This window comes from Comamonas sp. AG1104 (assembly GCF_003350425.1).
Lineage (GTDB): Bacteria > Pseudomonadota > Gammaproteobacteria > Burkholderiales > Burkholderiaceae_C > Comamonas > Comamonas testosteroni.
The window spans coordinates 292,542-347,588 of record NZ_QQAS01000005.1; the positions used below are offsets into that span (position 1 = coordinate 292,542).

60 protein-coding genes and 1 tRNA gene (1 of these 61 cut by a window edge) are annotated in these 55,047 nt (G+C 60.7%); 36 read left to right on the forward strand and 25 right to left on the reverse strand.

The features are described from left to right. Positions 1 to 811 carry the 5' portion of an exodeoxyribonuclease VII large subunit gene (xseA, locus tag DFO48_RS15955; protein WP_114864053.1) on the reverse strand. Its footprint begins 536 nt before the window's first position, so 811 of the gene's 1,347 nt are visible here — the first part of the coding sequence; the start codon lies at positions 809 to 811; its stop codon lies off the left edge, out of view. A gap of 441 nt (positions 812 to 1,252) precedes the next feature. Between xseA and DFO48_RS15965 the strand changes: the two genes are divergently transcribed. Beyond that, on the forward strand, positions 1,253 to 1,888 hold the full coding sequence (locus tag DFO48_RS15965; RefSeq protein ID WP_114864055.1) for a MotA/TolQ/ExbB proton channel family protein: 636 nt from the start codon (positions 1,253 to 1,255) through the stop codon (positions 1,886 to 1,888). A gap of 16 nt (positions 1,889 to 1,904) precedes the next feature. Continuing rightward, positions 1,905 to 2,336 (forward strand): biopolymer transporter ExbD, encoded by a 432-nt coding sequence (locus DFO48_RS15970; protein ID WP_003054027.1) that lies wholly within the window; start codon positions 1,905 to 1,907, stop codon positions 2,334 to 2,336. A gap of 86 nt (positions 2,337 to 2,422) precedes the next feature. Here the strand turns inward: DFO48_RS15970 and DFO48_RS15975 are convergent, their stop codons facing one another. After that, positions 2,423 to 3,343, reverse strand: a complete 921-nt coding sequence (locus DFO48_RS15975; protein ID WP_114864056.1) for a Dyp-type peroxidase — start codon at positions 3,341 to 3,343, stop codon at positions 2,423 to 2,425. A gap of 176 nt (positions 3,344 to 3,519) precedes the next feature. Between DFO48_RS15975 and DFO48_RS15980 the strand changes: the two genes are divergently transcribed. Beyond that, positions 3,520 to 3,596: transfer RNA gene (locus DFO48_RS15980), tRNA-Val, on the forward strand. Positions 3,597 to 3,742: 146 nt separating this feature from the next. Here the strand turns inward: DFO48_RS15980 and DFO48_RS15985 are convergent. Then, positions 3,743 to 4,192 (reverse strand): SRPBCC family protein, encoded by a 450-nt coding sequence (locus tag DFO48_RS15985; RefSeq protein WP_003075762.1) that lies wholly within the window; start codon positions 4,190 to 4,192, stop codon positions 3,743 to 3,745. A 155-nt stretch (positions 4,193 to 4,347) separates the two neighbouring features. Between DFO48_RS15985 and DFO48_RS15990 the strand changes: the two genes are divergently transcribed. Both DFO48_RS15990 and DFO48_RS15995 read left to right on the forward strand, forming a co-directional pair. Beyond that, a complete protein-coding gene (locus tag DFO48_RS15990; RefSeq protein WP_233506418.1) occupies positions 4,348 to 4,803 on the forward strand; it encodes a hypothetical protein in 456 nt (151 codons plus the stop codon). Between the two features lie 201 nt (positions 4,804 to 5,004). Further along, positions 5,005 to 5,844 (forward strand): CHAD domain-containing protein, encoded by an 840-nt coding sequence (locus tag DFO48_RS15995; protein ID WP_114864058.1) that lies wholly within the window; start codon positions 5,005 to 5,007, stop codon positions 5,842 to 5,844. A gap of 21 nt (positions 5,845 to 5,865) precedes the next feature. Here the strand turns inward: DFO48_RS15995 and dkgB are convergent, their stop codons facing one another. Next, positions 5,866 to 6,672, reverse strand: coding sequence for a 2,5-didehydrogluconate reductase DkgB (gene dkgB, locus DFO48_RS16000; RefSeq protein ID WP_114864059.1), 807 nt, complete (start codon positions 6,670 to 6,672; stop codon positions 5,866 to 5,868). Positions 6,673 to 7,096: 424 nt separating this feature from the next. Here dkgB and DFO48_RS16005 point away from each other — a divergent pair, with 424 nt between their 5' ends. The 6 genes from DFO48_RS16005 (at position 7,097) to adk (ending at position 12,868) form a co-directional block, all read left to right on the forward strand. Further along, a complete protein-coding gene (locus DFO48_RS16005) occupies positions 7,097 to 7,999 on the forward strand; it encodes a LysR family transcriptional regulator (protein ID WP_003075754.1) in 903 nt (300 codons plus the stop codon). A gap of 205 nt (positions 8,000 to 8,204) precedes the next feature. Further along, the gene (locus DFO48_RS16010) at positions 8,205 to 9,614 is read left to right on the forward strand and encodes a GntP family permease (protein ID WP_114864256.1); all 1,410 of its coding nucleotides are present in this window, start codon (positions 8,205 to 8,207) and stop codon (positions 9,612 to 9,614) included. Between the two features lie 95 nt (positions 9,615 to 9,709). Next, complete coding sequence (gene lpxK, locus DFO48_RS16015) at positions 9,710 to 10,753, forward strand: tetraacyldisaccharide 4'-kinase (RefSeq protein ID WP_114864060.1); 1,044 nt, start codon at positions 9,710 to 9,712, stop codon at positions 10,751 to 10,753. A gap of 97 nt (positions 10,754 to 10,850) precedes the next feature. Then, entirely contained in the window at positions 10,851 to 11,042 is a 192-nt protein-coding gene (locus DFO48_RS16020; protein WP_003054006.1) for a Trm112 family protein, read from the forward strand. Between the two features lie 3 nt (positions 11,043 to 11,045). Continuing rightward, the gene (kdsB, locus tag DFO48_RS16025) at positions 11,046 to 11,822 is read left to right on the forward strand and encodes a 3-deoxy-manno-octulosonate cytidylyltransferase (protein ID WP_114864061.1); all 777 of its coding nucleotides are present in this window, start codon (positions 11,046 to 11,048) and stop codon (positions 11,820 to 11,822) included. A gap of 389 nt (positions 11,823 to 12,211) precedes the next feature. Then, positions 12,212 to 12,868: an adenylate kinase gene (gene adk / locus DFO48_RS16030; RefSeq protein ID WP_003062884.1), complete on the forward strand. Its 657-nt coding sequence runs from the start codon at positions 12,212 to 12,214 to the stop codon at positions 12,866 to 12,868. Between the two features lie 276 nt (positions 12,869 to 13,144). Here the strand turns inward: adk and DFO48_RS16035 are convergent, their stop codons facing one another. Next, entirely contained in the window at positions 13,145 to 14,128 is a 984-nt protein-coding gene (locus tag DFO48_RS16035) for an asparaginase (RefSeq protein ID WP_114864062.1), read from the reverse strand. Between the two features lie 82 nt (positions 14,129 to 14,210). Between DFO48_RS16035 and lexA the strand changes: the two genes are divergently transcribed. The 4 genes from lexA (at position 14,211) to DFO48_RS16055 (ending at position 16,746) form a co-directional block, all read left to right on the forward strand. After that, positions 14,211 to 14,882 carry a transcriptional repressor LexA gene (lexA, locus tag DFO48_RS16040; protein ID WP_003075740.1) on the forward strand — a complete coding sequence of 224 codons (672 nt, stop codon included), beginning with the start codon at positions 14,211 to 14,213 and terminating at the stop codon, positions 14,880 to 14,882. Positions 14,883 to 15,052: 170 nt separating this feature from the next. Next, the gene (locus tag DFO48_RS16045; RefSeq protein WP_114864063.1) at positions 15,053 to 15,475 is read left to right on the forward strand and encodes a hypothetical protein; all 423 of its coding nucleotides are present in this window, start codon (positions 15,053 to 15,055) and stop codon (positions 15,473 to 15,475) included. Between the two features lie 419 nt (positions 15,476 to 15,894). Beyond that, positions 15,895 to 16,140: a hypothetical protein gene (locus DFO48_RS16050; RefSeq protein WP_003075737.1), complete on the forward strand. Its 246-nt coding sequence runs from the start codon at positions 15,895 to 15,897 to the stop codon at positions 16,138 to 16,140. A 144-nt stretch (positions 16,141 to 16,284) separates the two neighbouring features. Further along, positions 16,285 to 16,746 carry a universal stress protein gene (locus DFO48_RS16055; RefSeq protein ID WP_003075736.1) on the forward strand — a complete coding sequence of 154 codons (462 nt, stop codon included), beginning with the start codon at positions 16,285 to 16,287 and terminating at the stop codon, positions 16,744 to 16,746. 306 nt (positions 16,747 to 17,052) lie between these two features. On the opposite strand, the gene DFO48_RS16060 is transcribed toward DFO48_RS16055, so the two are convergent. Then, positions 17,053 to 17,379, reverse strand: coding sequence for a hypothetical protein (locus tag DFO48_RS16060; protein WP_003075735.1), 327 nt, complete (start codon positions 17,377 to 17,379; stop codon positions 17,053 to 17,055). Positions 17,380 to 18,436: 1,057 nt separating this feature from the next. Here DFO48_RS16060 and DFO48_RS16065 point away from each other — a divergent pair. The 11 genes from DFO48_RS16065 (at position 18,437) to DFO48_RS16125 (ending at position 27,116) form a co-directional block, all read left to right on the forward strand. Continuing rightward, on the forward strand, positions 18,437 to 18,745 hold the full coding sequence (locus tag DFO48_RS16065) for a hypothetical protein (protein WP_003053988.1): 309 nt from the start codon (positions 18,437 to 18,439) through the stop codon (positions 18,743 to 18,745). 170 nt (positions 18,746 to 18,915) lie between these two features. Next, the gene (locus DFO48_RS16070) at positions 18,916 to 19,245 is read left to right on the forward strand and encodes a DNA breaking-rejoining protein (RefSeq protein ID WP_233506419.1); all 330 of its coding nucleotides are present in this window, start codon (positions 18,916 to 18,918) and stop codon (positions 19,243 to 19,245) included. Positions 19,246 to 19,329: 84 nt separating this feature from the next. Then, positions 19,330 to 19,971 (forward strand): FABP family protein, encoded by a 642-nt coding sequence (locus DFO48_RS16075; RefSeq protein ID WP_034377596.1) that lies wholly within the window; start codon positions 19,330 to 19,332, stop codon positions 19,969 to 19,971. Between the two features lie 164 nt (positions 19,972 to 20,135). Beyond that, entirely contained in the window at positions 20,136 to 20,417 is a 282-nt protein-coding gene (locus tag DFO48_RS16080; protein ID WP_114864064.1) for a hypothetical protein, read from the forward strand. A gap of 271 nt (positions 20,418 to 20,688) precedes the next feature. Beyond that, on the forward strand, positions 20,689 to 21,141 hold the full coding sequence (locus tag DFO48_RS16085) for a universal stress protein (RefSeq protein WP_114864065.1): 453 nt from the start codon (positions 20,689 to 20,691) through the stop codon (positions 21,139 to 21,141). A 190-nt stretch (positions 21,142 to 21,331) separates the two neighbouring features. Then, on the forward strand, positions 21,332 to 22,810 hold the full coding sequence (locus DFO48_RS16090) for an amidohydrolase family protein (protein ID WP_114864066.1): 1,479 nt from the start codon (positions 21,332 to 21,334) through the stop codon (positions 22,808 to 22,810). Between the two features lie 9 nt (positions 22,811 to 22,819). After that, entirely contained in the window at positions 22,820 to 23,581 is a 762-nt protein-coding gene (locus tag DFO48_RS16095; RefSeq protein ID WP_114864067.1) for a YfaZ family outer membrane protein, read from the forward strand. Between the two features lie 329 nt (positions 23,582 to 23,910). Then, complete coding sequence (locus tag DFO48_RS16100) at positions 23,911 to 24,771, forward strand: hypothetical protein (protein ID WP_003075729.1); 861 nt, start codon at positions 23,911 to 23,913, stop codon at positions 24,769 to 24,771. Between the two features lie 514 nt (positions 24,772 to 25,285). Beyond that, positions 25,286 to 25,480 (forward strand): hypothetical protein, encoded by a 195-nt coding sequence (locus DFO48_RS16105; protein ID WP_003075727.1) that lies wholly within the window; start codon positions 25,286 to 25,288, stop codon positions 25,478 to 25,480. Between the two features lie 68 nt (positions 25,481 to 25,548). After that, positions 25,549 to 25,896, forward strand: a complete 348-nt coding sequence (locus tag DFO48_RS16110) for a PRC-barrel domain-containing protein (protein WP_003075726.1) — start codon at positions 25,549 to 25,551, stop codon at positions 25,894 to 25,896. A gap of 1,025 nt (positions 25,897 to 26,921) precedes the next feature. Then, positions 26,922 to 27,116, forward strand: coding sequence for a hypothetical protein (locus DFO48_RS16125; protein ID WP_003053971.1), 195 nt, complete (start codon positions 26,922 to 26,924; stop codon positions 27,114 to 27,116). A 252-nt stretch (positions 27,117 to 27,368) separates the two neighbouring features. On the opposite strand, the gene DFO48_RS16130 is transcribed toward DFO48_RS16125, so the two are convergent. Further along, entirely contained in the window at positions 27,369 to 27,749 is a 381-nt protein-coding gene (locus DFO48_RS16130) for a cupin domain-containing protein (protein WP_114864257.1), read from the reverse strand. Between the two features lie 573 nt (positions 27,750 to 28,322). Beyond that, complete coding sequence (locus DFO48_RS16135) at positions 28,323 to 28,568, reverse strand: DUF333 domain-containing protein (protein ID WP_034348676.1); 246 nt, start codon at positions 28,566 to 28,568, stop codon at positions 28,323 to 28,325. A 321-nt stretch (positions 28,569 to 28,889) separates the two neighbouring features. Here DFO48_RS16135 and DFO48_RS16140 point away from each other — a divergent pair, with 321 nt between their 5' ends. Then, positions 28,890 to 30,107 (forward strand): diguanylate cyclase, encoded by a 1,218-nt coding sequence (locus tag DFO48_RS16140; RefSeq protein ID WP_003075723.1) that lies wholly within the window; start codon positions 28,890 to 28,892, stop codon positions 30,105 to 30,107. Between the two features lie 149 nt (positions 30,108 to 30,256). Then, on the forward strand, positions 30,257 to 31,036 hold the full coding sequence (locus tag DFO48_RS16145; RefSeq protein ID WP_003075722.1) for a YoaK family protein: 780 nt from the start codon (positions 30,257 to 30,259) through the stop codon (positions 31,034 to 31,036). Positions 31,037 to 31,050: 14 nt separating this feature from the next. Here the strand turns inward: DFO48_RS16145 and DFO48_RS16150 are convergent, their stop codons facing one another. Further along, positions 31,051 to 32,118 (reverse strand): GGDEF domain-containing protein, encoded by a 1,068-nt coding sequence (locus DFO48_RS16150; RefSeq protein WP_233506420.1) that lies wholly within the window; start codon positions 32,116 to 32,118, stop codon positions 31,051 to 31,053. A gap of 1,150 nt (positions 32,119 to 33,268) precedes the next feature. Here DFO48_RS16150 and DFO48_RS16160 point away from each other — a divergent pair. Then, positions 33,269 to 34,288 carry a D-2-hydroxyacid dehydrogenase family protein gene (locus DFO48_RS16160; protein ID WP_003075717.1) on the forward strand — a complete coding sequence of 340 codons (1,020 nt, stop codon included), beginning with the start codon at positions 33,269 to 33,271 and terminating at the stop codon, positions 34,286 to 34,288. Between the two features lie 17 nt (positions 34,289 to 34,305). On the opposite strand, the gene DFO48_RS16165 is transcribed toward DFO48_RS16160, so the two are convergent. The 3 genes from DFO48_RS16165 to DFO48_RS16175 are packed head-to-tail and all read right to left on the reverse strand — an operon-like array spanning position 34,306 to position 37,156. Continuing rightward, positions 34,306 to 35,112: a hypothetical protein gene (locus DFO48_RS16165; RefSeq protein ID WP_114864070.1), complete on the reverse strand. Its 807-nt coding sequence runs from the start codon at positions 35,110 to 35,112 to the stop codon at positions 34,306 to 34,308. Positions 35,113 to 35,115: 3 nt separating this feature from the next. After that, positions 35,116 to 35,547, reverse strand: a complete 432-nt coding sequence (locus DFO48_RS16170; RefSeq protein WP_003075714.1) for a DNA polymerase III subunit chi — start codon at positions 35,545 to 35,547, stop codon at positions 35,116 to 35,118. Positions 35,548 to 35,599: 52 nt separating this feature from the next. Further along, positions 35,600 to 37,156 carry a leucyl aminopeptidase gene (locus tag DFO48_RS16175; protein ID WP_114864071.1) on the reverse strand — a complete coding sequence of 519 codons (1,557 nt, stop codon included), beginning with the start codon at positions 37,154 to 37,156 and terminating at the stop codon, positions 35,600 to 35,602. Between the two features lie 23 nt (positions 37,157 to 37,179). Here DFO48_RS16175 and lptF point away from each other — a divergent pair, with 23 nt between their 5' ends. From lptF to DFO48_RS16200, 5 genes are read left to right on the forward strand one after another with little or no spacing between them, the layout of a single operon-like run. Further along, entirely contained in the window at positions 37,180 to 38,289 is a 1,110-nt protein-coding gene (lptF, locus tag DFO48_RS16180) for an LPS export ABC transporter permease LptF (RefSeq protein ID WP_114864072.1), read from the forward strand. Further along, the gene (gene lptG / locus DFO48_RS16185; RefSeq protein ID WP_003075709.1) at positions 38,286 to 39,389 is read left to right on the forward strand and encodes an LPS export ABC transporter permease LptG; all 1,104 of its coding nucleotides are present in this window, start codon (positions 38,286 to 38,288) and stop codon (positions 39,387 to 39,389) included. Before lptF ends, lptG begins: the two co-directional genes overlap by 4 nt. Positions 39,390 to 39,391: 2 nt before the next feature. Next, positions 39,392 to 39,820: a sirohydrochlorin chelatase gene (locus DFO48_RS16190; RefSeq protein WP_114864073.1), complete on the forward strand. Its 429-nt coding sequence runs from the start codon at positions 39,392 to 39,394 to the stop codon at positions 39,818 to 39,820. A 58-nt stretch (positions 39,821 to 39,878) separates the two neighbouring features. Then, positions 39,879 to 40,820 carry a CysB family HTH-type transcriptional regulator gene (locus tag DFO48_RS16195; RefSeq protein ID WP_003075706.1) on the forward strand — a complete coding sequence of 314 codons (942 nt, stop codon included), beginning with the start codon at positions 39,879 to 39,881 and terminating at the stop codon, positions 40,818 to 40,820. 40 nt (positions 40,821 to 40,860) lie between these two features. Next, a complete protein-coding gene (locus tag DFO48_RS16200; protein ID WP_114864074.1) occupies positions 40,861 to 42,027 on the forward strand; it encodes a pyridoxal phosphate-dependent aminotransferase in 1,167 nt (388 codons plus the stop codon). Between the two features lie 116 nt (positions 42,028 to 42,143). On the opposite strand, the gene DFO48_RS16205 is transcribed toward DFO48_RS16200, so the two are convergent. From DFO48_RS16205 to DFO48_RS16255, 11 genes are all read right to left on the reverse strand, one after another. Then, positions 42,144 to 43,253, reverse strand: coding sequence for a YeeE/YedE family protein (locus DFO48_RS16205; RefSeq protein ID WP_114864075.1), 1,110 nt, complete (start codon positions 43,251 to 43,253; stop codon positions 42,144 to 42,146). 108 nt (positions 43,254 to 43,361) lie between these two features. Then, entirely contained in the window at positions 43,362 to 45,095 is a 1,734-nt protein-coding gene (gene soxB, locus DFO48_RS16210) for a thiosulfohydrolase SoxB (RefSeq protein WP_114864076.1), read from the reverse strand. Between the two features lie 213 nt (positions 45,096 to 45,308). Continuing rightward, positions 45,309 to 45,962: a sulfur oxidation c-type cytochrome SoxX gene (gene soxX, locus DFO48_RS16215; protein ID WP_034368241.1), complete on the reverse strand. Its 654-nt coding sequence runs from the start codon at positions 45,960 to 45,962 to the stop codon at positions 45,309 to 45,311. A gap of 9 nt (positions 45,963 to 45,971) precedes the next feature. Continuing rightward, entirely contained in the window at positions 45,972 to 46,781 is an 810-nt protein-coding gene (soxA, locus tag DFO48_RS16220) for a sulfur oxidation c-type cytochrome SoxA (protein WP_114864077.1), read from the reverse strand. A gap of 78 nt (positions 46,782 to 46,859) precedes the next feature. Then, positions 46,860 to 47,171, reverse strand: coding sequence for a thiosulfate oxidation carrier complex protein SoxZ (gene soxZ, locus DFO48_RS16225; RefSeq protein WP_003053938.1), 312 nt, complete (start codon positions 47,169 to 47,171; stop codon positions 46,860 to 46,862). 32 nt (positions 47,172 to 47,203) lie between these two features. Continuing rightward, positions 47,204 to 47,659 carry a thiosulfate oxidation carrier protein SoxY gene (gene soxY / locus DFO48_RS16230; protein WP_034348784.1) on the reverse strand — a complete coding sequence of 152 codons (456 nt, stop codon included), beginning with the start codon at positions 47,657 to 47,659 and terminating at the stop codon, positions 47,204 to 47,206. Between the two features lie 47 nt (positions 47,660 to 47,706). Next, positions 47,707 to 48,777: a c-type cytochrome gene (locus DFO48_RS16235; protein WP_114864078.1), complete on the reverse strand. Its 1,071-nt coding sequence runs from the start codon at positions 48,775 to 48,777 to the stop codon at positions 47,707 to 47,709. Beyond that, positions 48,761 to 50,113: a sulfite dehydrogenase gene (gene soxC, locus DFO48_RS16240; RefSeq protein WP_114864079.1), complete on the reverse strand. Its 1,353-nt coding sequence runs from the start codon at positions 50,111 to 50,113 to the stop codon at positions 48,761 to 48,763. Before soxC ends, DFO48_RS16235 begins: the two co-directional genes overlap by 17 nt. Before the next feature lie 55 nt (positions 50,114 to 50,168). Next, positions 50,169 to 50,489, reverse strand: a complete 321-nt coding sequence (locus DFO48_RS16245) for a c-type cytochrome (RefSeq protein ID WP_114864080.1) — start codon at positions 50,487 to 50,489, stop codon at positions 50,169 to 50,171. 115 nt (positions 50,490 to 50,604) lie between these two features. Then, positions 50,605 to 51,090 (reverse strand): thioredoxin fold domain-containing protein, encoded by a 486-nt coding sequence (locus DFO48_RS16250; RefSeq protein WP_114864258.1) that lies wholly within the window; start codon positions 51,088 to 51,090, stop codon positions 50,605 to 50,607. 5 nt (positions 51,091 to 51,095) lie between these two features. Continuing rightward, entirely contained in the window at positions 51,096 to 52,115 is a 1,020-nt protein-coding gene (locus tag DFO48_RS16255; RefSeq protein ID WP_114864259.1) for an MBL fold metallo-hydrolase, read from the reverse strand. A 159-nt stretch (positions 52,116 to 52,274) separates the two neighbouring features. Here DFO48_RS16255 and DFO48_RS16260 point away from each other — a divergent pair, with 159 nt between their 5' ends. Continuing rightward, the gene (locus tag DFO48_RS16260; protein WP_114864081.1) at positions 52,275 to 52,688 is read left to right on the forward strand and encodes a DsrE family protein; all 414 of its coding nucleotides are present in this window, start codon (positions 52,275 to 52,277) and stop codon (positions 52,686 to 52,688) included. 62 nt (positions 52,689 to 52,750) lie between these two features. Here DFO48_RS16260 and DFO48_RS16265 read toward each other — a convergent pair whose 3' ends face one another. Together DFO48_RS16265 and DFO48_RS16270 are read right to left on the reverse strand one after the other, a co-directional pair. Then, positions 52,751 to 53,059 (reverse strand): metalloregulator ArsR/SmtB family transcription factor, encoded by a 309-nt coding sequence (locus DFO48_RS16265; RefSeq protein ID WP_003053925.1) that lies wholly within the window; start codon positions 53,057 to 53,059, stop codon positions 52,751 to 52,753. Between the two features lie 234 nt (positions 53,060 to 53,293). Continuing rightward, the gene (locus tag DFO48_RS16270) at positions 53,294 to 53,887 is read right to left on the reverse strand and encodes an NUDIX domain-containing protein (protein ID WP_199407011.1); all 594 of its coding nucleotides are present in this window, start codon (positions 53,885 to 53,887) and stop codon (positions 53,294 to 53,296) included. A gap of 96 nt (positions 53,888 to 53,983) precedes the next feature. On the opposite strand from DFO48_RS16270, the gene DFO48_RS16275 reads away from it, so the two are divergent. Then, positions 53,984 to 54,922: an MBL fold metallo-hydrolase gene (locus DFO48_RS16275; protein ID WP_114864083.1), complete on the forward strand. Its 939-nt coding sequence runs from the start codon at positions 53,984 to 53,986 to the stop codon at positions 54,920 to 54,922. Positions 54,923 to 55,047: the final 125 nt, after the last annotated feature.

A 55,047-nucleotide genomic window follows, 5' to 3' on the forward strand; every position in this document is an offset into this window, starting at 1 on the left:
CGGCAATGGTGAAGTCGGTTTCGTGACCCACGCCGCTGATCAGCGGCACCGGGCTTTGCACAATGGTGCGCGCCAGCTGTTCGTCGTTGAAGGCCCATAGGTCTTCCAGCGAGCCGCCACCGCGCACCAGCAAGATGGTGTCTATCACCGGCTGCCGTGCAGATTCAACACGCAAGTTGCCGCTTGCCTCTTTTCCCTCTTGCGCCAGGCAATACAGTTTTGATAGCGCCTGCACAAGCGACTGCGGCGCCTGGGGCCCCTGTACCAAGGCCGGAACAATTACCACCGGGATATGCGGCACGCGGCGACGCAGCGCCGTCACCACATCGTGCAAGGCGGCCGCTCCCAGGGAAGTGACCAGGCCAATGCCGCGCGGCAAGGGCGGCATTGGCCTCTTTCGCGCAGGGTCGAACAGCCCCTCGGACTCCAGCTGGGCCTTGAGGCGCAGAAACTGCTCGAACAGGGCTCCCTGCCCTGCTCGCTGCATGCTCTCCACCACCAGTTGCAGATCGCCACGCTGCTCGTAGACGCCTAGACGCCCCCTGACTTCGACCAGTTCGCCATCACGCGGCGAGAAACCGACCTGCTCGGCCGAACGACGGAACATGGCACAGCGAATCTGCCCGCTCGCGTCCTTGAGGTTGAAATAGCAATGCCCGCTGGCAGCGCGCGAAAAGCCGCTGAGCTCTCCGCGCACCGCCACCGGATTGAAGCGCGCCTGCAAGGCATCGCCAATGGCGTGGCATAGCGCGCCAACTTCCCACACATGCGGCGTCGCTGCTGGGTTTGGACGTTCAAACAGTGAATTCATGCGGTGTCAGCGAGGTCTTACGCGAGCCGGATTCTCCACAGATGTCGGCATCCAGCCCTGTTGGCGACAAAGCCAGAAAAATCCTAAGCAGCACATGAAGAACATCATCCATCTTATTGATTTAAAACAATTTATAAGGCTTCACACAGGTGTCAAACTCGTAACAAGCCTTTAGAGCGAAGCAAATAATTGCCGGGCATAGCAACTAGATCACAAAGTTATCCACAGATTTCTGTGCTATATGCGAAAGCATTCGCAAAGAATCGCAAGCTCTTGGTGCCAGCTCTGCCTGTCCAAGCTCCGTGCAGTTCAAGAGCTGCCTCACGATCTTGCTGCGCTGGCTCAAGCCGGCTGCATGAGGCCTGTAAAAACGGGTCGCAGCGGCACGGCAGTGGGTCATAATCGTCGGCTGCAATTTCTGAACGACGAGGGAGAGCAACGTTGCTGTCGATCATACAAGCCGCAGGATGGCCTATCTGGCCTTTGATTGCCTGCTCGATTTTGGCCCTGGCCCTGATTTTTGAGCGCCTTGCCTCGCTGAAAGCCAGCAAGGTCGCGCCGACCAATTTGCTCAATGAAGCGATTTCGGTCTCCACCAAGCACCTGCCCAGCGCTGAAACCACCCAGCAACTGGCCCAAAGCTCGGTATTGGGTGAGGTTCTGGCCACCGGTCTTCGCACCCGCCAGGCACATCCCGAAAGCAGCGAGGAAGAGCTGCGATCGGCCATGGAAGGCGCGGGCCGCGCTGCCGCCCACAAGCTGGAAAAGTATTTGAGCGCCCTGGCCACCATTGCCTCGGCCGCGCCTCTGCTGGGCCTGTTGGGCACGGTGATCGGCATGATCGAGATCTTCGGCTCCCAGCCCGGAGCCAGCTCCGGCGCCGGCAACCCCGCCCAGCTCGCCCACGGCATATCGATTGCGCTCTACAACACGGCATTCGGCCTGATGGTGGCCATTCCTTCGCTGATCTTCTGGCGCTATTTCCGCGCCCGTGTAGACGGCTATCTGCTGGGCATGGAACTGGCGTCCGAGCAGTTCGTGCGCCATCTGGGTCGCCTCAAGCCTGCCAAGCAATAAGCGGAACGCATCCACCATGAACTTCCGTCCTCGTCACCGCGATGAGCCCGAGATCAATCTGATCGCCTTCATCGACGTGTTGCTGGTGGTGCTGATCTTTTTGATGCTCTCCACCACCTACAGCAAGTTCACCGAGCTGCAGCTGACCTTGCCCGTGGCCGACACCGAGCAGCAACGCGATCGCCCCAAGGAAATCATCGTCGGCGTATCCGCCGACGGCCGCTACTCCGTCAACAAGCAAGGCGTGGATGACCGCAGTGTCTCCTCCGTCGCTGCCGCCCTGTCCGGTGCAGCAACAGCGGGCAATGACAGCGTGGTCATCATCAGCGCCGATGCCAACTCCCCGCACCAGTCGGTGGTGACCGTCATGGAAGCGGCCCGCCACGCAGGACTGTCGCAAATCACGTTTGCCACCCAGACCTCGGCCAGCGCAGGCAAGGCCAACTAAGAGGCCATCGCCATTCCCTTTTGGTGATGACGTCACATGAAAAAACGGGCCAGATGGCCCGTTTTTCTTTGCCCTCAGGCCATTTCTCAGGCCTGGAGACCCAGCACCGTCAGATCCAGCTTGCCGCCGCAAACCGGCGGGCACCAGAAATAGCAGCCTGTCAACGGCTTGGAAAAGCGGAACAGTCCATCACTGATGCCGTCATCCATGCCCAGCATGCGGCGCATTTGAGCCTCGAAAGCGTCAAAGCTGCAGCCAAAGGCAGAGAACATCAAGCCGCTGCGATCACTGCCCTGCGGGCTGACACTCCACCAGGGCATGGAGCGTCGCACAACAAAGGCTTCCGGCTCAAAGCTCTCCTGCGCGGTGCGCTTGACATGGGCCGACTCAGGGGCATCGTCCAGCTCCTCGTTGTCGCTGCGACGGCGACCCACGGCATGGTCCTGCTCCGTGGTGCTCATGCCGTCAAAGGCCGAGTAGTCATGTTCCCACTGCTGCAAAGCCCAGTAGCTGCAGCCGTCCAGACCTGTCCCCAGTTCTGCCGCAATGCCGGCTGCCACGGCCTCATCGTCCTCGGGGTTCTCGGTGCCGTCTTCATAGCCGGTCAGGTCGCGGCCATGGCCGTTGTCCGAGCGCTGGTGCACAAAGGTATCCACGATGTGATCGAGCTTGAAGACCGGCGCCAGCAAATTTGTCAGCTTGGCCGTCAGGGCGATCAGCTCACCGCGTTGATCGCCGCGCAGCCACAGGCACAGCGCATAAGGTGTGCTGGGTGCTTCGAACTGCGGGCCCTTGAAGTGCGGGAACTCGTGCATCAGCGGCAGTTTCTTGTCCAGTTGCTGCAGCAGCTGCAGGCCCAGACCCGCCACTACCTGCTGACCGTCAACACTGGTCTGCAATTTCTTCAGACTGTTCTGCAAATCTGCACCTGCACCGGCCAGAGTGAAGAAAACATAGCGCCCCTGTTCAGGAAGAGACGCCAGAATGCCTGCTTGTGCTTTTGTCATGGGGTTGCCGATTCAATGGATGAAAAACACATCAAAGTTTAGTAGCGAATCAGCAGCGCCCCGCCAAGCCTTGAGCCGCTTGGCGGATTTGAAAAAATTTAGCCTCAGGCGCAAAAAAGTCGCGACTTTGCCCAAACCACCATTTTTCCGCTGCTAGAATTCATCCCATCGACGACAGGCGCGTAGCTCAGCTGGTTAGAGCACCACCTTGACATGGTGGGGGTCGTTGGTTCGAGTCCAATCGCGCCTACCAAACATCGCAAGCAAAACCAGAGCTTGCAAACAAGACAGCCCGCTGCAAAGCGGGCTTTTTTGTTTCTGCTCCTCTGTTGGACCGCCGGCACATGGATCACGCCATGCATTGACCTCAGCCCGTCAATGTCGCGCTCTGCGTCGTTTTCACGCTCCGTCAGGAATGGTCGGCTCCACCAAAAGAGTCAGCAGTTGCAGCGATTCCTGCCAACCCAGATAGCAGGCCTGCTCGGGAATCATGTCAGGAACGCCTTCTTGCACCACATGCAACTCGGTGCCGCAAAAGACCTCCTTCAGATCGACGGTGGTGATCATTTCGCCGGGCAGATTGGCGTCCTCGAATCGATCGGTATGGCGTATGCGCCGGCCCGGCACCAACTCCAGAAACTCACCGCCAAAGCTGTTTTTGCTGTTGGCGGAAAAATTGATGAAGCTCATGCGGTATCGACCTCCCACACGTGCGTCAAATTCATGCACCTGCGCCGCGAAACCGTGAGGAGGCAGCCACTTGACCATGGCCTCAGGGGTCGTGAAGGCCCTATAGACGCGTTCGGGCGGAGCTTTGATGACACGGTGCAGTCGAATGGTCTGTGGCATAAGAGACTCCTGAGATAGAGGCAGCAAGCTTAGTCCTCGTCACCGCGGCTGGCTACCAGGCTTTCTTGGATACATTCATCAGTCGCCTCTTCGGCACAACGCCATCACACATATCCCACGGACAAGCCTCTACGGCTCCGCACCCCACAAACCCCATGAAAGATTCGCCGACATTAAGCAGATGGCTGTCCATGGCGCGCAATGACGAGATCGTCGTCGATGCCATCGACATCAACCACGAAGCATCGTCCAATCTATGGTGCTTTTCTCCGGACGATGAGGAGTCCCTGGGCATCACCGCAGAAGCCCTTGCCGATTTCATCGGGCAGGTCTTGGTAGCCAGACAAAAGCAATTGAGTGGAAATGTACCCATGCTTTTCTATTGCTGGCATGAGGCACAGACCAGGCAGCTACGCTTCAGTCTTGTATCCGCCGCGCATGGCCGGCTGCCTTTCGGCTGCGCCATCGAGCCCGGGGCGGAGCTTGCATCCATTGCCGCAGATATTGTCAACAAGGACTGGCTCAATGCCGAGTGGGGTCAGGCCGGGCCGGATGACATCTGTGAGGAGCCGGCTTTGAGCTTGGCCGTGTTCGTCGCCCATCTGCCATAGCCTGATCTTCAGGCGCATGTTCAGGCCCTTCGCAATCCGAGCCGCCACCGATCTGGACGCGCAACTGCCGCAATTCAGGAACGAGCCCCATACAGCCTGAGACACGGAACATGGCACACTGTGGCGAACACTTGCGTGTGCCGCACCGCATCGTGTGTCACTGCCTGTCGCAGCCTCATGACAACGGCCCCGGGAGTTCATATGGGCAAAGGCAAACCAGACGCCGCAGAGGCGTTTTCAGCTATCGCATCCCCGCTTGTCGACTCTGCAGTCGAACAGGCCTGGGACATTGCCAGAGCACCTGCCGTCGAGGGAATTCATCAGTTGCGCGTCACATTGCGCACCCTGCTGACGCTGTGGTGGCTTTACCGACCTCTGATGGAGGCAAGAAAGTATGCACTGCAGCGCAGCAGCCTGAAATCGATAGCCTGCGCAGCAGGCATGGTCCGCGATTACGACATCCTGATCGAGCTGCTGAGGCGTAACGACAAATGCAGCGCAGCCGGCATTGCTGCCATATCGGCCGCCCGCGAATCCGCTATGCAGGCTGGCCGGGAAATACTTTCCCCCCCTCACATACAGGCTCGCTTGCAGGAAGCTCTGGCGCAAGCTTCGGCAAGCTTGGGCCCTGGGTCCGGCCAGCCGCGGCAGCGATCTCATGCAAAAGTCAGGGTTGCACAATCAGCAAGACAGCTGCGTCGACGCATCAAGCGGGCGATCACCGCCGGCAAGCCAGACCTTGAAGCCTTTCACGATGTCCGAAAAGCCGGCAAGAGAACACGTTATCTGCTGGAGCTGTTGGAGCCCCTGCTGCCCGCAGACCATCGCCGCCTGCTCAAGCGGCTCCAGAAAATCCAGCAGCCGCTTGGCGAATTGAATGACTTTGCTGTCAGCGAAAGCCTGGTCAGGCAGAACCCGCGCCTCATCCCTTCTCCGGATCAGGCGAAAGAAATAAGACGCTGGCTCAGAAAAAAACGCAAGCACCGCCTGAGCGCCCTCTCCTGCTTGCTGCGCAAGGATCGCACACTCAAGCAGGCTTGAGCGCTCATGACGGCGCCGTTGTCAGTCCCAGACAGGAGCCAGTCCCTCAGGGCTGACTTCGCGCCCGTTGCGCTCCAGCGCCGCGATCAGCGCCATGTCCTCGGCATCCAGCTTCAGATCGCGCGCGAGCAGGTTGCTGGCCAGGTTCTCGCGCTTGGTGGACGACGGAATCACCGCATAACCCAGCTGCAGCGCCCAGGCCAGCGCCACCTGCGCCACCGTGGCCTGATGCTTGGCCGCTATCTGCGCCAGCACCGGGTCCTTGAGCACCTTGCCGTAGGCCAGGGTCATGTAGGAAGTGACCTGAATGCCCTGCTCCTTGAGGAAGGCCGTCAGCTTGCGGCCTTGCAGATAGGGGCTCAGCTCGATCTGGTTGGTGGCAATCTCGCCCTGGCCCACAGCGACGATGGCCTGGCGGGTCAGCTCGACATTGAAGTTGGAGATACCGATCTGGCGGGTCAGGCCCCGGGCCTTGGCTTCGGCCAGGGCTTCCATGTACTCCGCCAGTTCCACGCCGTTGCCGGGTGCAGGCCAGTGGATCAGGGTCAGGTCCACATAGTCGGTGCGCAGCTTTTTCAGGCTGTCCTGCAGGCTGGGGATCAGCTTGGCTCGGCTGTAGTTGTCGGTCCAGATCTTGGTGGTCACAAACAGATCGCTGCGGGCCACACCGCTGTCGACTATGGCCTGGCCGACTTCGGCTTCGTTGCCATAGATCTGCGCTGTGTCGACCGCGCGGTAGCCCACATCGAGTGCATTGCGCACCGAATCGATAACGGTCTGACCGGAGAGGCGGAAGGTACCGACGCCGAAGGAAGGAATATGACTCATGAAATAGCTCCTGAATGAGACTGAAGACGACAGCCAGTCCTGAGTTTGCATGTCTGCCATCAGGCCCGGCTTTTTCCGATGCCTGAAGTTTGCCCAACCCATATTTGTAGATTAAGCCCTGTATCCCATAAATTCTTTTGAAATAAAATCAAATATAAAAACTAGAATATTGCGCCAACTGTGACCAATCTTCATCATCTTTGATAGCAACACCTCGCACCAGACATGACTGCCATGCCCGCCGCGGGAATGCTGGCTTGCACGCCATCGGCAATCACCAACTGCCGCTCCATAGAGGTGAATTCGGTAATGCGCCGGTGACCAGGGCGAACACAGCCACAGACGAGTCCCCGGGGCAGAGCATTCGGTTGACATTTGCAGATCAAGCTTGGCACCCCTCAATTTTCTTGAACCAGATTCAACAATGAAGACCACGCTCGACGAACTTCAGGCTTTTGTGGCCGTCGTGGACACGGGGTCCATCACGGCCGCTTCGGAGCTGCTGGGCCTGACGATTTCGGCCACCAGCCGCACGCTGGGGCGCCTGGAAGAAAAGCTGCAGACCACGCTGCTGCGCCGCACCACCAGACGCCTGGAGCTGACCGAGGAAGGCGCCACCTTCTTGCAGCATGCCCGGGCCATACTGGCATCGGTGGACGAAGCGGAGGAGTTGATGGCGGCTCGGCGCATGCATCCTGCGGGGAGGTTGCGTATCGATGCCGCCACCCCCTTCATGCTGCATGTGCTGGTGCCGCTGATTGCTGGATTTCGTGCACGCTACCCCGAGGTGGAGCTGGAGCTGAACTCCAACGAAGGCATCATCGACCTGCTCGAAAGACGCACCGACGTGGCATTTCGCATCGGCGCGCTCAAGGACTCCACCCTGCATGCCCGCCCTGTAGGCATCAGCCGCATACGCGTGCTGGCCAGCCCAGCCTATCTCAAGCGTCACGGCATGCCCACCAGTCCGGAGCAGCTCAAGCAGCACAGCCTGCTGGGCTTTACCCAGCCCGAATCGCTCAACGACTGGCCGCTGCGCGACGCCGACAGCAACGCCGTGCGGATTCGTCCGGACATTGCCTCCTCCAGCGGCGAGACATTGCGGCAAATGGCGCTGGCCGGCCTGGGCATCGTCTGCCTGTCGGACTTCATGACCCGCACTGACCGCGAGCAAGGAAATCTGGTGCAGCTGTTCAGCAAGCACACACTGGACATCTGTCAGCCCATCAATGCGGTCTACTATCGAAACACCGCACTGGCGGCGCGCATCACCTGCTTTGTGGACCATGTGGTGGAAACGCTGGGCAGTCGACCCTTCGGGACCTGAGCGGCGCGAGCCGGCCCGGCGCTGTCATAACTGTGTCGCGATGAGGCTGCGCGATGGGCCTGCAGCGCAGCACTTGTGGGGTGAAGCTGAGCCGCAGCAGCAGAGCAGAATCGAGCTTCTGCGGCAGGCGGCTGCTGGCGCGGCACAGACTGCGCTGCTTTTGACTTGAACGCCGTGACTGAACGGTTTGCTTAGGGAGGTGCATGTGATCAGCATTTTGGGCATCGTTCTTTCACTCGGTCTACTCATCACTTTGGCCTATCGCGGCGTCAGCGTGCTGCTGCTGGCGCCACTGACAGCCTTGCTGGCCGTAGCCTTCGGTGCACCGTGGCTGATGCTGGCCAGCTACACCCAGATCTTCATGGTCAGCCTTGGCGGCTTTGTCATCGCCTACTTTCCGCTGTTCTTGCTGGGCGCGGTCTTCGGCAAGCTCATGGAAGCCTCGGGGGCGGCTCACATCATTGCCCAGGGCATTGCGGCAGCACTGGGCGAGCGGCGCGCCATACTCGCCGTGGTGCTGGCCTGTGCCGTTCTCACCTACGGCGGCGTTTCCTTGTTTGTCGTGGCCTTTGCGGTATATCCCATCGCCCAGGCACTTTTTAGGCGTGCCAACATCCCGCGCCGCCTCATGCCGGCCACGATTGCGCTGGGAGCCTTTACCTTCACAATGACGGCGCTGCCCGGCACGCCGGCCATCCAGAACGCGATACCCATGCCCTATTTCGGCACCACGCCATTTGCCGCACCGGGACTGGGCCTGATCGCCGCAGCCGTGATGCTGATGCTCGGCCTGTGGTGGCTGCACTGGCGCAGCGCGCAGGCGCGCTCCAGAGGCGAAGGCTTTACCGCCGAGGATGAAGCCCAGCAGCCAGCAGACGAACTTGCTCCAGCGGCAGAGGCCGCCCCCAGCCACCTGGAGCTGGCCAAGGCCTTGCTGCCTGTTGCCGTGGTGATCGCTCTGAACTACCTTTTATCGGTGCATGTGCTTGCAGGTCTGGACACGCGCTATCTGGCCGAAGCCCGTTTCGGCGCCACCAGCATCGAGGCGCTGCGCGGCATCTGGGCCGTGATTGCGGCCCTGACCGCGGCAATCTGCCTGCTGGTCGCCCTGTGGTGGAGCCGCCTGCCACAGCTCAAGCAACTGCTCGACGAAGGCGCCAGCGCCTCGGCCCTGCCGCTGCTGAACACTGCCTCCCAGGTCGGTTACGGTGCGGTCATCGCCTCGCTGGCAGGCTTCACGCTGATACGCGATGCGGTGCTCAACATCTACCCGGACAACCCACTGATCTCAATGTCGATCGCCATCAACATTCTGGCCGGCATTACCGGCTCGGCCTCGGGCGGCATGAGCATTGCTCTGCAGACCCTGGGCAGCACCTGGCTGCAGATGGGCGAGGCTGCAGGCCTGTCGCCCCAGCTGCTGCACCGCGTCACGGCCGTCGCCACGGGCGGACTGGACACCTTGCCGCACAACGGCGCCGTCATCACTCTGCTGGGCATCTGCAGGCTCACGCATCGCCAGTCCTATCTGGACATTGCCATGGTGGCCATAGTCCCTGCCGTCGCTGCCCTTGCCGTCATCGTGGCGCTGGGCAGCCTGTTTGGCAGCTTTTGATCCCAAGCTCCCGGGGTCAGGGCCCAGGTATTTGCGCTTCACGCAGGCCCGTTGGCTGCAGGAACTCCGGCCGCGCCCGTATGATCCGAACCCCTATGCCTCAAAACACCGTCCAAGCATCCTCCTCGCAACATGGCTTGCGCGCACTCTGGCGCCGGCGTGGAGCGGGTGCCTGGCTGCTGTGGCCGCTATCGCTACTCTATGGAGTGCTGCAGGCCTGGAACGCCAGGCGCATGCGCAGCCGCCAGCAAAGCACGGGTCTGCCAGTCATCGTCGTCGGCAACGTGATTGCAGGCGGCGCAGGCAAGACCCCCGTGACTCAGGCCGTGGTGGCCCACCTCAAGGCCAGGGGCTGGCAGCCGGCCATCATCTCGCGTGGTTATGGCCGCAGGATCGAGAACGGGCAGGATTGCCGCGAGGCCCTGCCGGACAGCCCCGCCAGCGAAGTCGGCGACGAGCCAGCCCTGCTGGCCCGCAGCACCGGCGTACCGGTCTTTGTCGCCTCCAGGCGTCTGGAGGCGGCGCAAGCGCTTCGCCAGCGCTACCCGCAGGTCGATGTGATCGTGAGCGACGACGGCCTGCAACATCTGGCCCTGGCACGCGATGTGGAGTTGTGCGTCTTCAATGATGAAGGGGTCGGAAACGGTTTTCTGCTGCCCGCAGGCCCGTTGCGCGAGCCCTGGCCCCGTCCGGTGACGGCCACACTGCATGCCGGCCAGCCGCCCAGGCCGCTGGGCACTTCCCCCGCATTCGCGCTGCAGCGCAGCCTGGCCGACACTGCCTGCAACGGCCATGGCCAGAGCATCCCGCTGCACAGCCTGGCCGCTCGGAGCCCGGAGGCTGTGGCCGCCGTGGCACGCCCCGAGTCCTTTTTTGCCATGCTGGCCGCCCAGGGAATCACTCCGGCAGCGACCCAGGCCTTGCCCGATCACTATGATTTCGAGAGCTTCTCGCGCAAGCTGGGAAACGACAAGCCCTTGATTTGCACCGAAAAAGACGCCGTCAAGCTCTGGCGCAGGCATCCCGAAGCCTGGGCCGTGCCCCTTAAGCTGCAGCTGCCGCAGGCCTTCTGGGAACTGCTGGATGCGCAGCTGGCCAAGGCCAACGCCAATATTCGCCGCGATGGCAAGCCAGCCTGACTATCATTGAGCCTATGGATCGGCCTCGGCTGATCACCCCTTTTTTGCAGCGCCAGCCCCCTGCTGGCACCCTCATCCCGTTTTGCAGGAATATCCCATGGACGCCAAACTTCTCGAACTGCTGGTCTGCCCCGTCACCAAGGGCCCGCTGCGCTTTGACCGCGAGCATCAGGAGCTGATCAGCCACAGCGCGCGTCTGGCCTACCCCGTGCGCGACGGCATCCCGGTGCTGCTGGAAAACGAAGCCCGCACACTGTCCGACGACGAGCTGGAAGAAGAAAAGCAATAAGTCATGAGCTATACGGTACTGATCCCGGCCCGTCTGTCCTCGACCCGTCTGCCCGGCAAGCCGCTGGCCGATATTGCCGGCTTGCCGATGGTGGTGCGCGTGGCCCAGCGCGCGGCTGTGGCCGGCGCAGCCCGCTGCGTGGTGGCGGCCGACGACGAGAGCATTGTGGCGGCCTGCGCAGAGCATGGCGTCCAGGCCATTCTGACGCGCAAGGATCATCCAAGCGGCAGCGACCGTCTGGCCGAAGCCTGTGCGCAACTGGGCCTGTCTGGCGACGAGGTGGTCGTCAATGTGCAAGGCGACGAGCCGCTGATCGACCCCAAGCTCATCGAAGCCGTAGCACAACTGCTGCTGGCCCGCCCCGAAGCCAGCATGGGCACGGCGGCTCATCCTATCGACAGCCTGACGGACTACCGCAACCCGAATGTGGTGAAGGTGGTCTGTGACGCCAAGGGTCTGGCCAGCTATTTCAGCCGCGCGCCCATCCCTTTCTCGCGCGACCACGGCGATGAAGCCTGGTGGCAGACGGCGGCCCCCAAGGCCGGTCACACAGGTTTCACACCGCTGCGCCATATTGGCATCTATAGCTACAAGGCCGGTTTTCTGCGCGAGTTCCCACAACTGGCACCCGCGCCGACCGAAGCCATGGAGCAGCTGGAGCAGTTGCGCGCCCTCTGGCACGGCCACCGCATTGCCGTGCATATCACGCCCGATGCACCGGGTGCCGGCGTCGACACGCCCGAAGACCTTGAGCGCGTGCGCGCTGTTTTTGCTGTTTGAGAAAAAGACCTGCGCACCTTGGCGACACCGGTGCGCAGGCCATCTTCTTCCAGGGATGCTCCCGCATCAAGCCAGCAGCAGCCCCGCCGGCCAGAGCAGCCCAAAGGGCCCTGGGCCAGTCCAGGAAAGCGCTGATCGCTATACTTTCCGCATAGTCAAAATAGCATATGTAACGGTTTCGGCACTTGGATTACAACTACAGCAATCGCGTTTGCAGCGGATCCATGCCTTCAATTGGCCGCACTTGTGACAGCCTTGACTGAATTGTGTAAGCCTGTGTTGGTCTTGTGCGTGCTATCCTTGCCCGCGAAAAAATACGGCCCGGGGACTACGGACGACCACCCGTCTGCCTGGGCCAGCAAGAATTTCTACTCTCCTCAAGGATTTCCATGAAACTGATTTTGTTGGGTGCACCCGGCGCCGGCAAAGGCACTCAGGCGGCCTTCATTTGCCAAAAGTACGGTATCCCTCAAATCTCCACGGGCGACATGCTGCGCGCCGCCGTCAAGGCTGGCACCCCTCTGGGTCTGCAAGCCAAGGCCGTGATGGACGCCGGCCAACTGGTCAGCGACGATCTGATCATCAACCTGGTCAAGGAACGCATTGCTCAGCCCGACTGTGCCAAGGGTTTCCTGTTTGACGGCTTCCCCCGCACCATCCCCCAGGCCGACGCCATGAAGGCCGCCGGCGTGAAACTGGACTATGTGCTGGAAATCGACGTGCCCTTCGACGCCATCATCGAACGCATGAGCGGCCGCCGCAGCCACCCCGCCTCTGGCCGCACCTACCACGTCAAGTTCAACCCTCCCAAGGTGGAAGGCAAGGACGACGTGACCGGTGAAGACCTGGTGCAGCGCGAAGACGACAAGGAAGAAACCGTCAAGAAGCGCCTAGACGTCTACAGCAGCCAGACACGTCCTCTGGTGGACTACTACAGCAACTGGGCCAAGGCCGATGCAGCAGCGGCCCCCAAGTACCGCGCCATCAGCGGCACAGGTAGCGTTGAAGAAATCACCGAACGCGCTCTGGCCGCTCTGGCTTCCTGATCGCCCTGATCACTCGCTCATGGAGCCTTGCCGACTTTTCGCGGCCAGGCATCTCTGGGCAAAAAAGGCCGGTGTCCTCACCGGCCTTTTTTGTTCTTGAAGCTCGTGCTCCCGCCCTTCCGGCCGACATCAGTCCGGTGCGAAAAAGCTGTACCGAGGATGGCGTTGGAGCCATCAATATTCATAGCTGCCTGCGCCTACACTCATTGGATTTCAAACCAAAACAGCATAGATACTCTGTATCAATAAAGGCCAGAAGCTCTCATAATAAGAGCATCAACCCAATGCGCGAGGCCAGCCCATCAGCTCCAGCATCAGGCTGATTCGGGCCTTGGCCGCCGGCAGGCTGCTCACACGGCCATCCAGCGCTCCCTCGGCCTGCACCACCTGTCCCTCCTCGCACCGGGTCGTGATGCGCAAAGCCATGCCCTGCGCCTGCGCCCAGTCCAGGGCTGGCCCCAATGCCTGATGGACCGTCCCATTGCCCGTGCCCACCACCACCACGGCACGCACGCCTGCCGCATGCCAGGCCTGCATCACCGCCAGCGCCACTGCACTGTTGCAGCCCGCATGACTGTGCAGCAGCTCCACCTGGGGCCATTGACCTGCGGGCGGTAAAGCGATCGCAGGCGAGCCAGCCGCAGCAGCCCCAGGCAGTCCGCCCGTAGCCCAGCGCAGCAGCCCCTCTTCCACCCAGCCCTGCGGACCGGCGCCGCTGCCATCGAAGGCATCCACACGGTAGGGATGCACCTTGCGCACCTGGCGTGCGCTGAACACCCGGCCCGCCACCACGGCAAGCACACCGCGACCAGCAGCCTGCGTATCGGCCGCACAGGCCACGGCATCGCGCAGATTGCCCGGACCGTCGGCCGAGATGGCTGTGGCCGGGCGCATGGCACATGTCAGCACCACGGGCTTTGCCGGGCGCAGAACGCATTGCAGGAACCAGGCGGTTTCCTCCAGGGTGTCGGTGCCGTGGGTGATGACAATGCCGCTCACATCATCTCGCGCGAGCAGCTCGGCACAGCGCAGCGCCAGTGCATGCCAGGTCGCGTGATCCATATCCTTGCTGTCCAGCTGCGCCAGCTGCTCCGCCTGCAGTGACGCAGCAGCAACGCGCTCCAGGTCCGGCACGGCCTGCAACAGCTGAGCCACGCCCAGTTGGGCCGCACGATAGCCCACGCTGGCGCCAGCCTGCTCGGCGACACCTGCAATCGTGCCGCCCGTGCCCAGGATGACGATATTTTTGTCACGTTCCACTTGCAGTCCTCTTCAAACTGATTAAAAATACAGGTACTGGATGAACACACAGTATTCATCATCGATCGATCAAGGAATGCCCATGGACCACCCCAAGCTCACTCCCCGCCAGCAGCAGATTCTGGACCTCATCCAGTCCACCATCGCTCGCACGGGTGCGCCCCCTACCCGGGCCGAGATTGCCAGTACCTTTGGCTTCAAGTCGGCCAACGCTGCAGAAGAGCATTTGCAGGCACTGGCCCGCAAGGGCGTCATAGACCTGGTCAGCGGCACATCGCGCGGCATTCGCCTGCGCGCCGATACCGTGCGCAACATCAATGCGGCACGCGGCGCCAGCTTTGCGCTGCCGCTGACGGCCCTGGCACCGCTGGTGCTTCCTCTGGTTGGCCGCGTCGCTGCCGGCTCGCCTATTCTGGCCCAGGAACATATCGATCAAAGCTATTCGGTCGAGCCCAGCCTGTTTGCCGCCAAGCCCGACTACCTGCTCAAAGTGCGTGGCATGTCCATGCGTGATGCGGGCATCATGGACGGCGACCTGCTGGCGGTACAGGCTACGCATGAAGCGCGCAACGGCCAGATTGTGGTGGCCCGCCTCGGTGATGACGTTACCGTCAAGCGCTTCAAGCGCACTCCTCAGGGTATCGAGCTGCTGCCCGAGAACCCCGACTACAAGATCATTCACGTCGATCCTGAAGAACCATTCGCCATCGAAGGCCTGGCTGTAGGCCTTATCCGCAACAGCATGTTCATGTAACGGGCAGACGACCCCTCCTCCGTCTATGCAGCGGAGGCACCGAGCCTCTTCCCCTCTCAAGCCCAGGTGGTAGGCGCGAAGCCGTTGAGCCTCGCCCTGGGCGGAGCTTTGCCGAAAGAATGCAATCCTGCCCTTATCCATGCCGCAAGGTCATCAAAAGGAGTTGCCAAATGGGATTCGCCACATCACTGCAGGCTTTGACACGCCTGACCCTGAAAAGCCTGCCTGCCACGCTGTCGCTCAACCCGAACTTCAGCTCCGATGACGCAAGCGAAACCGCTGCAGAGCACGTGTCCTTCACTACCAATCGTCCAAAGGCGAAGCAGATCGGCGTCCCTGTCATCCGCGCCAACCGCAGCCGCAGTCGTCTGGGCAGCAAAACGCTTCCCCCTCAGGTCTTTGCAGCGACCCCAGAGCTGCACTCGCCAATAGCCGACCAGTCGATGCAAGCGGCCTCTCCACGGCTTCTCAAAATCGTGCAGCGAGAACCGAGCAAGCAGCCCGAATGCCTGCTGATCTGCGGACGCATGGCCGATGTCTGCGCCGCGCTGGAGCGTATGGCACTCCATGAGCAAACAGCCCCGCAAGTCTGAAAGCACAGTGAGGTTTGACTGCCTGCATTGATGCGGCCCCGAGCCCGACCCGCGCTAGGCCCGCAGGCGATGCAACAAAGCTACCATATGCATCCGACAGCAAGCCATCTCAACGCTCTTGATCCATCGGCTGGCAGATATGGCGCCAGACAACTCTACCCACAGTGCATAGGCGAAAAACTCGATATCGTCAGTGCGGGCCCTCTGTATTTGCGCCGAACGATCTGGATCGCCATGTAAATTTTTTGCCGATGCTCTGCCTGGGCCTGTCAGCCGGAACGCATTTCGCACAAGCCTCGCAGTCTGCAGAACTCCTTGTCAGGCGCGAATATCCGTCAGAACGGATACCCGGATCAGGGTATTGCGGCACCTCTTCGACAGTGGAAACATTCATATACACATGTCAACGAGGGCGTCCTATGAGTGCCTACCGCAAGCTCTTGCAGCACATACAGGCCAAAGACGCCAATGGAGATCTGCGCCTGATTCTGGTCTATCAGAGTTTTGATGAGATCGACATGCCGCATGGAGTCTCCATACGTCCATCTTCCATTTACTTTGAAACTGCCGATCACCAGGAGGTCAACTGGCTCAATCCACAGCAGTTCGAGATAGAGGCCACTGGCGAAATCCTCAATCGCGTTCCCTCTTCGCCCGAGGAATGAGACAACTCGACGCGACCGACCCTCGTTACAGAGTCTTACCTCCTATCTACAACTGTGCCGCATTCAAAAACTAGGCATTGCGCGGCTCGAAATATTGGAATAAATTGATTCTCAGGCACATCTTCCGGCATCAGGAGGCTGAACATGTTCAAGCACCTGCTCATTCCCACCGATGGCACCAAACTGTCAGAGGCTGCCGTGCGTGCTGGCGTTCTGCTTGCGCGTGAGCAAGGCGCCAAGGTGACCGGCCTTTATGTCATGCCCGACTACCGCGCCATCATCTACGGCGCAGACGCACTGTTGACTTACAACAGCGCAGAGTTCGAGCGAAGTGCCAACAGCGATGCAGATGCGGCTTTGCAGTTCGTTGACCAGATTGCCAGACCTGAAGGCGTACCCTGCAACTTTGTGCGGGTCACCCACGCCTCTGTTTACCAAGCCATTGTTAAGCAGGCGCAGGAATTGCAATGCGACCTGATTTGCATGGCTTCACACGGTCGCAAAGGTATCGGCGGAATTTTGCTGGGCAGCGAAACCCAGCGCGTCCTGACCCACAGCCATGTCCCGGTGCTGGTACACCGGCCCGCTTCCACCGGCAAACATTAAGGAGCCAGAAATATCGAATAGCAGTCCTGCATGTCGCACGCTTGCCTCGATACAAGATGGGCTCAAGCGACTTGCAAGTCATGGCTGCAATATGCAGGCCAGCCAATCAGGAGTTGCTGGCCGCACCCGATGGGGCAACCTGTCAACCGTTCAAACGCGTCAGCAACAGTGCAAGAGCGATAAACGGCGATTGAGACCAAAGTAGCGCCTCAGCCAACTATTCAAATGCATTGACTGTGTGAGCTGCAGAACCGGATCGAGAGGACCCCGAAACTTGCCCGCCTTGCGCGGGCATTTTTTTGGCTGCTAAGCACATCGCTCCGATACTTCTCCCAATCGCTCACGATGCCCAGGCAAGGTGAACAGAATCTGGAGATTCTGCGAGTCCATTTGCTGCACGACGATGGAGCCGTCTTCGTGCAGATAGATCCGCACAGTGTGTGCATCATCCAGATCCCAGTGTGCAACGCTCGTATTCACCCCCCGCCAGCCATGCTCCTCGCACAGCCGACGCCGGCGCAAGGCCTTCAAAAATTCCTGCGAAGCACCAAGCTCTGCATTCGTTTGCACCCAGCTGTCGATCACCAGCTCATAAGCCATCTGCTGCGTATGACAAGGCTTGGCCAGCTTCATATGCCTGATCCAGGCATCTAGACGGGAGGCAAAAGTGTATTGCAGGTGGTGGGACATGGGCTTTTTTAATTCAGTAGGGCTCCGGGCTAGATCGCCACTTGCACATCAAAATCAGAATTTTCCTACGCCCAATTTACCGAAAAGTGCAGCAGAAACAAAATCTACATCACCAATAGGTTCAGGGTTTAACACTGCTTGATGACTGGCCTGAGAGACACTGGCAGAGCGAGACTGGCCAGAGCCAGGATGAACCCTGAGCCTGCAAGGTGGCATATCTCAAGGATTTGATAAGCTGGCTTTTGGACGCTTGCCAGCTGCTCAGCCACCACACCTTCCGGTGATCTCGGCGAAACAGTACCCATCAAAAAAGTATTTGGCTATATGCAGATGCTCTTTGTGCGTACTTTGCAGGCCAACCTGGTGCCATTCAGGGCGGTTCCATCGACCACGCAGACTCCTGCGCCCTGCGCCTTTGGTTGCCCTGGCCTCACAGATTGAGGGGCTGGGCAGGCCGGCGCATGGCGCATGATTGAGCTCCCCCCATGTGGCCCAGATCAACCTGCATGAGACTCGAAAGCAGCAGTACGAAAACAGCGCTGCCAGCAAGAGCACTCCCCACTCTGCGAAGTATCCCGGGAGCACCTACCGATGACTTGCTTGTTGGAATTCCGGCAAGCTATTCAGCCATCCTTTCAACGACCCAAGCCTCGAACATCGTGATCCTGAAACTCAATGTACCCCTCTAAAGATTGCCTTCATCAGGCAACTTCTACGCTCAAACCCACGCCCGCTCAGGATAGATTTCATTAAAAAAATCTATCTTTTCACTCAGTTACTTAGCACGGCCACTTCATCAAGAAAAGATGACAGCGGCACCGGCAAAGCACCTCCTCAGCGCTTCAAAGAAGCTCACACATCAGATCTGGTCTATCCATTAGCGCGATCTGTAAGTGCCTACATACTTCCTTACATCCGCTTGATACAACATCAGTCAAATGCAATGAAATGTCAGCTCGCAGGTCCTGCGGCAAGTCGTTGAGCAACAGGGAGTGTCGTCATGAGAAAAGTTAATCCTGCCGCCAAAAACGCGAACCGCGCTTTTGTCCGTCTGCACACGTATGTGACCAAGCAATTCGACTGGGATCTCTTCACCAAGGACTACCGGGTAGTCCTGCACACAGACGAGGACGGAGGCGTCACGCTCTACATCGTCAAGGTCTTCGACAAGGATGGACAGCCTGCCGCACTAGGACCAAAGATCCCTAACCAGATTACGTTCTCTTACCGTCAGGCTCCCATCATGTCGGTATGGACAGAGTTCTTTAACGACGGCAAATTCAGTTGGCGCAATGTCTCCTGCCGCTAGGGTGCGGCGGCGGGGGATGGTGGCTTGGCTGTCGGCATAGACACCCGCCGCTGCGCCAGGAGCGCCATCCTGTCCAACACATTCAGGAGAGTTGCATGACCCGCTTCCAACCGATGCTTGCAACTGCTGCCCTGCTCAGTCTAATGACGCTACATCTCAGCAGCAGCTCCATGGCACAGGCCGCCTTTACAACCCCGGGCGGCTACACCAACTCCTACAGCGGCCAGATCACGGGCAACGGTATCGTGCAATACGGGCTCGAAACGCGGCCCTTCCAGCGCATGACCGTCACGCTCAACACCAACAACCCGTCCAGCCAGATGAACGTCTTCAAGGACGGCTCTGCCCAGCCTCTATGCCAAGGCTCGGCCAACAACAACATCTGCACCTTCCGCATCGAGCGTGGTGCCAGCTATCGCGTGCTGATCTTCCTCACGCGTGAAGCCGCCCAGCGCGGCGAAAGTGCACGCTTTACGCTCACCACCGAAGAAAGCACCTGACAGCTTGACTGCCATCAAGAACCCCTCAGTCCATGGCTTGTAAACTGGCTTCAACAGATTCAAAGTGAAAGCCCGTTACACGATATGGAAAACTTTCCCAAAGACATCTACACCGAGCCCACGCCGGATGTGAATACTCTGGCCAACCTCGGCCCCCTGACCGGCATGGCCGGCATCTGGACCGGCAAGCGCGGCCTGGATATCAATCCCAAGGCTGACGGGCCTGAAAAGCAGGCCTTTATCGAGCACATGGAATGCCAGCCCATCGACGCGCAAACCAACGGGCCACAGCTCTTCTACGGCCTGCGTTACCACACACGCATCGTCAAGCCTGACGATGTGGAAACCTTTCACGACCAGGTCGGTTACTGGCTGTGGGAGCCTGCCACCGGCAACATCATCCAGACCCTGACCATCCCGCGCGGACAGACCGCCATGGCCACAGGCAAGACCACGGCCGACGCCACCAGCTTCACTCTCAGGGCAGAGCGCGGCTCCACCGTCAACGGCATCTCCAGCAACCCATTTCTGGAACACGCCTTCAGAACCGACGCCTATACCATCACCGTCACCAAGCACTCGGACGGCACTTGGTCGTACGAGCAGGAAACCACATTGACCATCCCTGGTCAGAGCGAGCCTTTTGCCCACACCGACCGCAACACCTTGCACAAGATTGGCGAGCCCACTCCCAACCCCACGGCAAGGGCCGCAGTTGAAATCTGATTGGCGCCATCAAAGGACTCCACGCCCCGGCCGAATTCACTGGTTCCACAGGGCGCACACTCCCCGATTACTGCATCGTCCGTAATGGCCTTACGCATGCTGGCCATGGACCTTGCGGGAAAGAAGGCGCTTGCCTTCAAACTGGCCTGTATGAATGCATTTCAATGCATGAAGGCCATTCCCAGCAGGCTGCCGACACTCAGCGCATGGCGCAGGCCTTCAATCTGGTCGCGAAGGCTGCTGTCTGGGCGCACCGCAGTGCGTTCACGACCTTTGATACAGAGCGATGCCGACCAATGAGCGCACAGCAGCCACCTGCCGAAACTGAATTACGCCGCCCTCCTACCAATGCACAGCCGATTGCGACGGACCTGATGCCGGCCTCCTTCGACAACCTGCTGTGGCGCATTGCCGACGTTGGAATCATCGGCGCGGCCGATGCCTGACTGGCCAAGCTGGCAGCAGCCAGCGTCCAACGCCTGACTCAACGCGCCCAGCGCCGCGAATAGTCTGCTTTTGATAACCTCTAACGCTTTATGGATAAGGGCTTGAGGCAGCTTTTACCTGCACCTTCATGGATTTGATTTCCATCAAGAAACCGTCTGAATACTCATTTCAAGGTGTTGCATTAGCAGCCCTGGAGTGTGAGTATGAGTTTGCTGATAGGTCGAATTGATTTGGCAACAAGACGCGCACCAATGCGCAAGGAGGCTGGATATGTTCAAGCACATTTTGATTCCTACGGACGGCTCGAAACTCTCTGAGGCCGCGCTGCGCGCAGGCATACAGCTGGCGAAGGAACAAGGCGCACAGGTGACGGCGCTGTATGTGATGCCGGATTACGCAGCCATGATTTACGGAGCAGAGGCGCTGATCGCCTACAACTCCGCCGAGTTCGACAAGAGCGCCCAGAAGGAAGCAGATCAGGTATTGCACGCTGCCCTGGAAATTGCCAAGACCGAGGGCGTGGCCTGCCAGACGGTGCGGGTAACGAATATCTCCATCAATCAGGCCATCATCAAGCAGGCGCAGGAGGGTAACTGCGACCTGATCTGCATGGCATCACACGGCCGCAAGGGCATTGCCGGCATTTTGCTGGGCAGCGAGACCCAGCGCGTACTGGTCAACAGCAGCATTCCGGTTCTGGTGCACCGCCCGGTTCAAGCCTGATCGGCTGCAGCGCAGTCACGACCCGGCCGCTCTCATCATGCAAGCAACGCCCCATCGCCCTCGTGCGGTGGGGCGCTTTTTCATGGTCCGATCGTCGTGTAGCATCGGTGCATCAAATTGTGAATCTTCGGTTCCATTTGTCACGCCTGCCGCGGCGTCTTTGTTCATTCAGCACAAGGGGAGAGAGCAGATGAGTAACGCAATCGCTACTGACGGCGACCTGGCCTGGAAGACCGGCCCGATTCGCCCCAGAGCCTGCACCTGCGACAGCGTGGTGTGCCAATTGCTGCATGAGCGGGTAATGACCGATATGTCGCGCCGCATGTTTGTGGGCGGAGTGGCCGCTATGATGGCGCCGTTCGTGGGCCTGCATGCGGCCGAGCCCGGTGCCGGCGGCATGCCCAAGCAGGCCGACCGCCCCGTGTTGCTGACCAATCTGCGCCTGTTTGACGGCACGGGCAAGTCCGTGCGCCAGGGCGTGCAGGTGCTGATCCAGGGCAAGGTGATTGCTGCCCTGCCCTCTGCCGGCGAGAAGGTGGAAGGCGCCCAGGTGATCGATTGCCAGGGAAAGCTGGTGATGCCGGGCATGATCGATACGCACTGGCACACCATGCTGGCGGCCGTGCCGCAGATGACGGCCATGACGGCAGATCTGGGCTATCTCTACATCTCCGCCGCGCAAGAGGCGCAGCGCACGCTGATGCGCGGCTTCACCTCGGTACGCGATGCGGGCGGGCCGGCCTTTGCGCTCAAGCGCGCGATCGACGAGGGCATGGTGCCGGGCCCGCGCATCTACCCCAGCGGGGCGATGATTTCTCAGACTTCGGGCCATGGCGACTTCCGCCTGCGCAGCGATATCCCGCGTGCGGCGAACGAGTCGCTGAGCATGGTGGAGCAAGTCGGCGTGGCCATGATTGCGGATGGCGAGACCGAGGTGCTGCGCCGCGTGCGAGAGCAGTTGATGCTGGGTGCCTCGCAGATCAAGATGCTGGCTGGCGGCGGCGTGGCATCGATGTACGACCCGCTGGACAGCACCCAGTTCACCGAGAAGGAGCTGCGTGCTGGCGTGGAAGCCGCCGCAGACTGGAACACCTATGTGATGTCGCATGTTTACACGCCCAAAGGCATCAAGCGGGCCATCAAAGCAGGCGTGAAGAGCATCGAACACGGCCAGTTGGCCGACGAGGAAAGCGTGCGCATGATGCGCGACGAAGGCGTGTGGTGGAGCCTGCAGCCGTTTCTACAGGACGAGGACGCCAACCCTTATACGGATGCAGTGCGCCGCGAGAGCCAGTCGCGCGTGGCCCAGGGCACGGTGCGCGCCTATGAGATGGCGCAGAAGTACGGCATCAAGACGGGCTGGGGCACGGACATTCTGTTCAGCCCCAAGGGCACTGTCACACAGGGCAAGCAACTAGCCAAGCTGACGCGCTTTTATGACCCCATGACGCTGCTGAAGCAGGCCACGGGCACCAACGGCGAACTGCTGGCCCTGTCGGGCGAGCGCAACCCCTATCCCCAACCGCTGGGCCGCATCGCCGCTGGCGCATTTGCCGATCTTCTGGTGGCCGATGGCGACCCGACGGTGAATCTGGACTTTCTGAGCAACCCGGAACAGAACCTGCGCCTGATCATGAAGGACGGCAAGGTGTACAAGAACACGCTGTAAGGCAGACAAATGATCCAGCATATCAACACCACTGCGGGCATGGCAGCGGCGGCGCTGGCCGTGGGCCTGCTGGCAGGCACGCCTGCATGGGCGCAGGACAACGCGGCGGCCGATGCATGGCGCTATCAGCTCACACCCTATGTATGGATGACGGGACTGGACGGCAGCGTCCGCCCGTTCAGGGGAGCGCCCACCGTGACCGTGAACAAGTCGTTCTCGGACATTCTGGAGAATCTGGACGCTGCAGCCTTTGTGAATGGCACGGCGCGCAAGGGCAGCTATGTGCTGCAGGGCGACTTCAGCTACGCTGCCACATCGGACCAGGCCGCCCTGCCCCTGGGCCTGAGTGCCAAGGCCAAGATTCGTCAGACCTCACTGACTATGACGGGCGGGCACAACTGGATGCTGAGCCCTCAATCGAGCTTCGACCTGATGGCCGGCCTGCGCCTGTGGCAGATCAAGGCCGAAGTGAATGTGCCAGGGGTGGGTTCGGCGCAATCCAACACCTCGTTCGTCGACCCGGTGGTCGCCGCACGCTGGCGCTACGACATTGCGCCGCGCTGGTCCAGCTTGCTGTATGCCGATATGGGCGGGCTGGATGTGGGCTCGAAGTTCACCTGGCAGGTTCATGCCTCGGTGAACTACCAGGTCAAGGAAAACATTTTTGTGTCCGTAGGCTACCGCCACCTGAGCGTGGACTACCGTGACAATGGCAAGCGACTGGACTTCAGCCAGAGCGGCCCGATCGTCGGAGCGACGCTCAGGTTCTGATCACCACCAGCGGATAGACAATACCCGGCCCGGCAGACCAGCGGTCTGCAATGCCACATACAGCAATCACTGCGGGCGAACCGCGCTGCGTCAGGCCTCAGTAGCGCTGGATTAACTGGTGTGCGATCTCACTTAGTTTCAGCGCATGGAGTCTCCTCAACCGCATGAGGAGTCTGAGCCTGAAAAAGTGCTCGCAACACCACCACAGCGTAAACCTGGGGCGTGCGCACTCATTGCTGCAGTCCGCCTTTAGCCGCCCGCGCCGGGCGACAATGTCAAAGCCGCACCAACTGAGCAAAACAAGAAATCCGACAGGCCACGAGGCATCAATGAATCGCACCGAATTTCTGCAACAGCCCGAAGTCATAGGCTTTACCGACTGGCTTGCAGCCACACTCCCCCAGCGACAAGTTCAGTTGAACATTCGCTCTTCCAGCTACGTACCCAAGGGCTTGACAGCCACTACCCGTTTTGCCGATCTGGTACCTCGCCACTACCGCTGGCGAGCGACTGGCCTCGCAACGGGCGACTGGGCCGAGTCGTGCATCAAGACAAGCGCTCTTTCTGCCAAGCTGCGCGCTGCCGTACAGGCCAACGATGCGACAGCCACCCTGGCCGCCTGTAGCGATGTGCTGGACTGGGGCGGCGAGCGCAACCCCAAGGAAGGCGCGCGGCCCTTTCTTGTGGGCCTTGGCACTAACATCAGCCACTACATTGCCCGGACCCATCAGGAAATGGCGCTTGGCTCGGCCAGCCTGCGCACCGGCTTTCCGACAGTGCAGCTCATGAACTCCATGCTCACCAAGGTGCACGCCTTTTATTCAGCCGAAGGCTTGCCCATCTATGACTCGCGGGTCAGCGCCGCAGCGGCTGCACTGGTGGAGTTCTGGCGCCGCAGTAGCGGCACGCGCCCCCTGCCCGATACGCTGAGTTTCCCGTTGGCCGGCGGCAGCCAGAAGCCCCAGCACAAACTGGCTTGCCTCTTTGACCAGCCACCGTCGCCGGGCACCCTGCTCTACACCAGCCAAAGCACGCCCCAGCGTTGGGCTGGCGCCAAGGTACGGCTGGCCTGGGTAATGGCCGAAACCCTGCGCAAGACCCCCAGCCTGTTTTCAGGCCAGCCTGATCGCATGCGCGCCATGGAAGCTTCACTCTTCATGGTGGGCTACGACCTGAACTGCCTGGCCTGAACAGAAAAAACCCCTGCCAACCAGCTGCTGCTGGGGATTTTCTCCGCACCCAGGAATCTGGGGCAAATAGGCCTCCAGCCCTTATCAACCAAACGCCGGAAGCTATCAAAACAGCTAGCTCTGGGAAAAGCCAATGTGCCTGTCGAATGCGGACAAGGGCAAAGCGGCAAGGCTGGCTGGAATCACGGCAGCGCCCTCCACCAAAGCATAAGGCCAGCCGGTGGACCCGATCTAGGGTACTGCGGTTGGAACGACTCGCATCAGGGCGGCAGAAACCGCAACCCTGAATGGGCCCGGAACCCACCATACCCTGCAGCGTGTCCTGATGAATACTGTGAGGAATATCGAGAGTTCCGCCTCAAACGTAAACCAAATGCTACGTAATGGCGGCTCACTCACAGTTTTCAGGCTTGCGCCCCGTTCTCCTACAGAAGGGTTTTCCATGGCTCGGCGACCATGCACCCACAGCAAGCCAACCCGGTTTGCTGATCACCAACCTGAAGGAGTGAAGGAAATGACGCAACAAGCGAACCAGCAGCACAGCCCCAGCCAACAGGACAAGCAGCAACAACAGCAAAACCCTGGGCAACGCCAACCAGGTCAGAGTACCAGCCAGCCCGGCCAGCAGCAGCAGCAAACCCCAGGACAGCAGAAGACCCCTGCTCAGCAACAGCAGCCCGGGCAGCAGCACAAACCGCCCCAGCAGTGAAAGTGAGCGCCTCAGCGCTGGCCCAGCTTGCCAGCGTTGTTCTGTACCACGCAAAGAAAGGAGCAGGAATGCAGTTAGCCTCACCTGTCATCTCATCCGATCGTGTCAACGGCACCAACGTCTACAACCCCAACGGCGACAAGCTGGGAGCTATCGACTCACTGATGATCGACAAGCTCACTGGCAAGATTCGATATGCAGTGATGCAGTTTGGCGGTTTCCTGGGCATCGGCTCAGATCTCTACCCACTGCCGTGGGATAGCCTCAAATACGAACCCAGCCAAGGCGGGTACGTGGTTTCCGTCACCAAGGAACGGCTTGAAAACGCCCCTCACTACAAGGGAGGCACCTTGCCCGAATACACCGACGACTACGGCCGCCGTGTCTATGACCACTACGGTGTGCCCTTTGTCTAGCCCTGGCACGCAGCCACACATGCGCTAGTGCCCAAACTCAAGAAGAACCGCAGGCCGGTCAGCGCCGGCGGCCAACCAATTGGAGTTCAGCCCACCTCGCGGTCGGCTTTTTTTTGCGCGGAGATTTTCAAATGTAGCCTCCCGGCCCCGCGGGCCTTAAGCGCGACCTCTCCCCGCAGGGTCAAGCGGGGCCATCTGGTGTGATTGTTCCAGGTACAAGGTATTGCTCAAGATCGAGGCCTGAAATACGCTTTGCCGATGCCGTGCGTAGTGCACCAGCTGTGAGCTGCGGTCTGAGTGGTCACACCAGATGGTGACGTTACCCATCGCTTTCTGCCGAGCCTGAGGTTCTCTATCCTCCCTCCGCTTCCCCAGGCACGCCGCAAGGCATCGGCCTTTACGCATAAGCCCACCCGCCAACGCCGGTGGGCTTTTTCTTTGCAGGCAGACACTCGGTGCGGCCACGCAACACTGGGGTCAACGTCTGTTGACGCGCTGTACAGGGCAAAATTAAACTACTGTACAAATGAACAGCACTGATTAAAATAACAGTAAAATTCAAAGCAACAGTTTGCTGCACCAGAGCGCGAAGCGCATTCACTTCATACCTTCGTTGGTTTCGCCCGCTCGCAAGAGCGCTGGCCTTTTTTTATTCGCCCCCGCCCATTCAGCGGACCTGCCTCTCGCCAAAAGGAGATTCCATGCTGTACAGCACCGTTCCTCAACCCGTTGATGAAGACCTCGTGCAGCGCCTGCGCGAGAAGGGGGGCTTGTGAAATGGCCACACATCCCCACCGCCCTGCTCGCGCTGCTCCTCGCAGCCCTGCTCTTGATAGCCCCAGCCTTGGAACAAGGCTACTGACCGCCGCGCAATGGAGCCTCGCGCTCCTGGGGATCTTTTGCCTCATCGGCGTGGCCGTCGTCATTGCCACCACCCCGCAAGCCTGGCCGCTGTGAACGGTCAACCTCATCGATTTTGATAGCTACAGGCGTTTTCCTGACAAGCGCCAGACCGGAGAAATATCATGGAAAAGATCATCGAATCCCTGATCCTCGTCGCCGCCATCTTCATGGGCGTACTGTGGCTTGCCACCCCCAACGCCCAGGCGGACGAACCCACCACCCTCACCAAATCCGTGCGCGACGAATTCGCATGCCCGGGCATGCACGCCGAATGGCTGGACGCTCACACCGTCCAGTGCCTGCGCGAAAAGCCCTGATCTGCCGCCAAGCCCTGCAGCCCGCAAGATAGCTAGTTCAATCTAGACGATGCCATCAGTAGCAGAGCACTTTCAAATGCAGATAGGGCAAGTGCAACGGGATCACCAATTCAGAAGCCCGGAAGCGCCCTCCAAGCATACAAAGCCCGCAAGGCTCCAAACCTGGCAGGCTTTTTGTTTGCCAAGTGGTCGGCATGTACCACCGCCACATCAATCTGTTATGTCGCAAGCCCGCAAGCACTTGCGCGAGCATTATTCGGAAGGTTTTGCGTAGACGTCTGCGCTTAGTACCTCAAGACCGACGAAGGGTTCATTCCCTTCAACCCAGGCGTCATGACCGGGTGGGATGGCGTAGGACTCCCCTGCGCTGAGCATTTTCTGAGAGCCGTCCTGCATTTGAACGGTGAGCTTTCCCGAGACGACATGCCCCACATGCGAGAGTTGGCAGTATTCGGTCTTCACCACGGGCTTGATGCATTCGGACCAGCGCCATCCGGGCTCAAAGTTGAACCGCCCAATCGTGTAGCCCTGAAGCTTTACGAGCTCCACGCGAGTTTTGCTAGGTGTACGAAGTTCATCGGGCTCGCTGTGCGACCTGACTTCTAGCTTCTCAACGCTGACTGGAGTGGCCATGACTTTCTCCTTCATAAGAGCTGCACCTCGAGCCCCCAAGGAATTCTTCAGGTATAGCTGGTGAGCCGAAGGACAGATGAAAAAACTTATCACTATGTCATTCGCATGGCATTGCCAGGAGCGCTTATCAGTTACCAATTGCTGCATGCGGCACGGCACCTCCTGCGCCGCCCAATCCACGGCTGACAGCAAAAAGCATGCTTCGACATACAGGGGGCCAACGCTACCCATCCAAAGCGCCACAAGTTCGCACAGATTTTTCAGATTTGCATACAGCTAGCAGATCGAATGCAGCTGCACCAAGAAGGGCATGACCTCTTTGCGCAGACCCAGGACGGCGCGGTGCCGACTGTTTTGAGCACAGCCAATGCCTTACCCATTGGTAAAGCCGGCTGAACTGTCCAGGTCCCGCCCACCCAGCCTGCGCCGTGTGAGTTTGTTTGCCTTCCATTCACGCAGACACGATGGGACATGCCGCTCCCTTGGCCTCAGCGAGGTAGGTGCCCGCGTCATCCACTGCGCACCAGGCGCCCACTAGCACTTGAGCCCGCTGATGTGAAGACTACGGCGCGGTTACTTTGCAGGGTGGTCGCGGCGGAACAGCTCCCACTCGTCGATTTCCGTGCCATTGGGCAGCACGCAGATGCCGCGCTCTCCGGCTGTGGTCTTCTCGATGCGGGTCTTGCCGCCCAGCTTGGCGCAGTACACCGATGCGGGGTTGGCCATACCGATCACAGGCGCAGCGGGCTGAGGCTGGGCGCAACCGCTGATGGCAAGTGCAGAAAGTACTGCGCTGGTAGTTCCAAGTGCTTTTTTCATGGACTCAATGTAGCAAATGCCGCCTTTTTCAATTGAGCCGCCAAAAATCCTGATACGCATCAATCCCTCGTTTCCTTCATCCATATGGGCTAAGGGTTGGCACCGACGATGTTGGCAGCACTCTGTCAGCCAATGTCACTTTTAGTTATTTCACCTCCAAAAAAGGAAAAGTGAACTGTCAGAAATCGCAAGAAGTTGTTAATTTCTGATCCGGAAGATGAGCGGCTGACACATTAATGGCCGCCTTGGCATTTAGATTTGACTAGAGATATGGCCAGTCTGGCCTATCTGTTGGTGATCACTAGCAGAAGGGCTGTGTGTATGCATACGAGCAACGACCACATCTTTGTGTTGATGCCATCTCTGTCCCTGCTCTTCTTGGCCGGCCTGCTGGGAGTGTGCTGGGCGACCCAGCCCAAGCAACGCTTTTTGCTCTGGCTGTGCGCCGCTTTCCTGCTAACGGCAATGTCCATCAGCATTCGCAGCGTGCTGAAGTTTGAAGTCCTCAATCACTATGTGGTTCTCGTCAACGCACTGTTTCTGGCGGGAGCTTGGTGTTTTTCCAAGAGCTTTTCAGAGCGTCGGCGTGTACCCACATATCCGCTTGCAGCCCTTGTCTTGTGTGCCGCAACGCTGGCCTCGCTCTACTACTTCGCCAACGTGGCACAGAACCAGGCGGGTCGACTGCACACATTCGGCATAGGCGTAGCACTGATACTCCTGCTGCCAGTGCCAGCAGTTCTCAAACGAGGTCTCACCAACGATTGGCTGGATAGGACTTTGCTGTGGTCCTATCTGTCTTATGCAGTCTTTACCATGCTGCGCCCGACGCTGGTCGCGGCTTTCGCACATAACGGTCTCGGCGATGCCATGGATGCCAACTCTACCTATTGGCTGACAACGCTGATGAGTATTTTGCTTTTTGCCTTGCTCTTCACGGTTTTAGTCTGTGCAGTCACCATCAGGGACACAGTCCGTCAACTGCGCACTGAACGCGACCTGGATGCTTTGACCCAGATACTGAATCGCCGCGCATTCAGGGAAGCCGCACAGCATCGCCTGAGCGACCAGCGCCTGTATCCCATGGCGCTTCTGGCCAGCGACATTGATCACTTCAAACGCATCAACGACAACTGGGGGCATGACAAAGGTGACCAAGTTTTGCAGCTTGTCGCCAGAGCGATGCAGCACAATGTGCGCAGCAATGATCTGGTTGCACGCTTCGGCGGTGAAGAGTTCATGGTTCTGCTGACCAAGATCGATTTGCAAGGTGCCGAGCAAGTCGCCAAGCGCATTGGCCTGGAGTTGAGAAATGACCAGGAAGTATTGCCGAACGGGCCAGCCCTGACACTGAGCTTTGGCATCACTTCAATCAGCAATGCTGACCAGCTTGAAGGTGCACTGAGGCAAGCCGACCAGTTGCTGTACAGCGCCAAGAATGCCGGCCGAGACCGCATTCATGTGGAAGGCCGCACTTACCCAGACATCAGCTTTGAACACACCATACCGACAGACCACCCCATGGCCTTGCTGATGTAAGCCGGCGAACTCGCAAGCCATTGCCATCACGCACCAGGCAGCTCACGTATCCAAGTTGGCCCACAATGATTCCTGCATGGTCGCTGGCAAACCAATTTGTCAGCATTGATGCACCCCGTCATGGGTGCACTTTTGTCAGTGGAACCTTGATGCGCAGACTTCGCCATCTCACCAACCGGCATCGCACGCCGTCCACCAATATCGCCCTGGGTCTGCTGCTGGCCTTTAACGCGGGCGCAGTCAACGCTGGCGGCTTTCTTGTGCTGCGGATGTATACCTCGCACATGACGGGTTTCGCCTCACAGCTGGCTGACGGCCTGGTGCTTGAGAACGCCAAGCTGCTGCTGAATGCGCTTGGTGCCATCATCGCCTTTACAACTGGCGCGGCCGTCTGTGCGTTGCTGGTGAATTGGGGACGCAAACGCCACCTGTACAGCGTCTATGCCCTGCCGCTGATGCTGGAGGCCGTCATGCTGATTGCCTTCGGCCTGATGGGCACAGTCACCTTGACCTGGAACACTCCCTTCGCAGTGCCGCTGACCGTTCTGCTGCTGTCCTTCATGATGGGTTTGCAAAATGCCGTGGGTTCCAAGACGTCCGGCGGCAGCACTCGCACCACACACATGACCGGCAATTTCACGGATCTGGGAATGGAACTGGGCAAGATGTTTTTCTGGAAGCGCCACGCCAACGCCGGCCTGCAACTGTCGCCCCTGGTTCGGCATGACTGGCGCCGCATGAAGGTGTCCGCCGGGCTGATCTTGATGTTTGTGCTGGGCGGCATTACCGGTGCACTGGGCTTCAAGCATATCGGCTTCATCTGCGTGGTTCCGCTGGCCGCTCTTTTGCTTGTACTGTCCGTGCCGCCATTCATGCGCGACGCAGCGCAGTCCGCCGAGAGGCCGTCACTCTTCAGCAAGAAGAACTGAGTGGAGCCGGCACATCACGCCACTGCCGCAACGTCCCCTGGTCCATGCACGACGACCTGATCGCGCCCGAGTTCCTTGGCCTTGTAGAGTTGCTGGTCAGCCCGCATTACGGCTTCGCGCAGATCACTGCCGAATGTGTTGACCACGATACCCATGCTCAAGGTCACACGCTGGCCATCGGGCAACGGCGCAATGATCTCAACCGCTCCTGCACGAATACGCTGCGCCACACACTGTGCAGTCTCAATGTCTGCATGGGTCAACAGCAGCACAAATTCTTCGCCTCCAAAGCGAGCCACCAGGTCGGAACCACGGACACTTGCCTGTATGACTTCCGCGACAGCCTTGAGTACTCCGTCGCCATACTCGTGCCCCCAGCTGTCGTTGACCCGCTTGAAGTGGTCCAGATCCGCCACCACGATGGAAATCGGCTGTGCTTTTCGATCCCGGGCCAGCGGGTCTGCAAACTCCCAGAAGCCGCGACGATTCAACACGCCAGTCAGCATGTCGTGATTGCGCTCGTCTCTGAGAGTGGCCATTGCATCCCTCATTGAAACGATGAGCATGAGGCCCGAGAACACCAGGCTGAACAATAGCGAGCCCAGCATGGTGACCAACCAGTAAATGGAGCTGAGCATGTCCTGGAGCTCGGTGAATCCCAGAAACAGCACCATGATGGGCCTGAGCACTGTATAGATCGCAAAGGCCCCATATGACCGGTAAAGCAGCTTCTCCAGCCCGTCACGTCTGACTTTTTTTAGAGCAATGGCAGGAAACGGTATGAAGTGAATGATGCCAAGCCCTGTGTTCAGCCAGAGCACTCGCGCAGCAATGTTGTCCTGCACGATGCTGTACTCGTAAAGAGCAGCAACCACGATGATCGATACCAGGGCCGAGATCTTGGGATATGAGGAGACGGAAAACTTTTGAGCGACGCCCCAGGTGCAGAGCCAGGCACCAAGCAGATAGATGGGCCCGGTGTAGACAGCCCACCGAACCAGTTGTCCGTGAGGTGTCAGGCATTGCCAACCCAAGGCAAGCCCCGTGAGTGTCAACCCACAAGCCGTCGAGAGCAGAAACACTGAGCGGCGCTGTGCAAGCCAGCAAAAAGCCATGAGTGCGCCCAGTGCCGCTATGCATACCGGCGCGACCAACAAGTACAGCTGCAAATTGCTAGGCATGAATTGGCGGATCAGAAAAGCTCATTCACGCGGCAACGCAATTGTGGTGACCCATGTTCTGAGACTCAGAAGGTGGAGTCCATTTGCTAAGTGGACTGATAAACGCCCGAATGTTAGCAATTGTGCCGAGAACCCTGCAAATCTCCTCCGAAACACATTGGTTTCCTTGGATCGTCACAAGTCCGTCCAGAAGCAGCAACTCGCGGCCACCCGCACCCGCAGCACTCGCCCCCGGTCTCGTCTTTGAGCGGGATTTTTTTATGACTGAATCAAAGAGGCACCTCTGAGGCAATCGCTCCCAAAATCATCGTCAAAGAAGTCGCTGCTCAACTGACGGGCCTGTTCCGAAAGGTCCTTGAGCGCCTTGCGAGGCAAGACGACCTGCCTCAGCCTCGGCAAATCAGCGCGGAACGCTGACTGGTTAGCGATCTTGACGACCGGGCGAGCAAGCCCTCGTTGTCTCGACTGCAGCCGCCGGAGCACACCGGCGCCAAAAAAGCCTCTCCGCACTCACAGCATCTGCTTGAACAACGGCCTCGAGCCGTAGTGCCGTACGGCTACAACCATTGCTTCTTCTCGGCGTCGTATTTGTGGCAGTTACAGATGCCATCCGCACCGGGAATCACGTCACCTGGAACAGCTTCCCTCACTTCCTTTGGAGGGGTTTGGATACATCAGTGAAACAGGTATCGGCCAAGTCCCGAACTTGATCTGCCGCTTACGCCCGTCTACCGGGGACTTACACCTATAGACACAACTTTTAGCTGACGCAACAGCCTTCAGTCGCAACCCAGGACAGCCATGGATCACAATGGCATTCCCATCGGACAGAGCTTTTGCGGCATGGACATCAAGATACATGCAAATTCCTTGGGCCAGCGCAGCTTTCAAAACCTGCGCCAAACCTACGCTAAGCTCTGGAGTGTGTAGGGTGTGCGTAGGGAATCTGGTGGCGTCGATTTGGCGTAAGTTTTCACAGAAGCAATCCTAAGCCTTTGATCGCATTGAATTTCATTCAATAAACTCAGCCACTTATTTAAGGATTCCAGTGGTGAACATCGTTATCCTGGACGATTATCAAGACGCGGTTCGCAAGCTCGATTGCGCCAAGCTGCTCGATGCCTTCAACGCAAAGGTCTATACCAACACCATCAAGGGCGTGGGTCAGCTCTCGGTTCGACTGCGCGACGCGGATGTCATCGTCCTGATTCGCGAGCGCACCCAGATCTCGCGCCAGCTGCTCGATAAACTGCCCCGGCTCAAGCTGATTGCCCAAACGGGCAAGGCTGGCGCCCATATCGATGTGCAGGCCTGCACCGAACGTGGTGTGGCGGTTGCAGAAGGCGTGGGCTCTCCCATTGCTCCGGCGGAGCTGACCTGGTCGCTGATCATGTCGGCCATGCGCCGTCTGCCGCAGTACATCTCCAATCTCAAGCATGGTGCATGGCAGCAGTCCGGACTCAAGGCTGCCTCCATGCCGCCCAACTTCGGACTGGGCAGCGTGCTGCGCGGACGCATGCTTGGCATCTGGGGCTACGGCCGCATCGGGCAACTGGTGGCCGGCTATGGCAAGGCCTTTGGAATGCAGATCTGTGTCTGGGGCAGCGAAGCCTCGCGTCGCAAGGCCGAGGCCGATGGATATCTGAGTGCCCCGTCCAAAGAAGCTTTTTTTGAACAATGCGATGTGCTGTCGCTGCATCTGCGTCTGAACGACGCGACGCGGGGCATCGTGACGGCACAGGAGCTGGCACGCATGAAACCGACAGCCTTGTTCGTCAACACCTCGCGCGCCGAACTGGTGGAGCCCGAAGCCTTGCTATGTGCCTTGAACCGCGGCCGCCCGGGACTGGCCGCGATCGATGTATTCGAGAGCGAGCCGATCTTGCAAGGCCATGCCCTGCTCAGGCTGGAGAACTGCATCTGCACACCCCATATCGGCTACGTGGAGCAGGACAGCTATGAGCTGTATTTCCGTGCGGCGTTCGAGAACGTGGTGAACTTTGCCAACGGCCAGCCCAGCAATATTCTGAATCCTGAAGTTTTCAGCGGCCCACTGCGCTTGAACCGCTAACCGCCAGCGCTCGGCGACTACTGCCGGGTCTGCTGCGCAAGCTCCGCCTCCACAGCCTCAAAGACCGACTGACGCACCACGGTCTCCACTTCTTCACGCAGGCGAAGCACCATGGATCGGGTCTGTACTTCCACAACCTGAGCTATTGCTTCCTTGAGCTTGTGCTCCAGCACAAGGTCCACCCGCTGCATCAGCCGGTGGACCAGATACTCTTCGGTCACCACGGCACCGTGTGCATCCAGCGCCTGCTGCAGGCCCGCTGCCTCCAAGACCGGTTCGGGTTCAACGGCCTGCACCACATCCTGTGCCTGGACGAGCGGCTCCGCGGCTTCCTCATGGAAGGGCTCAGGCCCGGGCTGAAGCTCTTCATCCTGGGCTTGGCCAGCGTCCGTAATGGATGGCTGCTCCGCCTGGTCTGCCAGCGGCAATGCCTCCACGAGTTCGGCAGTTACCGACTCAGGCTCAGGCTCCACCTGCCCGGCCGCTATTGCTTCCACCACCTCCCCAGCCATGCTTTGCGCAAATGACTGCTGCGGCGGCAAGGATTCCGGCAAGGGGGGCAGCTGATGTGGAATACCTGCAGGCCTGCCGCGGCCGTAGAGACCGTCCGCCAGCCATGAGGTATGAAACGACGGCCGCGCCAGAGGTACGACGCAGTCTCCCAGCGTTCGCGGACCTGGCACCTGTTGCACAGCTGCCTGAGACTGCTCCGGCTGCGCCGACTGAGCGTTGTCTGCAGCGTCTTCGGGCGCGGAAGCTTCGGGCTGAACCACCTCGGTCAGGGTGGGGACGAATCGTGGCGGAACTTTGGATGAGGAGTTCATGACCTAGCCCTTGAGATTCAGATCGTGCCGGACAATGGAAAAACCACGCGCAGCATAGTCGCGCCAGCGGACACGCGCATCCTGGCGATCCATCTCATCGCCGGAAGACACGATTTCCACCACGCGCGCGAAGCGCTCAAACCCCGACGGCACCTGCGGCGTGAGGTTGACCAGCACATCGTAATGAGGCAAGTCCTGCAGGTGTTCGGTCAGGATGACGGGAGAAGCAGCAAGCATCTGCGCACCATCCGACTCGCAAGCATGCGCAAGAAAATCCGTGGCCGAGACGCTCCACAAACGGGGCGAAAGCCGGCTCAGCGCAGCTCCATCACCCAGAACCACGATGCGCGCACCATGACGCAGAGCCTTGCGTGCGAATCGGCACACATAGCCCAGCTTGTCTGGCGCATTGAAATGAAAGGCAATTTCTGTCACAACTCTTGGCGGCAGAGACGGTCTGAAACCAGGCCGCCCCTGCCGACTTTTCTTAAGCCGAAGCCTTGGCAGTCACACGCGTGCGGCGCGAGGCCGCAGGCTTGGCAGCGCTCTTGCGCGACGCCGAGGTCTTGGCCGTTGCGGGCGCAGCGGCTGCCTTGCCTTGCTGGCCCAGCAGATATTGCACCAGCAGACCCACGGGGCGACCGGTGGCGCCCTTGGCAGCACCGCTCTTCCAGGCAGTACCGGCGATATCCAGATGCGCCCAGGGAATATCGCCCACAAATTTCTGCAGGAACTTGGCGGCCGTCACAGCGCCCGCAGCGCGCCCTGCCACATTGCCCATGTCCGCAAAATTGCTCTTGAGCCCATCGGCGTACTCCTCATCCAAAGGCATGCGCCAGCAAGGATCGAGCGCCGCGTCGCCCGCAGTCTGCAAGGCCGCTGCCAGCTCGTCGCTGGTCGAGAACAGGCCGCTACGCAAGCCGCCCAAGGCGATCACGCAAGCACCGGTCAGCGTGGCCATATCGACCAGCGCAGAGGGCTTGAAGCGCGCTGCGTAATGCAGCACGTCGCACAGCACCAGACGGCCTTCGGCGTCGGTGTTGAGGATCTCGATGGTCTGGCCGCTCATGCTGGTCACCACATCGCCAGGCTTGATGGCTGCGCCGTCGGGCATGTTCTCGCAGGCGGGGATCAGGCCCACGACGTTGATGGCGGGCTGCAGCCTGGCCAGTGCCTGGAACACGCCCAGCACGCTGGCAGCGCCGCCCATGTCGAACTTCATCTCGTCCATCTCGGCCGCAGGCTTGAGCGAGATGCCGCCGGTGTCAAAAGTAATGCCCTTGCCCACCAGCACGATGGGGGCCACGCTCTTGGCCGCACCGTTGTAGTGCAATTCAATGAAGCGCAGGGGCTCGCGCGAGCCCTGTGCCACTGCCATGAAGGCGCCCATGCCCAGCTTGGCCACTTCGGCGGGGCCGTGGATCTTGCAGCTCATGCGTGCAGCCTTGGCAATGCTCTTGGCCGCATTGGCCAGCAAGGTGGGCGTTGCATGGTTGGCCGGGCGGTTGGCCCATTCGCGGGCCGTGTTCACGCCTTCCTGCTGCGCCACGGCAGTATTGAAAGCAGCGGTAACCGCAGCCGTCTTGGACGATACGCCCAGCACGAGCTTGGTCAGCGCAATGGGCTTGGCCTGGGATTTGGTGTGGGTATAGAGGTAGGTCGCATCGGCCACTGCCTGCACGGCGGCCGCTACAGCCTGGGCATCGGCATCAAAGGCAAAGCTCACAACGGCCTTGGCAATGCCGTCGGTCTTGAGCACCGCGCCACAGCCGGCCAGCGCATTGCGCACATCCCTGGCCGAGCCGGCCCCAGTGCCCAGCAGCACCACACGGCGTGCGGCAATGGCGGGCACTTGGTACAAAGGCAATTGCTTGCCGCAAGTCAGGGCAAAATCCCCCTGTTTCACCGCGTGAGCCACCATGGCTCCGATGGCGTCGCTGCCGAATGTGCCCGATGCTGCCTGCTCGGACACCAGCACCAGCAACAGATCACATTTTTCACGCGCTGCGGCGGCAGCGGTCAGAGCCTTCAGTTCAAAGTTCATAATCGGTGTTTTCCTTTTAGCCAATGTTATTCGATTCATCCATACGCAAAGAGCTGGCCCGCAGCTTTGGCGCGACGGCCGTGGTTCTGATCACTGTGGTGATGACCATGATGCTGATCCGCACCCTGGGTCAGGCTTACAAGGGCAGTGTCAGCCCTTCCGACGTGATGCTGGTCATGGGTTTCACCGTGCTCGGACAACTCCCCACCATTTTGGGCCTGAGTCTGTTTGTCGCCATTGTGGGCTCACTGTCGCGCATGTATCGCGACAGCGAGATGGTCATCTGGTTTGCTGCCGGCCAGGGCCTGGCCAGTCTGCTCAAACCCTTGCTGCGCTTTGCCTGGCCGGTGATTCTCATCACGGCCGTGCTGGCCCTGGGCGTGCTGCCCTGGTCCTACCAGCAAATCGAGCAGATCAAGACCCAGTTCCAGCAGCGCAGCGATTTGGATCGCATCGCACCCGGCGAGTTCCAGGAATCGGCGGGCGGCACACGCGTGTTCTTCGTCGACAAGGACTCCCCCTCGGACATGGCGGCCAGCAACGTCTTTGTGGTCTCGCGCGACCCGGGCAAGGAGTCCGTGACCTCCGCCAAGGGCGCGCATCTGGCCGTCATCAAGGGCCAGCGCATGGTGATTCTGGAGGACGGCCAGCGCATGGAGACGCGCAGCGACGACGGCTCGGTACGTATCACTGAATTCAAGGAATACGGTGTGCAGGTCGACAATGACAACCCCGTCACCATCGAAGAAATGGCCGCGCGCAGCATGCCCACCAGGGACTTGATCGGCAAGGACGAGCCGATCGCCCGCTCCGTGCTCGCATGGCGTCTGGGCCTGCCCTTTGCGGCGCTGAATTTTGTCATTCTGGGCCTGGCCATCTCCAGTGTGAACCCGCGTGCGGGCAATAGCAGCAGCCTGATGATCGCCCTCTTCGCATTTATCGTGTACTACAACCTCATGACCCTGGGCGAGAGCTGGGTCAGCGCCAACAAGATAGGCATGTGGGGCATTCTGGGCCTGCTTCATGGAAGCATCCTCACGCTCAGCGTGCTGGTGCTGGCGGCGCGCCATTTCCGCTGGTCGCCACGCGATCTGCTGCTGCGCTCGGGCAAGCGTCAGGAGAGCGCACGATGAAAGTTCTGCGCAACCTGATCTATCGCGAGGTCATACAGGCCGTCCTGTATGTCTCGCTGGCCTTTCTGGCGCTGTTCTTCTTTTTTGATCTGGTCGATGAAATGCGCTGGGTGGGCAGCGGCAATGCCGGCTACACCGCCACGCGCGCGCTGCTGTTTGTGGCCCTGTCCATTCCGGGCCACCTCTACGAGCTGATGCCGATCGCCGTGCTGATCGGCGCCATCTTCGTGATGGCCAAGTTCGCCCAGAGCTCGGAGTTCACCATCATGCGCACCAGCGGCATGGGCCCCTGGCTGGCGCTGCGCACGCTGCTGGTACTGGGGATGAGCTTTGTAGTGCTCACCGTGCTGGTGGGTGACTATATTGCACCTGCTGCCGACAACTTCAGCCAGAAACTGCGTGTGGTCAGCAAAGGCCAGATCTCCCGAGGCGCCACCGGAGCCTGGCTCAAGGAAAAGCAAGGCGATCACTCGGTCGCCATCAACGTAGGCGCCGTCAAGAGCCCTGGCGACTTCGTCAATGTGCGCATCTTCGAGTTCGACAGCAAGGGCCGTATCGCTGCGCAGATCAGCGCCCAATCGGCACAGGTCGATGAAGACGAAGAGCAGTGGACGCTGCAGGGCGTGCAAGGCAGCAAGGTGGCCCAGGATGGCGATGTCACCAAGCTCAGCCGGATCAGCGAAGCCAGCATGAACTGGCCAACCAAGGTCACTGCGGCCATGGTCTCGGGTGCGCTGCTCAAGCCCGATCGCATGACCACGATTGCACTGTTCCAGTTTGTACGTCACCTGCAAGATAACGGCCAGGCGGCGCAGAAGTACGAAATCGAGTTCTGGCGCAAGGTCTTCTACCCGTTGAGCTGCCTGGTGATGGTGGTTCTCGCCCTGCCTTTTGCCTATCTGCATTTCCGCTCGGGCGGTATCACGGCCTATGTGTTTGGCGGGGTGATGGCCGGCATCAGCTTCTTCCTGCTCAACAACGTGTTCGGCTATATCGGCACTCTGCAATCCTGGTGGCCCTGGCTGGCCGCCGCGGCGCCGGGTCTGCTCTACACCGCGCTATCGCTCTCGGCCTTTGGCTGGCTGGTACTGAGGCGCTAGCCATGGATGACGCAGCCAACCATTCTCCATGCCGGGCCGGTCTGATCCTGCTGGCCCATGGCTCCAGAGACCCTCTCTGGCGCCAGCCCATAGAGGCCGTGCATCAGCTGGTACAGGCAATGCAGCCCGGCCTGCCCTGCATCTGCGCCTATCTGGATGCCTGCGCACCGGATCTGCCTGCCGCCGCGCAGAGCCTGATTGCGCAAGGCGTCAAACACCTGATCGTGCTGCCGCTGTTCCTCGGTACCGGCAAACATGCACGCGAAGACATTCCGCGCCTGCTGGACGAATTGCGCCGCCAGCATCCCGGCTGCCAGTTCGATCTGCAGACCGCAGCGGGTGAGAATCCTCGCGTCACGTCCCTGCTGGCGCAGCTGGCGATAGAGGCGGCAACCGGCACCGAAGCTCTCAAACATACAGATTTCAAATAAAAAATAGCTTCTTTAGATATTTGAAGCATAATGATGCAAGTTCTTAGTCCATGCCGTCATGAACCTGCATCAATTCCGCTTCGTTCAGGAAGCCGCCCGCCGCAATCTCAACCTCACCGAGGCGGCCAAGGCCCTGCACACCTCCCAGCCCGGAGTCTCCAAAGCCATCATCGAGCTTGAGGAAGAGCTGGGCATCGATATCTTTGCGCGCCACGGCAAGCGTCTCAAGCGCATCACCGAGCCGGGACAGGAAGTCCTCAAGAGCATCGAGCTGATCATGCGCGAGGTGGGCAATCTCAAGCGCATCGGCGAGCAGTACAGCGCCCAGGACAGCGGCACGCTGAGCATCGCCACCACCCACACCCAGGCCCGCTATGTGCTGCCGCCCGCCGTGGCACGCCTGCGCGAGCTCTACCCCAAGGTCACCATCAGTCTGCACCAGGCCACGCCTGCCGAAGTCGCGCGCATGGTGATCGACGAAGTGGCCGAGATCGGCATGGCCACCGAATCGCTGGCCGACTACCCCGATCTGGTGACCCTGCCCTGCTACGAATGGCAGCACGTGCTGGTCATCCCCACGGGCCACCCGCTGGCGCAGAAAGAGCGCATCACGCTGGAGGACATCGCCCAGGAGGCCCTGATCACCTACCACCCGTCCTTTACCGGACGCGGCAAGATCGACCATGCCTTCGAGATGCGCCGCCTGCATCCGCATATCGTGCTGGAAGCCATCGATGCCGACGTGATCAAGACCTATGTGCGTCTGGGCCTGGGCATCGGCATCGTGGCCGAGATGGCCATGCGCGACGACACCGTCAACGACCTGGTGGTGCGCCCTGTCGGCCATCTGTTCGGCACCAGCGTGGCACGCGTGGCCATCAAGCGCGGCGCATATCTGCGCAACTTCGTCTACCGGTTTGCGGAGCTGCTCAGCGACCGTCTCTCGCGCGACCTCATCATGCGCGCCATGAACGGCAGCGTGGACGACTTCGGGCTCTGATCCGGCCCGCCTCAAGGGCCGGCGCCTGCGCGCCCGGCCCATGCATTGCAAGACTATCGTGACTCCCAATTTTCCCAGCAAGCTGCCCAATGTGGGCACCACCATCTTCACCGTCATGTCGGCGCTGGCCGCCGAGCACAAGGCCGTCAATCTGGGCCAGGGCTTCCCCGACTTCGGCTGCGACCCCAGGCTGCTTGACGCTGTCAACGATGCCATGCGCGCCGGTCACAACCAGTACCCGCCCATGACGGGCTGGCCCGCGCTGCGCGAGGCCGTGGCCGCCAAGATCGAAACGCTGCACGGTCGCCGCTATGACGCGGGCAGCGAGATCACCATCACTGCCGGCGCCACCCAGGCCATTCTCACCGCCATCCTGGCCACTGTGCATGCGGGCGACGAAGTCATCGTGCTCGACCCCTGCTACGACAGCTATGTGCCCAATATCGAGATGGCCGGCGGCGTGGCCGTGCGGGTGCCGCTGACGCCCGGCAGCTTCCGCCCCGACTTTGCCAGGATCGCGGCCGCCATCACGCCGCGCACGCGTCTGCTGATCATCAACAGTCCGCACAACCCCAGTGCCACCATCTGGACCGATGCGGAAATGCGCCAGCTCGAGGCGCTGCTGGCCCCCACCAATGTGCTGCTGATCAGCGACGAGGTCTACGAGCACATGGTCTTCGACGGCGCCCAGCATCTGAGCAGCGCCCGCTACCCGGGCCTAGCCGAGCGCGCCTTCATCGTCTCCAGCTTTGGCAAGACCTACCATGTCACGGGCTGGAAGGTCGGCACCGTGGCCGCACCCGCCGCTCTCAGTGCCGAATTCCGCAAGGTGCACCAGTTCAATGTGTTTACCGTGAACACGCCCATGCAGGCGGGTCTCGCGCACTACATGCAGGACCCTGCGCCTTATCTGGAGCTTTCGGCCTTCTATCAGGCCAAGCGCGATCTGTTCCTCGGCGGGCTGCAGGGCTCGCGCCTGAAGCTGCTGCCCACGGCCGGCACCTATTTCCTCTGTGCCGACATCTCCTCGGTCTCGGATCTCAACGAGGCCGAGTTCTGCCAGTGGCTGGTCAAGGAAATCGGCGTGGCCGCGATTCCGCTGTCGGCCTTCTACGGCAACGGCTTCGATCAGCGCGTGGTGCGCTTTTGCTTTGCCAAGAAGGACGAAACCCTGATCGAGGCAGCCGCGCGCCTGCGCAAGCTCTGAAACGCTGCGGCCCATAAAAAAGGAGCGCCTACCGCGCTCCTTTTCTCGTTTTCAGCATGTTTTCATGCTGAATCTGTTTATCAGCAAACGCAAGAAGCTATCAAATTTACTTTGCTTCATGCCGTCTCTGCCAGATGGCGCAGCATCAGCACCGCCCCCAGCACAATGCCGGCCAGCGCCACAAAGCTGCCCAGGCTGAGCATAGAGATCGCACTGATGCCCTGGCCCACGGTGCAGCCCATGGCCGTCACCCCGCCTACGCCCATCAGCAGCCCGCCCAGCAAGTGACGGGCCAGGTCCCGGCGGTCGGCAAAGCCCTGCCACTGAAAGTCCCTGCGCCACAGCGCATGGACAAAGCTGCCCAGGACCACGCCAGCCACCGAGGCTATGCCCCAGGTCAGCACCTTGTTGCGATCGCTGAAGAACATCAGCCAGTCCAGCGTGTGCGCCACCGGCGTGACAAAGCTGAAGGCCTCGATACGACCGCTATAGGTCGCGGCATAGACCTGCTCCAGCGTCTGGGGGTGTTCGGCCACCAGCGCCAGATGACCGCTGAGCCACCAAGCTGCCGTCACGCACAGGCCCACTAGCAGCCCGCCCAGCAGCACGGCCCGGCTGCGCTCGGCGCCGGGCCGGGGATCGAAGGCCAGCAACAACAGCAAGGCCCCCAGACCCAGGCCCAGCACGCCGCGCAGCAGCGTCAAGGGCCAGGCCATTTGGCCGGCCAGCCACTCGGGCAGCAGGGCCGGGCCCGCGAATTCAAGATGCACGCTGTCCAGCCAGCGCACCCGCGCCACGGCGGTGATCCCCTTGAGCGTGGCAAAGGCGGCCACGCCCATGACCAGCAGCACCACGAGCGCCTTGAGGCTGCCGCTGCCCAGCCGGGTCAGATTCCTGGCCCCGCAACCCGATGCCAGCACCATGCCTGCGCCAAACAGCCCCCCTCCCGCCAGGGCCGACAGCCACAGAAGGCGGCGGCTGGCATAAAGGGCATCGCCCACCTGCAACTGGCCGCACAGCGCCAACGCCGTGAAGCCCAGCATGCTTACGGCGATGGCCATGCACCACTGGCGCGCCCGCCCCCAGTCCTGCAGATAGACCACATCGCTGATGGCGCCCACGGTGCAAAACCGGGTCTCGCGCATCACAAAGCCCAGCACGGCGGCCAGCAACAAAATGGCCACCAGAACGGTGGCCGTCAGGGAATCAAACTCGGCAGGACTCATGCGGGCATTGGACGGCGCGGCCCGGCTTCAAAGCAATGGCATATACCCCAGCCCGCACGATAACTGTGCCTTAATCGGATTTCCAGGCGTCTTTCCAATCGGCTTTCATCAGGCCTTGGCCAGCCCCTGATTGCCGCCGACATTGATCAGTCGGGGCTCGTCGAGACGGCGCGGCCCCAACGTCTTGCGGTCCTTGAGCCAGGGCTCGACCAGCTCCCAGATCGGCTTGTTGCCGGCCGTCCTGGCCTCCTCGGCCACGGGAGCCCAGCCGGCCACCTTGTATTTCTTGTCCGCCTCCAGCAACTGGCCGTTCAGGCGCATGTCGCTGATGCGCCGGCCCGCGCCGGCCGCCGGGTCGCACTGGTATTGCAGACCGCCCACGCGCACCATGTCGCCGCCCTGCTGGTAGTACGGATCGGGATTGAAGAGATTGTCGGCCACGTCTTCGAGCACCGTCCTGATCGTGGCGCCCGTCATCTCGGTCACGGTGGCGTAGGAATAGGTGGTGGCCGTCATATCCATCAGCCATTCGCGCGTGATGTCCTGCCCGGCCAGCAGCGTTGTCCCCCAGCGAAAGCCCGGCGAGAAGGCAATCGGCGCATTCTGCACCTCCATCATGGCGTCCAGCAGCAACTGGTCGCCTGTGCCGTTGAAGTTGCCACGGCGATACAGCGTGCCGTCGGTGCGCGCCAGCACTTCGCCCAGCCGGCTTTCATAGGGTGCACGCACCCGGGTGATCAGCGCCTGCATCTGGGTATCGGCGGGCAGGATGCTGGCGAACACCGGCAGCAGCCGGTACTGGAAGCCGCGCACCTGGCCGTCCCTGACATCGAAGTCCAGCACTCCGAGAAACTTGCCGTTCGAGCCCGCGTTGGTGACGATGGTCTTGCCGCCCGCGTTCTGCACCAGCGTGGGCACAGGCATGCCGTCATGTGTGTGCCCTCCCAAAATGGCGTCGATACCGCGCACGCGGCTGGCCATCTTGAGGTCCACGTCCATGCCGTTGTGCGAGAGCACGACCACCACCTTGGCCCCTTTGGCGCGCACCTCGTCCACCATCTTCTGTAGATGGTCGTCCTGGATGCCGAAGCTCCAGTCCGCCACCATATAGCGCGGGTTGGCGATCGGCGTGTACGGAAAGGCCTGGCCGATGATGGCCACGGGCACGCCGTTGATCTCGCGGATCACATAGGGCTTGAACACCGGATCGCCGAAATCGGCCGTCTTGACGTTTTGCGCCACAAAGTCGGTCTGCGTGCCGAAGTCCTTGTCGATGATCTCCTGCACGCGCTGCATGCCGTAGGTGAACTCCCAGTGGCCCGTCATCACGTCCACGCCCAGCAGCTTACAGGCATCGACCATGTCCTGGGCCTTGGTCCACAGCGAAGTGGCCGAGCCCTGCCAGGTATCGCCGCCGTCCAGCAGCAGCGCGCCCGGGCGCGAGGCGCGCATGCGCTTGACCAGCGTGGACAGATGGGCAAACCCGCCCACCTTGCCGTAGCGCCTGGCCGCCGCCTCGAAGTCCAGATAGCTGAATGCATGGGCCGAAGCCGTGCCGGGCTTGATGCCCACGGAGCGCAGCAGATGCTCGCCCACCAGATGCGGGCGCTGGTTCTTCATCGCAGCGATACCGAGATTGACACTGGGTTCGCGAAAGTGCACCGGATTGAGCTGAGCATGGCAGTCCGTCATATGCAGCAGGGACACATTGCCGAACGGCGCCACCTCATACAAGGCCTTGTCGGCCAGCGACTGGTCGGCGTAGGCATAGCGCTGCAAGCCCATGCCCGAGACACTGGCTGCCGCCAGCACTTGCAGAAATTCGCGTTTGGAAAGACTCATGCTGATATCCGTTGGTACCTATGCAAGCAGGGAGGCAAGCACGGGCATTTCTACCCAGCCTGATCCGAATTTGCATCAGTTGTGTCCGTAATGCTGCGCGCCGCAATTGCATGGCAAACGCCAGGCAGGGCACTCCATAGCGAAGGGTCATCCCCTCTCGAACTGCGAAGCACCGCAAGAGCGGGGACAAGCGGCATAGCCGCTCAGAGGAAGCTATTTGTTGACGGGAGAGGCAGGATCGACAAGCAAGGCGACAAGATCTCGTGTCTGCGCTTCGCTGAGGATGCCGGAGTGACCGAAGCGCGGCATGCCCGAGCAGGCGTTGTAGGCCTTGGCGTTCCAGATCTTGCCCCAGGTGTACTCGACGATGGCTCTGGATTCGGGGCTGCCCGGATCCTTGATGCCGCGAATCTTTCCATAGTTGTAGAGACTGGGGCCCAGCGTGCCAAAGGAGATTTCTTCCTTGCTGATCTGGTGGCAGTTGTAGCAGTTGCCGCCATTGGCGCTGCCAGCCTTGTCGCTCCAGGTCATGCCCCGGCCGTTCTGGGCGATCTTTTCGCCCTCCTTCCAGTCGCCGAGCAGCTTGCCATCCTGAGGCCATTTGACGGTCTTGAGATTGGCAGCTTCGATGGCTTGCGCACGCTCAGGCGCCAGCGGCTTGCCGGAGGCATCGGCAGCGCTGCAGGCCGCATTCGACTCGTCCTGCTGCAGACGATCGACCTTGGCGATGCCCTGATCGCGAAAAGAGGTCTGCACCATCTTGGCCGTCAAGGCATCGATGTCCGCCACCCCGTCAACGGAGGCACAGCCGAGCACCAGCAACGATGCGGCCACGGCCAGGTACGGCATGTATTTTTGCTTGCGCATAGGGCCTCCTTATCGCTTGATGGCCGGTGCGGTCGACATCCCGCCCTTGCCGTTGACGCCCATGAACACCCCCAGCGCCACAGTCACGTCGCTGGCGTAACCGGGATAGGGAAAGCGCTGCTGACGGAAGCAGTCGTTGAGGCGGCGCTGCATGCTCCACAGCTCGCCCGATGAGACGCGATAGGCGGGCCAGGCGCCAAAGCCTTCCGCTGCGCCGGGGTTCCTGGTCAGATTGGGCAGATCCTGCATGCGGATGCGCTTGCCATCCGCACCATGGCAGGAGGCACAGGCAAAGTCATGCGGGCCGCCGCGCATATAGAACATGCGCTTGCCCGCCTCGTACATCTGCCTTTCCTGCACATGGCCCTGGGGCAGGTTGAACTTCATGCCTTTGGACTGCGATGAAATCCAGGCCACCAGCCCTTCCATGTTCTTTTGCTCGTCCTTGCCGAACGGTGTTGCCGCAATCTTTTGCGCGTCCAGCCCCTGCAGCCTGTCCATGCAGGTCAGCAGGCGCGACTCCAGATCCTGCACCCTGCCCGTGTCCGCAAAATAGCGCGGCAGCTCTACAAATGCGCCCTTGACCACGCCCGGCCCCTTGCCCAGATCGCACTGCTCCAGGGACGCCTTGCGGGGGCCTCGCTTTTGCTTCCACAGCTCCTCGCCCTTCATCTCGAACAGCTCGGCGGGGTTGCCGTCCTGCAGCATCTCGCGGTACTCGGCAATGCCGTCGGCCGTGGACTTTTGCGCCAGCACCGGCGCGGACATGCACAGGGCCAGCACGGCGGCAGCCATCTGACTGGGGGAGGAATGTCTCATGGGGCAGCTCTCTGTTTTTTGATTGATTCTGGACCGGGATGAAGGCTGGCCGGCGGCCAGCCGCTGTCTGCGCCGTGCTCAGCTCACGGTCGCCTCATCCGTGCGGGTCTCGCCCTTGTTGTCCTTCCAGCTCACCGAGATCTTGTCTCCCGCCTTGGCACCCTTGACCACGAACTGCAAAAACGGGTTCTTGGAAACCGCGGGGCCCCACTCAGCTTGGAGCACCTGCTTGCCGTTGTGCGCGGCCGTCACCTCCTGGATAAACCAGGCGGGCACGGTCTTGCCTTCCGCATCCTTGCGCTGGCCGGTCTCCATCTCATGGGACATCAGCACGCGCACGGTGGTCTTGTCACCTGCAGCCTGGGCACGAATACGCATTGGATCAGCCATGTTCTTCTCCTGTTTCAGATGATTCGTTGCAATCAGCCGCCGCAGCCACCGAGGGTGACCTTGACTTCCTTCTTGGCATAGAAGGCCTTGCCGTCATTGGTGATGGCCACGGCATAGACATCCGAGGACTGGCCCAGCTTGGCGCGGGTCAGGAAGTTGGCGTCCAGCGCCTCGTTGACGGTGAAGGCCGCCACCAGCGTGTTGGGGTTCTTTTCCACCAGCACCAGCATCTGCTTCACATTGGGCAGCGTGGTCGCGGCGCCCAGGGGCACGACGGCCCCGTTTTCGGCGATGTCGGGCGCCGTCAGCGTCACGTCCTTGCTCTCGGCAGGCGCAGCAGCTCCCATGGCCTTGAGCACATCGGCTACGGTCTTGGCGTCGAAGGCGGTCTTGTTATAGGCCGCCTGCGCAGCCTGCGGCAGCAGGCCGGCGGCCATCAGCATGCCGAGCACGGCCGCGCTGTTCCTGAGGGCGTCTCTACGTTTCATCGTTGTCTCCTTTTCATTCACTTCACTGTCGCATGACACAAGCTGCATCAGGGCTTGGCGCCCGCCGCCAGCCACTGGGCAATCACCTTGGCATCAGCATCGCTGAGATTGGGCTGAGGCGGCATGGGTGTTGATCCCCAGACGCCGGAGCCTCCGACCCTGATCTTGTTTGCCAGATAGTCAGGCTGGCCGCCGTGCTTGCCGGCAATGTCGCTGAAGGCCGGGCCGACGAGTTTCTGCGCCATGCCATGGCAGGCCATGCAGGCGTTCTTTTCCAGCAAGGCCGTCGGCGCCGCACTGGCCGATTGCCCGGCGGCCGCTGGCTGCGCGGCCTTGCTGGCGCCGCCATCGGTGGCGATGCCGCGCTGGGCACCGACCAGCCGGTTCTGCTGGGCCAGATTGCCGTGGTTGTTGCTGGCATGCTCGGGCAAGGCCGAGCGCAGCGTGGGTGCGGGGCCGCAGTTGCTCATGCAGGCAGTGGCCAGCACATCGGGCCTGGCGCCTTTGCCGAACTCGTTGCCGGGCCACAGCGCATGCCGGGTCGTCATGCCGTTGCGGTTGGGCAGCTTGCGCTGCACCTCGGTGATATTGCTGTCGCTGAGCGTGAAGTTCTCGGGCACCACGCCGCCGAGGTTGAGCAGATAGGCCGTGACGGCATACACCTCTTCGGTGGACAGCGACTTGGGCGCATTCCAGGGCATGGCGCGGTTGATGTAATCCCACAGCGTCGAGACCGTGGCTACCTTCATCAAGGTCGTGCGCCCCGGAAAGGCCGGGTCCTTGAGCCGCGCCACATGGCCGGTCCTGATGTCCTCGGCCGTGGTTCCGCCGATCAGCGGGCTGAACACCTCGTTGGATTCGCCGAACACCCCGTGGCAGGACGCGCACTTGGCCTCCCACACATCCATGCCTTTTTGCACGGACCCCGAGCCCGGAGGCAGCCCCTTGAAATCCGGGCGCACGTCGATATCCCAGGCCAGAACCTCCTTGCCCGTGGCATTGCGACCCACGCCGGGATAGCGGTCTTCGGCAGACTTGCCCTGCGCCGCAGCGGGCCCGGCAGCCACGCCCATGGCCAGCAGCGCCAGCAGCGCCAGCGGTTTACGCAAGCTGAACATTGGCGACCTCCCCGTTGGCTCGTACCGCCCAGGACTGGATGGAATTGTTGTGATAGATGGAGCGTGTGCCCCGCGCGGCACGCAGCTGCTGGTTGCTGGGCTGCACATAGCCCGTCTCATCCATGGCGCGGCTCTGGATGATGCATTCCTCGCCATTCCAGACCCAGTCCAGATGAAAGCGCGTCAGGCACTTGTCCATCACCGGCCCTTCAAGCCGGGCCGTGCGCCAGTTGCGACCGCCGTCCACGCTCACATCCACGCGCCTGACCTTGCCGCGCCCCGACCATGCCAGGCCCGTGATGTTGTAGAAGCCCTTGTCCAGCAGCATCTGTCCGCCGGACGGCGTGGTGACCACGCTCTTGCATTCCTGGATGCTCGAGTACTGGCGGTGCTGTCCGTCGGGCATCAGGTCCACATAGTGGATGGCCTCGTCCTTGGCCGCATAAGGCATGTCGCCCACTTCGATGCGGCGCAGGTATTTCACCCAGCTCACGCCCTGCACGCCCGGCACCACCAGGCGCAGCGGATAGCCCTGCTCGGGCCGCAGCATCTCGCCGTTCTGGCCGTAGGCGACCAGCACCTCGCCCGAAGTGATCAGCTCCACGGGAATGGTGCGCGTCATCGACGAGCCGTCCGCCCCCTCGGCCAGGATGAAGCGGCCTTTTTTCAGATCGGCACCGGCCATCTCCAGCAAGGTGATCAGGGGCACGCCCGTGAACTCGCTGCACGACAGCATGCCGTGCGTGTACTGCACCGTGGGCACGGCCACATTGCCCCACTCCATGCCGGTGTTGGCGCCACATTCGATGAAGTGAAAACGCGACACCGAAGGCAGACGCATGATCTCGTCCATGGTGAAGACCTTGGGATTCTTCACCAGACCATTGATCATCAGCCTGTGCTTGGAGGGGTCGATGTCCCACCAGCCCTGGTGGTGACGCTCGAAATGCAGACCGCTGGGCGTGACGATGCCGAACAGCGACTGCAGCGGCGCAAACGATACCGAAGCCTGCTTGGTCTGGGTCAGCCCCGGGCTCTGGCGGCGCTGCACATTGGCCTCGTACCGGGAAGGCTTGCCGTAGCCGTCGGTGACCACCGGCTGGCCCAGGCCCTTGCTGTGCGCGGGCAGCTCCAGAATATTCGGATCTCCCTCGCCGCTCACGGCCTGCCGGCCCTGCGCATGGACAGTTGCAGCGCCGGCTGCCGCAGCTGCGAAAGCCCCGCGAATGAAGTCACGCCGACCGGCCCTGGCCTCGGCAAACACGGTGCCGACATCGCCTGAGCGCACGAAATTCTCGGGTGCCTTGCGCACCTTGCCCGTCAACTGGCTTTGCATAAGCTCTCTCTTTGATCGCTGGTGGTGCTTGCCGGGAAAGCGTGAGGCGCCTGTGTCATTTGAAACCCTTGAGAATCCAGGCCGCCAGTGTCTGGGTGTCGGCATCGCTGAGTGCGGGCTGGGCGGGCATGGGCACCGGCCCCCATTTGCCGGAGCCGCCGGCCTTGATGCTTTTGGCCAGATAGGCCTGTGCATCGGCCTGGGCCCCATATTTCCTGGCCACGTCCTGGAACGCCGGGCCTACCAGTTTCTTGTCTGCCGCATGGCAGGCCATGCAGGCGTTCTTCTGCGCCAGCGCCTGATCTGCCTGCGCCAGTGCAGGAACAGCCAGCCCCAGCAGCACCGTCAAGCCACCCAGCCAGGATGCAGTCTTCATCGCTTGGTCTCCTTATATTTATATATAAGCATGTTGTTATTTAAAGTATCGACCAGGATGCCGAATTTGAAATCCCGCGCTAACCCTCGTTATTCCTGAAGAGGAACAACGAGGCTCAGCGCCCCTGCACCGCTGCGCGGGCCGTCTGCATGCGCTCATCCAGATAAGCGCCATAGAAGTCGGGGATGGAGCTGCCGCTCAAGCGCTCGGCCACCTCCTTGTGAGCGGCTCCATAGAAGAGCACGGTCGGCGCAACCTCGATGCCCAGTTGCCTGACCATGTCGCCATGCGTGGTCGCCACGCCATCCCAGTCCTGCAAAGCCTCACGCGACAGAAAATGAATCTGGGTCACCAAGGCCCCGGAGCGCTGCAGCGCCAGCAGATAATGCTCGCGCACCAGCTTGCAATACGGGCAGCCATGCAGGCTTGCCATCACCACCAGCGGTTGCTTGCCAGCCAGCGCCAAGGCCAGGTCATGCTGCAGGCTCTGGCTGGTGGGCAGCAGACGCTCCGAAGCATCGAGCGCCGCCCACGCAGGGCCCGCGCCCGCCAGCAGCAGCTGCAAGCACAGTCTTCTGCGGGCATGAAAGAAGCGGGCCATGGCCGTCACGGCTTTTCCTGCTCCATCAGCAAGAAGGTGTTGTAGGCATTCATGCGATTGGCTTCCTTGAACAGCGGGTAGGCCGAGAACCTGGACCAGTCCGTCGCCTGGTAGGCCTCGTCAAACGGGTCGAGATTGGCTGCGGCCTTGCCCATGGCCTCGCGCAGATAGTGCAGATAGTCACGCGTCAGCTGCATGTCCCGGCGCGGTTGCTCGGAGGCCGGGCCGTGGCCCGGCACCATGACCTTCACAGGCAGCTTGAGCAACTCGTCCAGCGCCTCAATCCAGTGCCGGCTGTCGGCCTGGCCTACATAGGGAATGCGGTTGCGAAACACCACATCGCCAATGAACAGCACACCGCTTTGCGGCAGGAAGATCGCCGTATCCTCCGGCGTATGCGAGGGCCCCATGTGCTGCAGCACAAAGTCCACGCCCCCCACCTTCAGCGTGGAGCTGTCGCCCGACACCCATTGATTCGCCGGCACCAGGCGCGTGCCCTGGTCGACCCAGGGGGCCAGATCCTTGCGCGAAGCCTCGAGCCGCAGATGCGCGGTCTCGGAGTTGATGTATTCACGTGCCTGGGCATGGGCCACGATTTTTGCGCCCAAGGCCTCGAACACCTGCAGGCCATAGATGTGGTCGGCGTGATAGTGGGTCAGCAGCACATGGCTGATGGGCTTGGGCGTCAGCGTGCGAATTTTCTGCACCAGCTCCTCGGCCAGTGCAGGCGAGCCCAGCGCATCGATCACGACCACGCTGTCTGCGGTGATGACAAAGCCGGCATTGGAGATGAAGTTGCGATTGGCCGCACTGCCCAGCGCCGATACACCCTGCACAAAAAACACATTGGCCGCCACCTGTTGCAGCTCCATCACGGGGGCACTGGCCGCCACGGGAGTGCCCGCCACGGGACCGTTCAGCGCGGGAGCCTCCTCATGTGCTGCATCATGCGCAGCCGCCGCCCCTGTCGCTGCGATCGCGGCCCAAACAAAGCTCCTCAGCGCAGCCCCTGCCCAGCTTGTCATGGCTTTGTCTCCCTTGCATGGGCAGCGCGTCATGCATGCATGTCGCCACTAGCGCTTGCCCTATTTTTGAATGTTTGCGTCATCGTTAATATAAGCAAGTGGCAATATTTAACCAGCAGCATCTTCCCTGATGCCCGCAGACACCACAGGAGACCTTCGATGAAGCGCCAACTTGTTGCCCTGAGCTTTGCCCTGTGTACGGCGATTGCCGCCGCTCAGGATGTGAAAGTGGTCTATCACGTCAACACCGGCGTGGAAACGGCGGCCGCCATACTCGCCAATATCAATAACGAACTCAACGCCTCGCCCACCGACAAGATCGTGGTGGTCACCCATGGGCCCGGCATAGAATTTTTGCTGAACAATGCCAAGGACAGCAAGGGCCGCGAGTTCAGCGGCCAGGTCAGCGCACTGGTGGGGCGCGGCGTGGAGTTCAAGGTCTGCAACAACACGCTGCAAACGCGCAAGCTCGAGGCCTCCAGCCTGCTGATGGAAGCCTCGGTCGTCCCCTCCGGTGTGGCCGAAGTGGCACGCCTGCAGGCCAAAGAGGGCTTTGTCTATCTCAAGCCCTGAGCCCGAAGCGGGCATGAAAAAAGGCGCCTGGTGCGCCTTTTCTTTTTTTGGGGATCAAGCCATCAGTTCTGTTCAATGGCAATCTGCACGCAGATGGTGCGGCACATATGGACGACCTTCTCGTTGGCGATGAAGTAGTAGATGCTGACCCCTTCGCGCCTGCGGCCCAGAATGCCGGACTGGTACAGCGTGTTCAGGTGCTGAGACATATTGGGCTGGGTCGTGTCTATGGAAGCCAGCAGTTCGGAGACGTTTTTCTCTCCGTTGCACAGCGCGCTGATGATCTTCAGCCGCATGGGTGCAGCCATGGCTTTGAACAGCTCGGCCGCACTCTCGAAAACGCTGTCATCCTCAAGCTCTGACGATTCCATGAAACACTCCTGAACACCGCTTCAGACTGCAACCTTCAAATAGAGGTGGTACGCCATGGTGCATGACATGCAGTTTATAGGAAGGTCATGCAGCGCCTGTCGCCACCCGACGACAAACACTGATGGGCATCAGGCAATCCAAAAAAAGAAGCAGCCAGTGCACGACCAACATGAATTTCAGGCACTTTTATAGCTGAAATCCTTATTGAACGTGCGCAAGCAGCTATCAAAAAATCAAGCCGGTTTCCACTCCAGAGACCAGACACCGCTTTGCACATTCTGCAGCCACAGGCAACAGCTCAAGGTCTTGGCATCGGTGACCTGGCCGCTACGCACGCCGTCCAGCAGCTCGGCAGGCGTCATGCTGCAGACATCGAGAAACTCGTCGGCATCGAGATGGCGCTCGCCCGCAGTCAGGCCGCGTGCAAAGAAGATGTGAATGACTTCGTCGGAGTAGCCGATCGCCAGATGCATGGGGCCGGCATAGGCCCATTCGCGCGCGCTGTAGCCGGTCTCCTCCAGCAGCTCGCGCTGGGCGCAGATCAGCGGCAGCTCGCCCGCATCGAGCTTGCCAGCGGGAAACTCCGTCATGACCCGGCCCACGGGGTAGCGAAACTGCCGCTCCAGCAGCACGCGGCCATCGTCGAGCAGGCCTATCACCACCACGGCGCCGGGGTGCACCACATACTCGCGCGTGGCCTGACCGCCATGGGGCAGGCGCACGGTATCGAGCCTGACCTGCAGAAAACTGCCCTGGTGCACCAGCTCGCTTTTGATGGAGTGCTCGATCAGATGGCTTTCCTGAGCCTGTTTGTCTTGTTGGGTCATCTCCGACTCGTCTTTCAAAGCGCTGTGGTGACAGCGCAAATACATCCAAGGTCTTAATCTTCGCAGAAGCCGGCTTCACTTTCCTCCACTCAGACCATGACGCATCCCATCGACACAGCCCAGACAGACATACAGCGCCACCAGTTCGGCCGCGTGACGGTGTTTCGCGGCGCCAAGGGTGGCAAGTATCCGGACGGCAACCAGATCATGATTCGCGGCAGCGATACGCTGGCAGCGCTGGATACGCCTATCGTGGCCAACCATATCGGGGCCGAGTTCGATGCCGCCGAGCTGGTGGTGATGGGTCATGTGCATGAGGACCATATGGCCGGCCTGCACCGCCTGCCAGATGCACAGGTCTTTGCTCACGTCGGCGATCTAGCGGCCTTGCAAAGCTGGGAGGGCCTGGTTGCCACCTTTGGCTGGGCCGATTCGGCGCAGGCCGACATCATGCGCAGCAAGCTGGAGAGCGAATTCTTCTACGCCCCCAGACCCGATGCCAGGGGCTACGAAGATGGAGCCGTCTGGAAGCTGGGCCAGTCGCAGATTCGCGCCATTCATATGCCGGGCCATACGACGGGCCACAGCGTGCTGCTGATCGAGCCCGAGGGTGTTGCCTTTATCGGCGATATCGACCTGACGGGCTTCGGGCCCTATTACGGCGACGCCTGCTCCTGTCTGGCGGACTTTCGCCGCAGCCTGGAACGGCTGCCCGAGATCGATGCCAGGATCTGGGTGACCTCTCACCACAAAGGCATTTACACCGAGCGCGAGACGTTTCTGCGAGACCTCAAGCGCTTTGCTGCTGTCATTGACGAGCGCGGTGCACGCATTCTCGAATGGCTGGCGCAGCGGCCCCTGACGCTCTCGCAGATGGTGGAGCAGCGCCTGCTCTACCCGCAAGGCTTTGATGCGCCCTGGGTGCTGGGGGCCGAGAAGCGCAGCATCTCCCAGCATCTGGACGAGCTGCAGGCGGCCGGAGAAATCCTGCAGGAGCGCAATGTGCGCGGCGAAGACCTTTATCTGCGAGCTTGAATCCAGAAAAATAAAAAAGCCGACTTCTCAAGGAAGTCGGCGGGGCCAGGCGCCTGGCCACGCATCCACCAGGCAAGCGTGACAAGCGCACAGCGGCTAGCCCTTGGCTGATGAGCCGATCCCAG

Bases quoted from the DNA above. Each gene is read 5' to 3' on its own strand.
- DFO48_RS15970 (WP_003054027.1), top strand. From the start codon at position 1,905: ATGAACTTCCGTCCTCGTCACCGCGATGAGCCCGAGATCAATCTGATC.
- DFO48_RS15975 (WP_114864056.1), bottom strand. From the start codon at position 3,343: ATGACAAAAGCACAAGCAGGCATTCTGGCGTCTCTTCCTGAACAGGGG.
- DFO48_RS15985 (WP_003075762.1), bottom strand. From the start codon at position 4,192: ATGCCACAGACCATTCGACTGCACCGTGTCATCAAAGCTCCGCCCGAA.
- DFO48_RS15990 (WP_233506418.1), top strand. From the start codon at position 4,348: ATGAAAGATTCGCCGACATTAAGCAGATGGCTGTCCATGGCGCGCAAT.
- DFO48_RS15995 (WP_114864058.1), top strand. From the start codon at position 5,005: ATGGGCAAAGGCAAACCAGACGCCGCAGAGGCGTTTTCAGCTATCGCA.
- dkgB (WP_114864059.1), bottom strand. From the start codon at position 6,672: ATGAGTCATATTCCTTCCTTCGGCGTCGGTACCTTCCGCCTCTCCGGT.
- DFO48_RS16005 (WP_003075754.1), top strand. From the start codon at position 7,097: ATGAAGACCACGCTCGACGAACTTCAGGCTTTTGTGGCCGTCGTGGAC.
- lpxK (WP_114864060.1), top strand. From the start codon at position 9,710: ATGCCTCAAAACACCGTCCAAGCATCCTCCTCGCAACATGGCTTGCGC.
- DFO48_RS16020 (WP_003054006.1), top strand. From the start codon at position 10,851: ATGGACGCCAAACTTCTCGAACTGCTGGTCTGCCCCGTCACCAAGGGC.
- kdsB (WP_114864061.1), top strand. From the start codon at position 11,046: ATGAGCTATACGGTACTGATCCCGGCCCGTCTGTCCTCGACCCGTCTG.
- adk (WP_003062884.1), top strand. From the start codon at position 12,212: ATGAAACTGATTTTGTTGGGTGCACCCGGCGCCGGCAAAGGCACTCAG.
- lexA (WP_003075740.1), top strand. From the start codon at position 14,211: ATGGACCACCCCAAGCTCACTCCCCGCCAGCAGCAGATTCTGGACCTC.
- DFO48_RS16045 (WP_114864063.1), top strand. From the start codon at position 15,053: ATGGGATTCGCCACATCACTGCAGGCTTTGACACGCCTGACCCTGAAA.
- DFO48_RS16050 (WP_003075737.1), top strand. From the start codon at position 15,895: ATGAGTGCCTACCGCAAGCTCTTGCAGCACATACAGGCCAAAGACGCC.
- DFO48_RS16055 (WP_003075736.1), top strand. From the start codon at position 16,285: ATGTTCAAGCACCTGCTCATTCCCACCGATGGCACCAAACTGTCAGAG.
- DFO48_RS16060 (WP_003075735.1), bottom strand. From the start codon at position 17,379: ATGAAGCTGGCCAAGCCTTGTCATACGCAGCAGATGGCTTATGAGCTG.
- DFO48_RS16065 (WP_003053988.1), top strand. From the start codon at position 18,437: ATGAGAAAAGTTAATCCTGCCGCCAAAAACGCGAACCGCGCTTTTGTC.
- DFO48_RS16070 (WP_233506419.1), top strand. From the start codon at position 18,916: ATGGCACAGGCCGCCTTTACAACCCCGGGCGGCTACACCAACTCCTAC.
- DFO48_RS16075 (WP_034377596.1), top strand. From the start codon at position 19,330: ATGGAAAACTTTCCCAAAGACATCTACACCGAGCCCACGCCGGATGTG.
- DFO48_RS16080 (WP_114864064.1), top strand. From the start codon at position 20,136: ATGCATGAAGGCCATTCCCAGCAGGCTGCCGACACTCAGCGCATGGCG.
- DFO48_RS16085 (WP_114864065.1), top strand. From the start codon at position 20,689: ATGTTCAAGCACATTTTGATTCCTACGGACGGCTCGAAACTCTCTGAG.
- DFO48_RS16090 (WP_114864066.1), top strand. From the start codon at position 21,332: ATGAGTAACGCAATCGCTACTGACGGCGACCTGGCCTGGAAGACCGGC.
- DFO48_RS16095 (WP_114864067.1), top strand. From the start codon at position 22,820: ATGATCCAGCATATCAACACCACTGCGGGCATGGCAGCGGCGGCGCTG.
- DFO48_RS16100 (WP_003075729.1), top strand. From the start codon at position 23,911: ATGAATCGCACCGAATTTCTGCAACAGCCCGAAGTCATAGGCTTTACC.
- DFO48_RS16105 (WP_003075727.1), top strand. From the start codon at position 25,286: ATGACGCAACAAGCGAACCAGCAGCACAGCCCCAGCCAACAGGACAAG.
- DFO48_RS16110 (WP_003075726.1), top strand. From the start codon at position 25,549: ATGCAGTTAGCCTCACCTGTCATCTCATCCGATCGTGTCAACGGCACC.
- DFO48_RS16125 (WP_003053971.1), top strand. From the start codon at position 26,922: ATGGAAAAGATCATCGAATCCCTGATCCTCGTCGCCGCCATCTTCATG.
- DFO48_RS16130 (WP_114864257.1), bottom strand. From the start codon at position 27,749: ATGGCCACTCCAGTCAGCGTTGAGAAGCTAGAAGTCAGGTCGCACAGC.
- DFO48_RS16135 (WP_034348676.1), bottom strand. From the start codon at position 28,568: ATGAAAAAAGCACTTGGAACTACCAGCGCAGTACTTTCTGCACTTGCC.
- DFO48_RS16140 (WP_003075723.1), top strand. From the start codon at position 28,890: ATGCATACGAGCAACGACCACATCTTTGTGTTGATGCCATCTCTGTCC.
- DFO48_RS16145 (WP_003075722.1), top strand. From the start codon at position 30,257: ATGCGCAGACTTCGCCATCTCACCAACCGGCATCGCACGCCGTCCACC.
- DFO48_RS16165 (WP_114864070.1), bottom strand. From the start codon at position 35,112: ATGAACTCCTCATCCAAAGTTCCGCCACGATTCGTCCCCACCCTGACC.
- DFO48_RS16175 (WP_114864071.1), bottom strand. From the start codon at position 37,156: ATGAACTTTGAACTGAAGGCTCTGACCGCTGCCGCCGCAGCGCGTGAA.
- lptF (WP_114864072.1), top strand. From the start codon at position 37,180: ATGTTATTCGATTCATCCATACGCAAAGAGCTGGCCCGCAGCTTTGGC.
- lptG (WP_003075709.1), top strand. From the start codon at position 38,286: ATGAAAGTTCTGCGCAACCTGATCTATCGCGAGGTCATACAGGCCGTC.
- DFO48_RS16190 (WP_114864073.1), top strand. From the start codon at position 39,392: ATGGATGACGCAGCCAACCATTCTCCATGCCGGGCCGGTCTGATCCTG.
- DFO48_RS16195 (WP_003075706.1), top strand. From the start codon at position 39,879: ATGAACCTGCATCAATTCCGCTTCGTTCAGGAAGCCGCCCGCCGCAAT.
- DFO48_RS16200 (WP_114864074.1), top strand. From the start codon at position 40,861: ATGCATTGCAAGACTATCGTGACTCCCAATTTTCCCAGCAAGCTGCCC.
- DFO48_RS16205 (WP_114864075.1), bottom strand. From the start codon at position 43,253: ATGAGTCCTGCCGAGTTTGATTCCCTGACGGCCACCGTTCTGGTGGCC.
- soxB (WP_114864076.1), bottom strand. From the start codon at position 45,095: ATGAGTCTTTCCAAACGCGAATTTCTGCAAGTGCTGGCGGCAGCCAGT.
- soxX (WP_034368241.1), bottom strand. From the start codon at position 45,962: ATGCGCAAGCAAAAATACATGCCGTACCTGGCCGTGGCCGCATCGTTG.
- soxA (WP_114864077.1), bottom strand. From the start codon at position 46,781: ATGAGACATTCCTCCCCCAGTCAGATGGCTGCCGCCGTGCTGGCCCTG.
- soxZ (WP_003053938.1), bottom strand. From the start codon at position 47,171: ATGGCTGATCCAATGCGTATTCGTGCCCAGGCTGCAGGTGACAAGACC.
- soxY (WP_034348784.1), bottom strand. From the start codon at position 47,659: ATGAAACGTAGAGACGCCCTCAGGAACAGCGCGGCCGTGCTCGGCATG.
- DFO48_RS16235 (WP_114864078.1), bottom strand. From the start codon at position 48,777: ATGTTCAGCTTGCGTAAACCGCTGGCGCTGCTGGCGCTGCTGGCCATG.
- soxC (WP_114864079.1), bottom strand. From the start codon at position 50,113: ATGCAAAGCCAGTTGACGGGCAAGGTGCGCAAGGCACCCGAGAATTTC.
- DFO48_RS16245 (WP_114864080.1), bottom strand. From the start codon at position 50,489: ATGAAGACTGCATCCTGGCTGGGTGGCTTGACGGTGCTGCTGGGGCTG.
- DFO48_RS16250 (WP_114864258.1), bottom strand. From the start codon at position 51,090: ATGGCCCGCTTCTTTCATGCCCGCAGAAGACTGTGCTTGCAGCTGCTG.
- DFO48_RS16255 (WP_114864259.1), bottom strand. From the start codon at position 52,115: ATGACAAGCTGGGCAGGGGCTGCGCTGAGGAGCTTTGTTTGGGCCGCG.
- DFO48_RS16260 (WP_114864081.1), top strand. From the start codon at position 52,275: ATGAAGCGCCAACTTGTTGCCCTGAGCTTTGCCCTGTGTACGGCGATT.
- DFO48_RS16265 (WP_003053925.1), bottom strand. From the start codon at position 53,059: ATGGAATCGTCAGAGCTTGAGGATGACAGCGTTTTCGAGAGTGCGGCC.
- DFO48_RS16270 (WP_199407011.1), bottom strand. From the start codon at position 53,887: ATGACCCAACAAGACAAACAGGCTCAGGAAAGCCATCTGATCGAGCAC.
- DFO48_RS16275 (WP_114864083.1), top strand. From the start codon at position 53,984: ATGACGCATCCCATCGACACAGCCCAGACAGACATACAGCGCCACCAG.